This window comes from Xanthocytophaga agilis, assembly GCF_030068605.1.
GTDB lineage: Bacteria > Bacteroidota > Bacteroidia > Cytophagales > 172606-1 > Xanthocytophaga > Xanthocytophaga agilis.
Genome location: NZ_JASJOU010000010.1, coordinates 230686 through 288356, shown reverse-complemented (window position 1 = coordinate 288356; position 57671 = coordinate 230686). Strand labels below are relative to the sequence as shown.

General features: G+C 39.1%; 42 protein-coding genes and 1 tRNA gene (2 of these 43 only partly in view). 27 read left to right on the top strand and 16 right to left on the bottom strand.

Annotation, left to right across the window (positions count from 1 at the left end; translation table 11 throughout):
* From QNI22_RS25950 to QNI22_RS25915, 8 genes are all read left to right on the top strand, one after another.
* A protein-coding gene (locus QNI22_RS25950) for a GAF domain-containing protein (protein WP_314515126.1) crosses the window boundary here: on the top strand, window positions 1-697 show its end. Its footprint begins 890 nt before the window's first position; 697 of the gene's 1587 nt are visible here — the last part of the coding sequence; its start codon lies off the left edge, out of view; its stop codon occupies window positions 695-697.
* 136 nt (window positions 698-833) lie between these two features.
* Window positions 834-1070 (top strand): 4a-hydroxytetrahydrobiopterin dehydratase, encoded by a 237-nt coding sequence (locus QNI22_RS25945; RefSeq protein WP_314515123.1) that lies wholly within the window; start codon window positions 834-836, stop codon window positions 1068-1070.
* Between the two features lie 95 nt (window positions 1071-1165).
* The gene (gene rsmI, locus QNI22_RS25940) at window positions 1166-1840 is read left to right on the top strand and encodes a 16S rRNA (cytidine(1402)-2'-O)-methyltransferase (RefSeq protein ID WP_314515122.1); all 675 of its coding nucleotides are present in this window, start codon (window positions 1166-1168) and stop codon (window positions 1838-1840) included.
* Window positions 1841-1969: 129 nt separating this feature from the next.
* Window positions 1970-3181 carry an Lnb N-terminal periplasmic domain-containing protein gene (locus QNI22_RS25935; RefSeq protein ID WP_314515121.1) on the top strand — a complete coding sequence of 404 codons (1212 nt, stop codon included), beginning with the start codon at window positions 1970-1972 and terminating at the stop codon, window positions 3179-3181.
* A 43-nt stretch (window positions 3182-3224) separates the two neighbouring features.
* Complete coding sequence (locus QNI22_RS25930) at window positions 3225-4031, top strand: inositol monophosphatase family protein (protein WP_314515119.1); 807 nt, start codon at window positions 3225-3227, stop codon at window positions 4029-4031.
* A 60-nt stretch (window positions 4032-4091) separates the two neighbouring features.
* Complete coding sequence (locus QNI22_RS25925; protein ID WP_314515116.1) at window positions 4092-4274, top strand: FeoB-associated Cys-rich membrane protein; 183 nt, start codon at window positions 4092-4094, stop codon at window positions 4272-4274.
* Window positions 4275-4420: 146 nt separating this feature from the next.
* Complete coding sequence (locus QNI22_RS25920) at window positions 4421-5230, top strand: FkbM family methyltransferase (RefSeq protein WP_314515113.1); 810 nt, start codon at window positions 4421-4423, stop codon at window positions 5228-5230.
* Between the two features lie 52 nt (window positions 5231-5282).
* The gene (locus tag QNI22_RS25915; protein WP_314515112.1) at window positions 5283-6554 is read left to right on the top strand and encodes a glycosyltransferase family 4 protein; all 1272 of its coding nucleotides are present in this window, start codon (window positions 5283-5285) and stop codon (window positions 6552-6554) included.
* A gap of 166 nt (window positions 6555-6720) precedes the next feature.
* Here the strand turns inward: QNI22_RS25915 and QNI22_RS25910 are convergent, their stop codons facing one another.
* From QNI22_RS25910 to hflX, 3 genes are all read right to left on the bottom strand, one after another.
* Window positions 6721-7158 (bottom strand): hypothetical protein, encoded by a 438-nt coding sequence (locus QNI22_RS25910; RefSeq protein WP_314515111.1) that lies wholly within the window; start codon window positions 7156-7158, stop codon window positions 6721-6723.
* Window positions 7159-7513: 355 nt separating this feature from the next.
* Window positions 7514-7585: transfer RNA gene (locus tag QNI22_RS25905), tRNA-Arg, on the bottom strand.
* Between the two features lie 44 nt (window positions 7586-7629).
* Window positions 7630-8856, bottom strand: a complete 1227-nt coding sequence (hflX, locus tag QNI22_RS25900; RefSeq protein WP_314515109.1) for a GTPase HflX — start codon at window positions 8854-8856, stop codon at window positions 7630-7632.
* Window positions 8857-9079: 223 nt separating this feature from the next.
* Between hflX and QNI22_RS25895 the strand changes: the two genes are divergently transcribed.
* The 8 genes from QNI22_RS25895 (at window position 9080) to QNI22_RS25860 (ending at window position 18333) form a co-directional block, all read left to right on the top strand.
* The gene (locus QNI22_RS25895) at window positions 9080-10225 is read left to right on the top strand and encodes a glycosyltransferase family 4 protein (RefSeq protein WP_314515105.1); all 1146 of its coding nucleotides are present in this window, start codon (window positions 9080-9082) and stop codon (window positions 10223-10225) included.
* A gap of 74 nt (window positions 10226-10299) precedes the next feature.
* Window positions 10300-10836, top strand: coding sequence for a dTDP-4-dehydrorhamnose 3,5-epimerase (rfbC, locus tag QNI22_RS25890; RefSeq protein WP_314515104.1), 537 nt, complete (start codon window positions 10300-10302; stop codon window positions 10834-10836).
* A 135-nt stretch (window positions 10837-10971) separates the two neighbouring features.
* Complete coding sequence (locus tag QNI22_RS25885) at window positions 10972-11694, top strand: polysaccharide biosynthesis/export family protein (protein ID WP_314515101.1); 723 nt, start codon at window positions 10972-10974, stop codon at window positions 11692-11694.
* Between the two features lie 46 nt (window positions 11695-11740).
* Window positions 11741-14158: a GumC family protein gene (locus QNI22_RS25880; RefSeq protein WP_314515099.1), complete on the top strand. Its 2418-nt coding sequence runs from the start codon at window positions 11741-11743 to the stop codon at window positions 14156-14158.
* Window positions 14155-14898, top strand: coding sequence for a tyrosine-protein phosphatase (locus QNI22_RS25875; protein ID WP_314515097.1), 744 nt, complete (start codon window positions 14155-14157; stop codon window positions 14896-14898). Before QNI22_RS25880 ends, QNI22_RS25875 begins: the two co-directional genes overlap by 4 nt.
* 66 nt (window positions 14899-14964) lie before the next feature.
* A complete protein-coding gene (locus QNI22_RS25870; protein WP_314515094.1) occupies window positions 14965-15969 on the top strand; it encodes an NAD-dependent epimerase/dehydratase family protein in 1005 nt (334 codons plus the stop codon).
* A gap of 81 nt (window positions 15970-16050) precedes the next feature.
* Entirely contained in the window at window positions 16051-17454 is a 1404-nt protein-coding gene (locus QNI22_RS25865) for a tetratricopeptide repeat protein (RefSeq protein WP_314515093.1), read from the top strand.
* Window positions 17455-17553: 99 nt separating this feature from the next.
* Entirely contained in the window at window positions 17554-18333 is a 780-nt protein-coding gene (locus QNI22_RS25860; protein WP_314515091.1) for a phosphosulfolactate synthase, read from the top strand.
* A gap of 52 nt (window positions 18334-18385) precedes the next feature.
* Here QNI22_RS25860 and QNI22_RS25855 read toward each other — a convergent pair whose 3' ends face one another.
* Window positions 18386-19780, bottom strand: a complete 1395-nt coding sequence (locus tag QNI22_RS25855; RefSeq protein ID WP_314515090.1) for an MBL fold metallo-hydrolase RNA specificity domain-containing protein — start codon at window positions 19778-19780, stop codon at window positions 18386-18388.
* A 244-nt stretch (window positions 19781-20024) separates the two neighbouring features.
* Between QNI22_RS25855 and QNI22_RS25850 the strand changes: the two genes are divergently transcribed.
* Complete coding sequence (locus QNI22_RS25850; protein ID WP_314515089.1) at window positions 20025-20870, top strand: universal stress protein; 846 nt, start codon at window positions 20025-20027, stop codon at window positions 20868-20870.
* 127 nt (window positions 20871-20997) lie between these two features.
* Here the strand turns inward: QNI22_RS25850 and QNI22_RS25845 are convergent, their stop codons facing one another.
* From QNI22_RS25845 to QNI22_RS25825, 5 genes are all read right to left on the bottom strand, one after another.
* Entirely contained in the window at window positions 20998-23550 is a 2553-nt protein-coding gene (locus QNI22_RS25845; protein ID WP_314515087.1) for a zinc-dependent metalloprotease, read from the bottom strand.
* A 291-nt stretch (window positions 23551-23841) separates the two neighbouring features.
* A complete protein-coding gene (locus tag QNI22_RS25840; protein WP_314515085.1) occupies window positions 23842-26079 on the bottom strand; it encodes a carbohydrate binding family 9 domain-containing protein in 2238 nt (745 codons plus the stop codon).
* 304 nt (window positions 26080-26383) lie between these two features.
* Window positions 26384-27325, bottom strand: a complete 942-nt coding sequence (locus QNI22_RS25835) for a sugar phosphate isomerase/epimerase family protein (RefSeq protein WP_314515084.1) — start codon at window positions 27323-27325, stop codon at window positions 26384-26386.
* 91 nt (window positions 27326-27416) lie between these two features.
* The gene (locus QNI22_RS25830; RefSeq protein WP_314515082.1) at window positions 27417-28580 is read right to left on the bottom strand and encodes a pyridoxal phosphate-dependent aminotransferase; all 1164 of its coding nucleotides are present in this window, start codon (window positions 28578-28580) and stop codon (window positions 27417-27419) included.
* A 123-nt stretch (window positions 28581-28703) separates the two neighbouring features.
* Window positions 28704-32039 carry a UvrD-helicase domain-containing protein gene (locus QNI22_RS25825; RefSeq protein ID WP_314515080.1) on the bottom strand — a complete coding sequence of 1112 codons (3336 nt, stop codon included), beginning with the start codon at window positions 32037-32039 and terminating at the stop codon, window positions 28704-28706.
* 248 nt (window positions 32040-32287) lie between these two features.
* On the opposite strand from QNI22_RS25825, the gene QNI22_RS25820 reads away from it, so the two are divergent.
* The gene (locus QNI22_RS25820; RefSeq protein WP_314515078.1) at window positions 32288-32887 is read left to right on the top strand and encodes a DUF6436 domain-containing protein; all 600 of its coding nucleotides are present in this window, start codon (window positions 32288-32290) and stop codon (window positions 32885-32887) included.
* A 29-nt stretch (window positions 32888-32916) separates the two neighbouring features.
* Complete coding sequence (locus tag QNI22_RS25815) at window positions 32917-34338, top strand: GAF domain-containing protein (RefSeq protein WP_314515077.1); 1422 nt, start codon at window positions 32917-32919, stop codon at window positions 34336-34338.
* 541 nt (window positions 34339-34879) lie between these two features.
* On the opposite strand, the gene QNI22_RS25810 is transcribed toward QNI22_RS25815, so the two are convergent.
* Window positions 34880-35752, bottom strand: a complete 873-nt coding sequence (locus QNI22_RS25810) for an NADAR family protein (protein ID WP_314515075.1) — start codon at window positions 35750-35752, stop codon at window positions 34880-34882.
* Window positions 35753-36276: 524 nt separating this feature from the next.
* On the opposite strand from QNI22_RS25810, the gene QNI22_RS25805 reads away from it, so the two are divergent.
* The 5 genes from QNI22_RS25805 to hslV all read left to right on the top strand — a co-directional run bounded on the left by QNI22_RS25805 (window position 36277) and on the right by hslV (window position 40600).
* Window positions 36277-37128 (top strand): L-type lectin-domain containing protein, encoded by an 852-nt coding sequence (locus tag QNI22_RS25805; RefSeq protein ID WP_314515073.1) that lies wholly within the window; start codon window positions 36277-36279, stop codon window positions 37126-37128.
* 447 nt (window positions 37129-37575) lie between these two features.
* The gene (gene lysA / locus QNI22_RS25800) at window positions 37576-38808 is read left to right on the top strand and encodes a diaminopimelate decarboxylase (protein WP_314515223.1); all 1233 of its coding nucleotides are present in this window, start codon (window positions 37576-37578) and stop codon (window positions 38806-38808) included.
* Between the two features lie 29 nt (window positions 38809-38837).
* Entirely contained in the window at window positions 38838-39188 is a 351-nt protein-coding gene (locus tag QNI22_RS25795) for a hypothetical protein (protein ID WP_314515072.1), read from the top strand.
* Between the two features lie 237 nt (window positions 39189-39425).
* Complete coding sequence (locus QNI22_RS25790; RefSeq protein ID WP_314515069.1) at window positions 39426-39854, top strand: DUF5684 domain-containing protein; 429 nt, start codon at window positions 39426-39428, stop codon at window positions 39852-39854.
* A 206-nt stretch (window positions 39855-40060) separates the two neighbouring features.
* Window positions 40061-40600, top strand: coding sequence for an ATP-dependent protease subunit HslV (gene hslV / locus QNI22_RS25785; protein ID WP_313977211.1), 540 nt, complete (start codon window positions 40061-40063; stop codon window positions 40598-40600).
* Between the two features lie 72 nt (window positions 40601-40672).
* On the opposite strand, the gene QNI22_RS25780 is transcribed toward hslV, so the two are convergent.
* Complete coding sequence (locus QNI22_RS25780; protein ID WP_314515066.1) at window positions 40673-42313, bottom strand: pyruvate dehydrogenase complex dihydrolipoamide acetyltransferase; 1641 nt, start codon at window positions 42311-42313, stop codon at window positions 40673-40675.
* Window positions 42314-42709: 396 nt separating this feature from the next.
* Between QNI22_RS25780 and QNI22_RS25775 the strand changes: the two genes are divergently transcribed.
* Window positions 42710-43345, top strand: coding sequence for an NAD(P)H-dependent oxidoreductase (locus QNI22_RS25775; RefSeq protein WP_314515063.1), 636 nt, complete (start codon window positions 42710-42712; stop codon window positions 43343-43345).
* Between the two features lie 640 nt (window positions 43346-43985).
* Here the strand turns inward: QNI22_RS25775 and QNI22_RS25770 are convergent.
* Both QNI22_RS25770 and QNI22_RS25765 read right to left on the bottom strand, forming a co-directional pair.
* The gene (locus QNI22_RS25770) at window positions 43986-46091 is read right to left on the bottom strand and encodes a ComEA family DNA-binding protein (protein ID WP_314515061.1); all 2106 of its coding nucleotides are present in this window, start codon (window positions 46089-46091) and stop codon (window positions 43986-43988) included.
* Window positions 46072-46920: a PorV/PorQ family protein gene (locus QNI22_RS25765; RefSeq protein ID WP_314515059.1), complete on the bottom strand. Its 849-nt coding sequence runs from the start codon at window positions 46918-46920 to the stop codon at window positions 46072-46074. The genes QNI22_RS25770 and QNI22_RS25765 overlap by 20 nt, the downstream gene beginning before the upstream one ends.
* Before the next feature lie 320 nt (window positions 46921-47240).
* Between QNI22_RS25765 and QNI22_RS25760 the strand changes: the two genes are divergently transcribed.
* Window positions 47241-50711 carry a two-component regulator propeller domain-containing protein gene (locus QNI22_RS25760; RefSeq protein ID WP_314515057.1) on the top strand — a complete coding sequence of 1157 codons (3471 nt, stop codon included), beginning with the start codon at window positions 47241-47243 and terminating at the stop codon, window positions 50709-50711.
* A 21-nt stretch (window positions 50712-50732) separates the two neighbouring features.
* Here QNI22_RS25760 and QNI22_RS25755 read toward each other — a convergent pair whose 3' ends face one another.
* The 3 genes from QNI22_RS25755 to QNI22_RS25745 all read right to left on the bottom strand — a co-directional run bounded on the left by QNI22_RS25755 (window position 50733) and on the right by QNI22_RS25745 (window position 57007).
* Entirely contained in the window at window positions 50733-51830 is a 1098-nt protein-coding gene (locus QNI22_RS25755; RefSeq protein WP_314515056.1) for an oxygenase MpaB family protein, read from the bottom strand.
* 117 nt (window positions 51831-51947) lie between these two features.
* Window positions 51948-54002, bottom strand: coding sequence for a sensor histidine kinase (locus QNI22_RS25750; protein ID WP_314515053.1), 2055 nt, complete (start codon window positions 54000-54002; stop codon window positions 51948-51950).
* A 68-nt stretch (window positions 54003-54070) separates the two neighbouring features.
* Window positions 54071-57007 carry a serine hydrolase domain-containing protein gene (locus QNI22_RS25745; RefSeq protein ID WP_314515049.1) on the bottom strand — a complete coding sequence of 979 codons (2937 nt, stop codon included), beginning with the start codon at window positions 57005-57007 and terminating at the stop codon, window positions 54071-54073.
* 390 nt (window positions 57008-57397) lie between these two features.
* On the opposite strand from QNI22_RS25745, the gene QNI22_RS25740 reads away from it, so the two are divergent.
* A protein-coding gene (locus tag QNI22_RS25740; RefSeq protein ID WP_314515048.1) for an amidohydrolase family protein crosses the window boundary here: on the top strand, window positions 57398-57671 show its beginning. The gene runs 2789 nt beyond the window's last position; only the first 274 of its 3063 coding nucleotides appear in the window; its start codon is at window positions 57398-57400; the stop codon falls past the right edge of the window.

The following is a 57671-nucleotide window of genomic DNA, read 5'->3' as shown; positions in this document are numbered from 1 at the left end:
GAGAGAACAGATGAAACTGGTAAAGGCAGAAGATGAGAGACGAAACTGGACCAATGAAGGGCTAGCACGTTTTTCAGAAATTGTAAGAAATAATCAGAATAATCTGGAGAAATTATCAAATGAAGCAATTTCTTTCCTGACCAAATACCTGAAAGCACAACAAGGTAGCCTTTTTGTAGTACAGGGTGATGGAAAGGATGTAGTTTTGGAAATGTTGGCCTGTTATGCATTTGATCGTAAAAAGTTTATCCAAAAACAGATTTCTGCTGGATCAGGGTTAGTAGGTCAGGCTTATCTGGAAGCAGATACCATTTTACTCACAGATGTGCCCAAAGGGTATATAGAGATTACATCGGGATTGGGTGATGCTACACCCGGTTGTCTGGCAATAGTTCCGATGAAATACAATGATATGGTAGAGGCGATTATTGAGTTGGCTAGCTTTGAACGATTTGAAGACTATCAGATTCGCTTTCTTGAAAAGGCAGGTGAATTTGTCGCTTCAGCTATTCTGACTGTAAAAACAGCAGAACATACAGCCCGACTCCTACAGGACTCTCAGGAACAGGCAGAAATGCTGAAATCTCAGGAAGAAGAGTTGCGTCAGAATATGGAAGAACTGGCTGCTACTCAGGAAGAAATGTATCGTAAGGAACGCGATCTGGAAGAGCGGTTAAGAATGCTGGAAAGAAAATAGATTTTTATCACATAATGAATAAGGAAAAAATAAGAACACGTATTCTTTCAGAAAATAGTGTAGTTTGACCGAGGAATATAGTATAGGGTATCTTTTTTGAAGGAATATATATGTATAAATCAACCTTTGTTCATCTATGTGGAAAGAAGAAGACAATAAACTGAAGAAAACATTTCAGTTTAAAAATTTCGTAGAGGCCTTTGGCTTCATGACTAAAGTAGCTATTGAAGCAGAACGTATGAATCACCATCCCTGGTGGGCTAATGTGTATAATCGTGTTGAAATAGAATTAAATACACATGATGCAGGCAATATCATAACAGACAAAGACCGAAAACTGGCTGAGATTATAGATAAGCTTGCTACCAGTTAAGAATATACATGAGCAAATGAGTAATGATCCCTGCCAAAGAATACTATCTTTGCAGGAAATAGAAGCTATACTCATTTGCTCACGTATTTATTTTCATGACTGCCCTCACTCTTGTTCCTACTCCCATTGGTAATCTCGAAGATATAACACTTCGTTCTATACGAATTCTGAAAGAAGTAGATGTAATTCTGGCGGAAGATACCCGTGTAACAGGCCATTTACTAAAACATCTGCAAATACAGAAACCTCTGCAAAGCCATCATGCATTTAATGAACATCAGACAGTGACAAAGCTTATTGAACGCATGCAAAAAGGAGAACGGATGGCACTTGTTACCGATGCAGGTACTCCTGGAATCAGCGATCCAGGATTTTTGTTGGTACGAGCATGCTTGCAAAATGATTTGACTGTGGAATGTTTGCCTGGTCCAACGGCCTTTGTTCCAGCCTTGGTAAAATCTGGCTTGCCAACAGAGCGGTTTGTTTTTGAGGGTTTTCTACCTCAGAAGAAAGGTCGTCAGACTCGCTTGAAAGAGCTTGCAGAAGAAGAACGTACCATGATATTTTATGAATCTCCCCACCGATTGCTAAAAACATTAGAGCAGTTTATAGAGTATTTTGGAGCAGATCGCCAGGTTTCGGTGTCTCGTGAGTTAACAAAGCTTTTTGAAGAGACAACTAATGGTCTGTTACCAGAAGTATTAGACTATTATCAGCAAAAGCCTGCGAAAGGGGAGATTGTCATTGTGATTGCAGGGAAAAAAGAATAACCTATGTTTCTGAAAGAAATATACAAACGGTAGAAAGTTTGCTGACGAAAGTCATCCGAAGGATAATTACAAAAGAGTATCCTATAACCTGTAAATTCCTATATTTGCGCAAACCTTTGCTTAAATTACATGCAAAAAATGATTCTGCGAAGCTTTCTGCTGGGAATGCTTCTATGTATAAAAGCCTCATATGTTCATGCTATCACTTTATCGCCTAAAGCTACAGTATATCTTTTGACTATAGCCCCAGGAAGTGATCTGTATTCTACCTTTGGTCATACCGCTCTATGGATTCAAGATCCCGAACTAAGAATAGATAATGTATACAACTATGGTACGTTTAGTTTTGGAGAGCCTACATTACTCGGCCAATTAAGCTTTGGAGTAAAATTTGCACGTGGCAAACTTCCTTATATGCTCTCTATTCATGGCATAGAGCCTTTGATTTATTCTTCACAACGTGATAACCGCTCCGTAATAGCTCAACGTTTAAATCTTTCAGATGATCAAAAAAGCAAGCTTTTTGATCTTTTACAGGAAAATTACAAACCAGAAAACCGTTTTTACCGATACGACTTTTTTTATGACAACTGTACTACACGTGTGCGGGATATGTTACAAAAGGTATGTGGTGATGATTTAAGATATGGTACTAACATTGAAACGCTGACATATCGCCAGTGGTTTGATCGATATGCTGGGCAACTACCTTATGCCGATATGGGAATGGATCTTGGTGTAGCATTACCAGGAGACCATGTAGCAACCCCGTATGAAAGTATGTTTTTGCCTGATAACCTGATGAAACTAGTTTCTCAGGCAACAATCATACGGAATGGAAAGATAGAAAAGTTTGAGACAGCCAACATGGTATTATTCCAGGCTACTCAGGTACCCGTAGAATCAACCTTTCTTACTCCTGCTGTTTTATTCTGGATCTTATTGGGATTAGGCATATTACTTACCTTGTGGCAATGGCGCGGAACAGGACGCCAGTTCTGGGTAGATGCTATTTTCTTCTCTATCATTGGACTATTGGGGTGGATTTTATTGCTATTATGGGTAGGTACGGATCATCAGGCCACAATTAAAAACTGGCAGTTAGTCTGGGCATGGCCTTTACATTTGCCCATTGCTATGTGGTTGTTAAAGAAAAATAAGCCACATTGGCTGCGTCTTTATTTCCTTACTTATCTGGGAGTCTTGATTTTACTTTTGTTAGGTTGGAAATTAGTTCCTCAAGAGTTGGATTATGAATTAATACCTTTAGTTTTATTATTGGCTTTGCGTTCAGGGTTTCTGGTGTATCGGTTACGTCTTTCCTTGAAACAAGCTTCTTAAGTTTATTTGTTGTTCAGATTGTTTTACCTTAATTCTATATACGATGAACCTATCTCAGATTTGCCAGGATGCTATTGCCATTGTAAAAGAAACCGGCATATTTTTGAAACGAGAAGTAGAAGCATTTGACAAGTCAAATATAGAGTACAAAGGTGCTGCTAACAATCTGGTATCCTATGTAGACAAAGAAGCTGAAAAACAACTAGTTGCTAAATTAAGCTTATTAGTGCCGGAAGCAGGTTTTATTACGGAAGAGGGAACAATTGACAAACATTCTGATACACTAAATTGGATTATAGATCCGCTGGATGGTACAACCAATTTTATTCATGGATTGCGCATATTCTGTGTAAGTGTGGCTTTAGTAAAAGGCAAGGAACCATTGGTAGGCATTGTATATGAACCTAATCTGGATGAGTGCTTTTCTGCCTGGCAGGGTGGTGGGGCTTTTTGTAATGGCAAACCGATCAAAACATCTAATGTAGAGTCCTTGCAAGATAGCCTTATCTCTACAGGATTTCCTTATTCGCTAGCTGGTAAAATTACAGACCATCTTACCATATTACAGGAGTTTGTATTACAATCACATGGCATTCGCCGATTAGGTGCAGCAGCTGTAGATCTGGCCTATGTAGCTTGTGGTCGTGTTGAAGGGTTTTATGAATACAATCTGAAAGCATGGGATATGGCAGCAGGAGTACTATTAGTGACAGAAGCAGGTGGAAAGGTTTCTGATTTTAATGGTGGAGATACTTATTTGTTCGGAGGTCAACTGGTAGCTGGAGCTGCAAACGTTCATGAACCTATGCGTAATTTGATTGCGTCTTACTGGAAGAATGTGGAACTGTAAAAACATTCAAGTATCCTGATGAGATAGAAACCAACTTATACATTTTAGTGTTCAGGGAATATGGCAGAGAATATTATCATCGGAATCATCTTTTTCAGTGCATTGGTATATCTGTTTACTGTTGTTCGTAAACAGTTTTCAACGAAAAGCACTGGGTGCGCCAAAGGTTGTGGAGGTGCTTGCTCTACCATCGACTTTAAAAAGATAGAGGCTGAAATGCAGAAGAATAAGCAGACTATTTAAGTCTGACTAAAAATGTATTTGTGGACATAAAGGCATTGTAATAACGCATATTCTTTCATTTGCGATCTGTTTTACTTGTCTTTTCGCTTTCCTATCTTTTCCTTTGTCTCACAAATCCAATTCTTCGCCTTTTAATTTTCATACGCTTGATCTTATTCTTCAAAATACTTTTCAAAGATATTTATCATTTATGGCGTACACGATATAGTCGTACGTTTCTGCGACTGGCTTTTCAATACGGAGATGTAGGACGGTATAAGCCAAGAGAGATAAATTTCCTGAATTTTGAAATAGTGGTTCCCGATTGTCAATCTTTTTTGTGGCAGTTTAAAGAGATCTTCGCAGATGAGAACTATCGGTTTCTTTCAAACACTTCTTCTCCTTTGATTTATAATTGTGGTGCTAATATAGGTATAGATACTTTGTATTTTAAGCATCTGTATCCAGACGCACATATCAAAGCGTTTGAAGCTGATCCGACAATTGCCGGATATTTATCCCGTAATATTCAGAAGAATAATCTGCAAAATATAGAAATCATTAATCAGGCTGTTTGGAATGAGAATACTACTATTTCATTTTCTGCTGAAGGTGCAGATGGTGGCTCTGTGATTGTAGGAGCTAAGACTACACAGGTACCTGCCATACGTTTGAAAGACTGGCTGGAGAAAGAAACAATGATAGACCTGCTTAAAATGGATATTGAGGGTGCGGAGGTTGCAGTAATACGGGATTGCAAAAATAGTCTGGGAAGGATTCGGCATCTTTTTATTGAGTATCATGCTTATCTGGGCGAGCCACAGGCGTTGGGAGAGATTCTGCAAATTCTGACAGATAGTGGTTTCCGGTATTTTATCCGTTCAGAAGCAGATCGCAAACAGCCATTTGTTAATCGCACTAATCACAAAACACCTGTAATGGATTTGCAATTGAATATATTTGCTTATAAAGAATAAGTAATTGCATGTAAAAGCAAATTTTTCCCTTTTCAACAAAATCCTGAATCGGTTGAACGTCACGTTAATCAATACCTACCAATCCAGCGGAGGTGCTGCTGTAGCCTGTCGCAGATTGGCACTGGCTTTACGAAAGAGTTATACAAATGCAACTTTACTGGTACAGGAACAAGCTTTTGCAGAAGACTTTGTAACTCCTGTAGCCACCTCTTATCTACAGAAGAAAGCTGTTTTTGGGCGTTTTATAGCAGAACGATTGTATTTCTATTTTTTTGAAAGATCAAAACAAGTACGATTTGCTTTCTCTCCTGGAGTTGCTGGTATCGATATCAGTATTCATCCTGCCATTCTGCAAGCAGATGTTTTGCATCTGCACTGGATTCATTTTGGATTTTTGTCATTAGAATCTTTAAAACGACTCTTATCACTAAATAAACCAATAGTCTGGACATTACATGATATGTGGGCTATGACAGGTGGATGTCATTATAGCGGAACCTGTGCTCATTATTTATCTCATTGCCATGAATGCCCGTTTTTGAAGTATCCGTCTGAGAAGGATTTGTCTTATCGGGTTTTTGAGAAAAAGAAGGCTCTGTTACAGAATGCTCCTATTCATTTTGTAACCTGTAGCCAATGGCTGGCTGATAAAGCAAGGCAAAGTGCTCTACTTCGACAATTTCCTGTAATAGCTATTCCCAATCCTATAGATACAGAATTGTATAAACCTATGGATGTACTGGCTTTACGGGAAAAGTTAGGCTTGCCATTAGATAAGAAGTTGCTTTTGTTTGGAGCTATGAATACACAAGATCCTCGTAAAGGTTTTGCTTATCTGGAAAAAGCTCTTAATCAACTCTATGAAGCTGATAAAAATCTAAAAGAGCAAATTGAACTTGTAATTTTTGGAAAGGCAGAAGAAGAGATTTTGCGACGCTTACCATTTTATGTACATGACTATGGATCAGTAAAAGGAGATACCGCATTGGTAGAATTATACAATGTATGCGATGCCATGGTATTACCCTCATTAGAAGATAATTTGCCCAATACCGTAATGGAAGCATTATCCTGTGGAACACCAGTTGTCGCTTTTGATACAGGTGGTTTGCCAGAAATGATAGATCATATGAATAGTGGCTACCTGGCCTTGTATCAATCAGCAGAAGATTTATCAAAAGGAATTTTATTTGTATTAGAAGAACAAAGGAAGATATCTCTTCAAGAACATGCCAGAAAATCAGTATTGGAGCGTTTTACAGAAGAACGAATTGCTGGAAGGTACCAGAGTTTATACCATTCGCTTATCCATAAAGAGAAATAAAAAAACTCCACCAGAGATGAAGTTTTTTTATAGATGTACCTTAAGTTTATGAAGAAAACTTAACTATAAAATTATAACAAGTATAATTATCTGGAATCCTGCATATTGGGTGATTTATAAGTAAAGATGTTCTTTTAAGACGAAAACCAGCCTGTAGAAGGAGTAATTACAGCATACTAATCAGGCGTTGTTCTTCCATCTTAGGTTCAGGAAGTGGCACTTTAAGTGTCTTTAGATTAATTTCTTTTACAACCTTATCTTTACCATTGAAAATAACAAGCTGATACACCGCGTCTTTAAGATCTCCCATATTGAGTTTTAGCCAGCTTCTGCGTTGTCTTTTGCCAAGAGATGTACTAAAGTACAATTCCCCTTTTTCATCTTTGAGTTGAACAATGATGCTTTTGCTGGAATAGTTATCTACCATAACGTTCATCACAAGCGCATCTTTTTTGGGATACATACCTACTCCAAAGCTTCGGGTTTTGGTTTGATAGTGATTATTTTCATTAAATTTTTCTGGTTCAGGATCATCATTTTTGGGAGTAGCGATAGAAACAAAGCCTACTAAGATGGCAATGCATACATTCAGAAGAGTTTTCATAGTTCAGGAAAAGTTAAAGTGGATAATAGGGGAAAGTTAAGGACTGAGTAAAAGTCACATCTAACCCAAAATGCGTGATTTGGAGGAGTGGATATAGAACTGGATAAATGGAGTAGTTACGCAATTAAGCTATTACGAAAGCCTAATTATTAAAAAAGAGTCAGTTATTATAGACTCTAGAGCCAGTAGTGATTGTTCTTATAGTGTGGATATGGGCATTATACAATTTATAGAGGTAGGTATCTTACATAAAAGTCATATAACAATAAAAGGCTTTCAGCAAGTCCGAAAGCCTTTTATTGTTGATGATTTTGTCAATATTCTTGTGTAAATGCCTGATAATGATAAGATATTGTGGTCTCGCCGGGAATCGAACCCAGATCAAAAGTTTAGGAAACTTCTATTCTATCCGTTGAACTACGAGACCTGAAAAGATGGCAATCCTCTTTTCAAGCCACAAATGTGAAAAAATTATTCGTTTTCAGCAACAGTTTCCCAATCCTTCCACATAGCTGCGTTTTCAGGTACCCAATTAGGATAAATAAGAAAATGTTTTTCTTTTACTTTCTCAAGTAAGATCGTTCTAAGTTCTTCTAGGTTCTCTTTCTTTTCGGCTGAAATAAAAACAACATTTTCAGTATTCTTTTTGAGATAAGTTTGTTTTAGTTTTTCAATACTCACCTGTATACTCGCATTCTGATCTTCCTGATCTGGCTCGCTTTCTGGCTTATACAAATCTAATTTGTTGAAGACCAAAATCATTGGCTTATCTGCTGCTCCGATTTCTGCGAGTGTGGTATTCACTACCTCAATATGATCTTCAAAAGAGGGATGAGAAATATCAACAACATGTAAGAGAATATCAGCTTCCCGTACTTCATCCAATGTTGATTTGAATGATTCTATAAGTGTGGTTGGTAATTTACGGATAAAACCAACTGTATCTGTGAGTAGGAATGGGAAACCATCCTGCACAACTTTTCGTACAGTTGAATCTACTGTTGCAAATAACTTATTCTCTGCAAAAACATCTGCTTTAGCTAATCGACGCATTAGTGTGGATTTACCTACATTAGTATATCCTACTAGTGCTACCCGTACAATCTGACTTCTAGATTTACGGCGTGTATGGCTTTGTTTGTCTATTTCCTTCAATTTTTCCCGTAAGAGAGAAATCCTATCCCGGATAATCCTACGGTCAGTTTCTATCTCTTTTTCTCCAGAACCACCACGAGTTCCTGTTCCTCCTCGTTGTCTTTCAAGGTGGGTCCACATACGAGTAAGGCGAGGTAGGAGGTATTGATAGCGAGCCATTTCCACCTGAGTCCTGGCCTGTGTAGTTTGAGCCCTCTGAAGAAAGATATCCAGAATCAATAAACTTCTATCATAAATCTGACAAGCCAGTACCTTTTCTAGATTTCTCAGCTGAGATGGAGTTAAATCATCATCAAAGATAACTATATCGACTTGTTTGTCTTTAACAAAGGCGTCTATATCTTCCAGTTTCCCCTTTCCAACAAAAGTTCTTGTATCTGGTCTATCTAATTTTTGTACAAATCTTCCAATTGTTTCTACACCTAGCGTTGTTGCCAGAAAAGCAAGTTCTTCCAGGTATTCATTTGTTTTGTCGACAGACTGCTTCGCCGATGTTAATGCAACCAAGATGGCTTTTTTTACTATCGGGGCAGTGTCAAACATTGATTTCCTCTTTTGCATTTAATTGTTTTTCAGTTGTTTGTGATATTTTTATTATAAATAAAAAACTTGTTACAGTCTTTTATCGTATTCATAATATACAACATTGATAATGTTATACTTATACTTGTAATATATTGAATTAAAAAGTTTATTAAAACAATAATAGACTAATTGTGCTGATTGGATTTATCACTAATTTGCGGCTTAATTACTTTGACGGCAGATGCGTATCGCAATCGTTATTAATACAGCTTGGAATATTTATAACTTTAGAATGGGACTAATTCGTTCCTTCTTAGATAAAAATTATGAAGTACATACCATTGCACCACCTGATGGGTATGAAAAGCATTTGATACAAGAAGGCTGTAAACACCATTTGGTTACTCTGGAAAATAAGGGAACAAATCCTCGCAAAGATATTTCTTATATCTATCAGTTATATAAGCTGTACAAGAAAATCCGTCCTGATGTGATTTTACATTTCACTATTAAACCTAACTTATATGGTACTGTAGCCGCAAAGCTATTAGGTATTCCTGTGATTAACAACGTTTCCGGACTTGGTACAGTTTTTTTGCGTGAAAACAGGTCTAGTAAAATAGCAAGAGAGCTATACAAATATGTTTTTAAATTTCCGGATAAAGTATTTTTTCAGAATTCAGACGATTTGCAATATTTTATCGAGAAAGGATTAGTCAATCAAAGAATAACAGATCTTTTACCCGGATCAGGTGTTAATATACAGAAGTTCCAGCCAGAAGTATTTAAGCGTAATTCAAAATTTACATTTCTGCTTGCTGCCAGACTGATTCAAGACAAAGGTATTCATGAGTATGCTGAAGCTGCTCGTATTGTATTACAGACATATCCGGATATTCGGTTCTTACTGGTTGGATTTAAAGATGAGAGCCCTTTTGGTGTAAAAGAACTTACTCTTCAAAATTGGATTGATCAAGGAGTGTTGGAATATCTGGGACCAACAGATGATATACAATCTGTATTCAGGCATGCAGATTGTGTTGTGTTACCATCTTATAGAGAAGGAACTCCACGAAGTTTATTAGAAGCTGCTGCAATGGCAAAACCAATTATTGCAACCAACGTACCTGGTTGTATTGAAGTAGTGGATGATCAGATTAATGGTTTTCTATGTGAGGCAAAAAATGGTAAAGATCTGGCAGAAAAGATGATTAAAATGCTTTCCTTATCTGACCATGACTTACAACAGATGGGACAGGCTAGTAGAATAAAGATAGAGGAGAAATTTGATGAAGATTTTGTTATTCAAAAGTATCATAGGTCTATCGAAAATATATTGTCATTTTCTTCTTCAAATTCATTGACTTCTTCTGTTGCTACTGGATAATATATTAGAGTAATGAGAAAACTATTATATGCTTTAAAAAAATATATATAGTTTTGTTTATTAAACAAAGCATTATGCAATTCAGACATACTTCTCTTTCAGGCTTAATTGAAATTATCCCTCCAATATTTAAAGACGAACGTGGATTTTTCTTCGAATCCTATCAGAAGAAACGATTCTCAGATAATGGAATACCCTTTGATTTTGTTCAAGATAATCAATCATTCTCAAAAAAAGGCGTATTACGGGGATTACATTTCCAAAATGAACCTTTTGCTCAGGGAAAATTAGTTAGAGTAATAACAGGTAAAGCATTAGATGTTGCTGTTGATATAAGACTAGATTCTCCTACCTTTGGTCAGTATGAAACATTTTTGTTGGATAGTGAACTTAATAATATGGTTTATATCCCCGAAGGATTTGCTCATGGATTTTTAGCTTTAGAAGACACAATCTTACAATATAAATGTACAAATCTCTACAATAAAGCAGCAGAAGGAGGAATTATATGGAATGATCCAACGCTGAATATATCCTGGGGGATTTCGAATCCGATTGTTTCAGAAAAAGACATTCTATTACCAACATTAAAAGATATAAAAGCTATGTAGTTAAAATGCATAAATGTTTCCCTTTAGTCGTTTTTGTAATAAATAATATATTTCGACATATTCAGAATGCGTAAACTTCTCTTCTTGTTTTTTGTTCTTTCATTCGTTGCCTGTCGTTCTTACAGACAAAATATTATGCTGCAAACAGACTCTGAGCGATTACCCAAGGGTTTGGTTCATGCAGCAGCAGGTATAGAAAGTATAGAAAAGAATTATGTTATTCAGAAATCAGATATTCTTGACATAAAACTATACAGTAACAAAGGAGAAAGTTTAATTGATGTTAACATTCCTAAACCTGGGGCAGTAGTAGGTACAAACGCAGGAGGTGCTGTATCTCAAAATCCTAACTTTGTTGTTGAGTCAGATGGCATAGTGAGGTTACCTCAAGTCGGAGCAATTAAAGTTGAAGGATATACTTTACGACAGGCTGATAGTTTGTTATCTGTTGCATATAATAACTATTATGTAGATCCTTTTGTGAATGTTAAATTTGCTAATAAACGTGTTATTGTATTAGGAGCTACAAGAAATGCTGTAGTTCCTCTTACTAATGAAAAAATGAATTTACTGGAGGTGCTGGCTCTCAGTGGAGGGATTAATGATAATGCTAAAGCTGGAAATATTCGCCTTGTAAGAGGTGATCTGAAAGATCCGGAAGTACATTTAATCAATTTATCTACTATTGAAGGAATGACTAAAGCAAATTTAATAGTGCAACCCAATGATATTATCTATATTGAACCTGTAAAGCGTCCTCTTCGTGAGATCGCATCTGATATTGCTCCAATTCTTAGTATTATAGGAAGTGTAGTAAGCTTAGTCTCAATTGTGCTGGTTTTGAGAAATCAAAAGTGATAAATCCATATCGGAAATCTAATTTAAACGTGAAAGTGGCAGTGTTATGAAAGCAGAAGATTTAACCAATACAGGGACAGATACCAATGATGAGCAGGAAGACTTGCTTGCTGGTATTGATTTTGGGAAAATCTGGGGTATTATTCAAAAAAGTTGGTTCTGGCTGCTTTTATTGCCTTTCTTATGCCTTTTGGGCGGCTACCTGTTTTTGCGATATACTACTCCTATTTACGAATCTGCCTCTAATCTGAAGCTGGAAATCAGGCAGGAGGCTACTGATTTAGGACTTCCAACATTAAATCCTTCTGGAGAATCTGCTACAAATATTTCAGGTGAGATCGAATTAATACGTTCCAGTATTATTTATGATGAAGTAATCAAACAGATGGACTTGAGCGTAAGTTACTATGCTTATGGACGTAGTCGTATCAAAAACGAGGAACGATATGGTGGTGCACCTATAAAAGTAACCTATGAGATTAACAATCCATTAGTATATAATATTCCGTTTGATATTACTATCCTTAATAAGGATTCTTTTACCCTTAGCTATACAATTGGGGGTGTAGATTATAGTAGTACGTATACTTTTGGCGCACCTATAAAGACTGCTGCCTTTAGTTTCATAATAAATAAGACTCCATCTTACCAAGCAGAGCGAGATAATGGTGCATACTATTTCACGATCAATAGCCATGACGCATTGAGTAATTATATTGGAAGTAATCTCCGTGTGGAAGTTGTTAATCCCTCTGCCAATATCATTGGAGTGTTCTTTAAAGACGCAAGCATTCGAAAAGCACAAGATATTGTTAACAAAATAGACACCGTTTATCTGGAGAAAACGAAAGAATTAAAAAATAAGGCTAACAAACAAAAGATAGAATTTCTTGATAAACAAATTAACTCAGTAGAAAAAGAACTGGAGGCTTATGAAAGTGATCTGGAAAAATTTGTAATATCAAATAAATCATCAGATATCACTAAGGATCTTGAAAGATATTCCGAAAAATTAGATGAATTAACTAAAGTCAAAACAGAACTTCTTACACAAATCTCTATACTAAACTCTTTAGATGAGTCTTTGACTAAAAAGAAAGATGTTTCACCTATTGTTTCATCTCTTCCTTTACTCTCAGATACTGATATTTCAGCATTGATAACAGAGCTTAATAAAATCTCTCAGGATAAAGCTATGTTATCTAAAAGCTATAGAGAAACTACTTATGCTATTCAGTCAAAGGATCTTCAGATATCAACTACCCGTAATAGTTTGATCTCTCTTATTGGCCAGAAAAAGAAGGTACTAAATGAACGTCTTAGTATACTGAATAATGAGATTGGTACCACTGAAAATTCATTTGCTGCTTTACCTTCTAAGAGTACAGATTATAATAGAATAAAACGCCTGAGAGATCTGAAAGAAAAATATCATCTGCTTATGATTGATAAGAAGGCCGAGTTAGGGATTGCAGAGGCTGGAACAAAAGAAGATTTTGTTATTCTCTCACCTGCAAGTTTGCCTTTTATGCCAATTTCGCCTAATAAGTGGATTGTTTATGCTAGTTGTTTATTTGCCGGTATTATATTCAATCTAATACTTATTGGTACAAAATATCTGCTCCATGATACTATTTCCAGCCAGAAAGAATTAGAACATGCTACAGTGGCGCCAGTTTTAGGGGTGATTCCTATATATATGAAGGAAAAGTTGGAGAATTCGAGATTGCTGGTTTATCAGAATCCAAAATCTTCTATTAGTGAAGCATTTCGTTCTGTGAGAACCAATCTTGATTTCATGTTTCAGATGCAACAGAAGAAAAGAATTATTACTGTTACATCTACTATTAGTGGGGAAGGAAAAACATTTGTTTCTTTAAATCTGGCAGGAGTAATTGCGTTATCCAGTGCTAAAGTCGTATTATTGGATCTGGATATGAGAAGGCCTAAGGTTCATTTGGCCTTTGAAGAAGAAAATTATAATGGTGTGAGTACTTTATTGATTGGGAAACATAGCTTGACAGAATGTATTCGTAAAACTCCCATAGAAAACCTGGATTTTATTGCGGCGGGACCAACACCTCCTAATCCTTCGGAACTTATCTTACGCCCAGAATTCGATAATCTTTTGAAAGAGTTGCACCAATCATATGATGTTATTGTTATCGATACTCCACCGATTGGTCTTGTTACAGATGGCATCCTTGTGATGCGTAAAGCAGATCTACCCATTTATGTATTGCGTGCAGACTACTCAAAAAGAGTTTTCGTAAAAAATATTAATAAGTTAATTAAAAACAATAACTTTAGTAAATTAGCAGTCGTACTAAATGCATTCCGGAACCTGAATACTTATGGGTATGGATATGGATATGGGTATGGATATAATGAATATTATGAAAATGATGATGAAGTAAATAAAGGTTTAGATAAATTGAAGGGGTTGTTAGTTAAAAATAAATGATTTCATTTTTTAAAAAGACGGCTAAAGAGGAAAGTGATTACCTTAGATCTGTACCATTGGTAGCAGACATGCACTCGCATGTCCTTCCGGGTATAGATGATGGGGCTAAAAATCTTGAGCAGTCATTAGATTTAATCAAAGAGCTTTACGATATGGGATATCGTAAGCTTACTGCAACGCCACATATTATGGGGGACTTTTATAAGAACACCCCAGCAACCATACATGAAAAACTAATAAAAGTTCAGTTAGCAGTAAATCAGAGAAAATGGAACATTGAAATCAAGGCTGCTGCTGAATATTATCTAGATGAGTGGTTTATGGAAAAGTTGCGGAGAGAAGAGCCACTACTTACATTTGGTGACGGATATGTATTGTTTGAGACTTCTTATATTAATCAACCTGTTCAGTTACAGGAAGCTATATTTTTGTTAAAATCACAGAACTATAAACCTGTATTGGCTCACCCTGAGCGTTATATTTATCTTCATGATAACTTTAACAAGCTGAAGGAAATATATGAGATGGGAGTATTTCTTCAGATTAATATAAGTTCACTATCCGGGTATTATTCTATTCCTGCTCAAATGGTTGCTGAAAAGCTAATTGATAACCGAATGGTTCACTTTGCAGGAACGGACTGCCATTCTATGAAACATATTCAGTCTCTTCAGGCAACACAGACAAAGAAGTATTATGCCCGACTTCTTACTCTCGAGCTATTAAACAATACTTTATAGACATTTTTCCGCGTTTTTCTTAGTAAAATGCTATCTTTGACGAAATAAACATATCTCCACCTTCTGGTGGATTTTTTATTTCGTTCCATGGTCTTTATTACAGGATGTAATGGCTTGTTAGGTAGCTTTATTGCTCGCGAATTCTTAAAAAAAGGATATTCTGTAAGAGCACTGCATCGCAAGCAAAGTGATCTGAGTCTGGTGGCAGATATTGCAGATCAGATTGATTGGGTAGAAGGGAATATATTTGATCTGTCTCTTCTGGAAAAATCTATACAGCATGATGATATTGTAATTCATACTGCTGCTATAGTCTCCTTTTCTTCTCATCGAAAAACTGAAATGTTTCAGACCAATGTGGAAGGTACTACCAATATAGTAAATGTGTGTCTTGAAAAGGATATAAAGAAATTCTGTTTTGTTAGCTCTGTTGCTGCTCTAGGTAGAACTAAGAAACAAACTGTCCTAGATGAAAATACAATGTGGGAAGAGTCTGAGCTGAATACAAATTATGCATATACTAAATATCTGGCAGAAGTAGAAGTTTGGAGAGCTTTTTCAGAAGGCTTACCTGCCGTTATTGTCAATCCTTCAGTAGTACTTGGTCCAGGAGAATTGGAAAAGAGTAGTACAAAGTTGTTTCGTTATGTGTTAAATGAAAATAAATTATATCCACAAGGTTTTGTTAACTATGTAGATGTAAGAGATGTGGCTGAGGCGATTTTTTCCTTATCAACTGGCAAAATTACAGGAGAAAAGTTTATCTTGAATGCAGGAACGGTAACCTATCGTGAGTTGTTAGAGAAAATAGCAATTGAATTTAATAAAAAACCTCCTGTGTGGCAGGTACGTTCATGGATGGCAGAGTTAGGCTGGAGAGCAGAATGGGTAAGAAGTTTATTCTCAGATAAGGAACCTCTGTTAACACGCGAAACTGCACGAATTGCCCAGACACACTATACGTATAATAATGCTAAATTAAAGAATGAACTTCACTTCACATATAGAGAGCTAGCAGATACAATAAATTGGACTTGTAAAACTTTGATTGAGAGAATGAATGAGAAATAGAATAATATAAGAATTTTGCCGTTCAGAGTTATAAATATCCCCATTTCTTCATTCTCTTGTTCATATATATAAATTGTAAGAATGGAACCGGACTTTGTAGATAAAGAAGACGAAGGCCACAGTAGTGTAGTCAGGCGTTTTGAAGAAATGCTTCGCAATCAGGAAGCAATATTTTTAGAAGTAGAAGATTATGAGGAGATTATTCGTGAATACATAGAGAAACATAATTTCCAGAAAGCACTTACTACATGTAATCTGGCATTGCAGCAATATCCCTATTCAACAGAGATTATGATCCAAAAGGCACATGCTCTGGCTGATACAGGTAATACAGAGGATGCACTGGATATTTTAGAAAGAGCAATGTTATTTCATCCCAATAATATTGATATCTCTTTTATGCAGAGCGCTTTGTATGCATCATTAGGCGAGTTTGAAACTGCTCTTGAGATTCTGGAAAAGGTTCTCTCATGGACAGAAGAGAAAGATGAAGTATATTTTCAGATAGGATGGACGTTTCAACAATGGCATAAATATTCAGAGGCGATTGAGTATTACAAAAAAGCTATTCAGATTAATTCTAATCATGAACAAGCATTATATGAACTTGCTTTTTGCCTTGATGTAACAGGACAACTGGAAGAAAGTCTGGCTTTTTACAAAAACTTCATTGATAACGATCCATATTCTCATAATGCATGGTATAACCTGGGAATTGCCTATAGCAAGTTACAGAAATATGAGGACGCTGTTCATGCCTATGAATATGCAACACTGATCAAAGATGATTTTGCATCTGCCTGGTATAATATGGGAAATGCCCATATGAATCTGGGTAACTTTGAATCTGCAAAACATTGCTATGAGAAGACAATAGCCAACGAAAGTCCTAATGCTGATACCTACTGTTGTCTGGGTGCTGCATATGAGGAATTGGAACAATATGAGAAAGCACTTCTTAGCTATCAGAAAGCAATAAAAATAGATCCACAGTGGGATGAAGGATGGTATGGTGTCGGAGTGTGTCTCGATATGCAGGAGAAATGGTTTGAAGCAATTCATTTCTTCAGAAAGGCTATACAACTGAATGGAGAAATTGCAGATTATTGGTTGGGTGCAGCCCATTCGGAAGCACAGGTGGGTAATATCGTATCAGCATTGGAAGCGTATGAAAATGCAGCCAATCTGGACCCTACAAACCCGGAAGTATGGCTGGAATGGTCTATGTTACACTATGAGCAGGGCGATTATCTGAAGGCTATTGATCTGGCAGAAGAAGGTATTGGTGAGTTACCTGAAAATGCAGACTTGTATTATTATACAACCGCGTACTTAATTAATGCAGGAAGATATAAAGAAGCATTTCAATATTTGGAAAATGCACTAATTTTGGGGTTTGATCGTCATCCTATGCTTTTTGAATTCTTTCCGGAACTGGAAAAACAAAAAGCTTTATACAGGATCATTGATCAGTATCGGCGCTAAGTGACCTTTATCATTCAGAAATAACAAAGAATTATCTTTTGTGAGACATCTGATAACAAATGATAAATTGCAGGCGCAAAATGTCAAACATAAATTTGCATGAAAAACTACGAACTAAAACACCTTCCTGACAGATCAGAAAAGCCCAGAGATTTTGGCTTAACCATGGCAATGGATAAAGGATTAAGCCTTCGTGAAACTGAAGATTTTATAGAGACCTCCGGAGAATATGTAGATGTTGTGAAATTGGGATGGGCAACTTCTTTTGTTACGCCCAAGTTAAAAGAGAAAATAAATCTATATAAGGAAGCAGGATTACCTGTATATTTTGGTGGAACCTTATTTGAAGCATTTATAATCCGTAATCAGTTTGAAGATTATTTGCGTGTGTTGGATAAGTATGAGCTGACTTATGCTGAAGTATCAGATGGATCTATTGACATGAACCATGATGAAAAATGTGAATATATCAACAAGCTTGCCCAACGTGCTACTGTTCTATCTGAAGTAGGCTCAAAAGATGATCAGAAGATTATACCACCTTATAAGTGGATTGCGTTAATGCAGAAAGAATTGGATGCAGGAGCATGGAAAGTGATTGGAGAAGCTCGGGAAAGTGGTAATGTAGGACTATTCCGATCTACAGGGGAGGTTCGTTCCGGGTTAGTAGAAGAAATTTTGACAAAAATTCCATCCGAAAAAATTCTATGGGAAGCACCTCAGAAGGCGCAGCAAGTATGGTTTATTAAATTGCTTGGTGCTAATGTGAATCTGGGAAATATTGCTCCTAATGAAATTATTCCATTGGAAACTATTCGGTTAGGATTGCGTGGAGATACCTTTATGCATTTTCTGGATATGGAGAAAATTGGAAAATAAGTCAGTAAATAAAACGTCACTATAAACCTATAGTGACGTTTTATTTTTGCTCTTAAACTCCTTCAAAGAGAATTGCAGTCTCTTTGTATGCCGGAATGTGGGAATCCCAGTTAAAAGTCTCTTTAAGTGTTTTTGAAAATGCCTGAGCAATATCAGGCTCTCCATGTACAATAAATACTTTCTTTGGTTTTTTCTGGAATGAGGAAAGCCAACGTACAAGTTCCTTACGATCAGCATGTCCTGAAAGCCCACTAATACTTTCTACCTTACAATTGACGGGTACCTGATGACCAAACATACGGATTTCTGGTTCTCCATTTTGTATTCTGCGACCACGCGTTCCTTCAGCCTGATAACCTACCAGCAGCAGGGTATCATTGGGATTAGGAAGTCGATGAAACAGATGGTGTACAATTCTACCCCCTTCACACATACCACTGGATGCAACGATTATAGCATGACTTTCAATTGTATTCAGATTTTTTGAATCTTCTGCCTTCTCCACATAATGCAGATCCTTTAAAAAGAAGATATCGTTGTCTGAATGATCAAGAGGGAGTTTGTGACTTTCCAGATGTTTGGCATATAACTCTGAGACAGTTACAGCCATTGGACTATCCAGATAAATAGGAAGCGGAGGTATTTTGGATGCTTTTTCCAGCTTTTGCAGGTAATGCAAAATAGTTTGTGATCTGCCTACTGCAAAAGAAGGAATGATGATACAGCCTTTACGTGCCAGCGTTTCATTAATAATTCGGGCAAGGTTGTCTTCGGGATGATCTGTAGCACTTTCTTTGTCCCCATAGGTAGACTCAACAAGAAGTACATCTGCCTCGTTGATTGTGGAAGGGTCAAATAGAACAGGATTGCCGTAACGACCCAAATCTCCTGAGAAAACGATTTTCTTTGTTTGAGTATCTCCTTGTATGAACATTTCAATACTAGCTGCTCCCAGAATATGTCCTGCATAACGAAACTGGATCGAAACTTCGGGATGAAGCTCAATAGTTGTATTAAAGTCATAGCCACGAACTAAAGGCATTACTGACTCTACATCTTCAACATAATATAACGGTTCTGGCTTTGGGTGTTTGGAGTATCCTTTTCTGGTGGCATATTCTGCTTCTTCTTCTTGTAAACGGGCGGAGTCCAGAAGCATTATACGCATGAGATCTTTAGTGGCTTTGGTACAGATAATTTGTCCTCTGAATCCTTCTCTGTATAGTCGGGGCAGATAGCCAATATGATCAATGTGAGCATGAGTAATGACAACAGTGTCAATAGCTGGAACATTGACTGGAAGAGGTTGCCAGTTGCGAAGACGTAGTTCTTTCAAGCCCTGAAACATGCCACAATCTACTAAAATGTTCCGTTTACCAGCTGTAAGCAAATATTTTGATCCTGTGACGGTGCCTACAGCCCCAAGAAATTGTATTGAGATATCCATGGTTGTTGAGTTACAAAGTGTTTGCAAAATACAACATTTTTGATTTGTGCTATGAAACTGGCCCTATTCATTGCAGTAGTAGAGTAACAGATACAGAATGAATTCTTTGCAACGTTTACAGAGTGATGAAAGTCACTTCTTTCTAAAAGAATTATCATTCTTCTGTCACAGATAAATAGCGTATTTAGCTGTCCAATTAGAGAGATACTAATTATCTGAACCCTGGAATTCAACTACATTATATATGGAAACAATACTCATTCCTACAGATTTTTCAGAAGAGGCTACCTATGCCGTGAAGATTGCTACTGCGATTGCTCAGAAGACAAAGGCCAGTATCCGGTTGCTTCATGTAATTCAATCAGTTTATGCCTATGAATACAATGAAGGTTCACCACTGTTGCCTGATAATGCACAGGATAGACTGTCCCGCCAGATTATCCGGGCAGAAGAAAAAGCGCTTTCTTTAGTGAAAGATATTGAAAGACAGGGAGTAAAAGTAGAATATGATGTACAGGTAGGTAGTACTGCCAAACATATCTCTAATATCATTGCCGAAAATTCAGGTGTGGATCTGATCGTTATGGGAACTAAAGGTGACACAGGAGTCCATGAAATGTTTATCGGTTCCCGTACGGAGAAAGTGGTGAGGTATGCCACATGCCCTGTACTTTCTGTGAGAAGTCATTCTGACGGTTTTCAGTTACGAAATGTTGTTCTGGCTACTGATTTCAGTGATGAGATAGAACCTTTGTTGCGGAAAATCAAAGATTTGCAGGATGTATTCGAGTTCTATCTTCATATAGTATATGTCAATACACCTATCAATTATGATACGACTTTTAATATAGAAGAACGTATGAAAAATTTCCTGAAGAAATACGAATTGCAAAGTTACCAGACTGTTATTATTAACGAGTATAGTCAGGCAGACGGGATAAACAGGTATGCGGAAAGATTACAAGCAGATATGATTGTGATGGTTACGCATGGGCGAGTCGGAATGTCTTATATGTTGGATGGGAGCATTGCAGGAGAAGTAGTGAATCATGCTTCTATTCCTGTACTAACATACAATATTCACGAGTAATTTCATTTTAGTCGAAATAAAAAGGGACTGATCCCGTGAGGTTATTACCTCACAGGTTTGGTTAAGATAACTTCAATAAAAAAGGTGGGTTTTGCCCACCTTTTTTATTGTCCGTCATGCGACTTTATTACTTTGGATCAAGAGCTCTGTCAATACGTGTCAGAACATCCTGTAAGTGATAACGACTCATCTTATCTGTTGTGCCTGGTATAGCAGCTTTGATCTGTGTCCGAAGTTCTGTAAGGCCACCTCTGGCCATAGAAATGATATCCGACTTCTTCACATCCGGTGTAGGTGAAGCTACAGTATTGGGGAATGAAAAAGACATTCCTGCCATAGAAGGTCCTGAAGGAGGATTGATAATGGCATTCATCTTCTCAACATATATCTTCTGAAGGTTTCTGCGGAAGTTGTCAATCGGTTTCCGGCTTGCCAGTTCAGACCAGATCCCCTTTTGTACATCTGTAAATAGTTCGTCCAGAGCATAGGCATTTGTATTAGATACACTGGTTTCTATAAGACGTTGCAGACGATTATTATCAAAAAGGTTATTGATAGTTGTTTCATGAATCACTCTAAGGGCCTCTACTCCCTGATCCGGACGAATACGGCTCAGAACCTGTGGATCAAGTAACCAAGTCGGTGTTTCGAACACTTGTTTGTTTAACCAGGTTACAGCTTGTTTTTGAATAGCTTTAGGCGTTGTCTCATATACTACTCCTTCCTGATCAAATGTTTTAGGTGTTTCATAGATACCACCAACATTCTTGGTTACATGTCCAATATAGCGACGATATTGACCTACAACTTCATTGTATATTTCTGTTAGAGATTCATAGGTTTCAGCCTCTTCTTTTGTCCAGTTAACTAGGTTTGGAACAATACGCTTGAGGTTCTTGATTCCATAATCACTGGCTGTCATCGCGTTGTCACTTAAATCTTCGCTTTGTGCACGTGGATCGTAAGCATTGGTTTCTGTAAGGAAATACAGGCGACGATTCTTTTCTGCCTTATCCTTGTACAATTTGTTAAGCGCAACTTTATCTTCTTCTTCAGACTTTGTTTCATATATAGGTTTATAACCCCACTCTATCGCCCACATATCATAATCTCCAATACGAGGGAATAAATCAGTAATTCCGTCTTCAGGTTGCGCCACATAATTGAAACGTGCATAGTCCATAATAGAGGACGTATGGCCATTTTTGGCAATGAAAGCCTTATCTCTTAATTTCTCTACGGGTGTAGCGCTACTTGCTCCAAAGTTATGACGCAGTCCTAGTGTGTGGCCTACTTCGTGTGAAGATACAAAGCGGATAAGTTCTCCCATTAGTTCATCGTCAAACTTAGGTTTACGTGCACGGGCATCTACTGCAGCTCCCTGAATCATATACCATTTACGCAATAGGTTCATTACGTTATGATACCAGCCAATGTGGCTTTCGATGATTTCTCCACTACGTGGATCGTGTACGTTAGGACCGTAGGCATTCTCAATTCCTGAGGCAAAGTAGCGGATTACAGAATAACGCGCATCCTCAAGACTTGCTGTATCGCCAGCTGGGAAATCTTTAGCCAGGATAGCATTCTTCCAACCTGCTTTCTCAAAAGCTGCCTGCCAGTCTTCTACACCTTGTTTAAGGTATTTTCTCCATTTGGTAGGAGTAGCAGGGTCAATATAAAATATGATTGGTTTTTTAGGTTCAATCAGCTGTCCCTGTTTTTGTTTTTCAATATCTGCTGTATTTTTTGCTTCAAGTCTCCATCTTACCGCAAAGGTCTGTCTGTCTGTACGCTGGGAAGCATCGTCATAGACAGTATATCCGTTAGCAAAGAAACCTACCCTTGGATCAAACAAGCGTTTTTTCATGGGGACTTTAGGCAGCAGAATCATAGATGTGTTCAGCTCAAGAGTAATTACTCCTGCTGCTGATCCGCCTGGCAGGTTCACAGATGGGATTGGGCTTGGGCTTGGACCCATGCTAGGAGTAGGAGGGGTAACTCCAAAGGTTTTGATGGTCCGAACCTCTGTATTAATAGGAAATGACCGGATAGACTCAATGTAAGAACGATCTGTCTGCAGGGCAGTGATCTTATACATCTGTTTAGCCAGTGGAGTAAGTGAAAATATCTGATTGTCTACTTTAAAGAAATCAGTTACATCAATAACTACAGCAGTATCTTTACGAATGGCTTTGATATCAAATGCGGCAGCTAAAGGATCCATATTGGAGTTTTTTACTGCCTGTGAAATGGGCTGAATCGTATCAGTAGAGACATTGATAAAAAGGGGAACTCTTAGAAAAACTTTGTTTTCGGGACCTCTTTCCCAACGTAACACCTGACGATTAGCCTGTTCTCCACCATAGCCGAGGTCTGTTGCCGTTTTTGAGATTCGGGTAATGGCCATAAAATCCCGGTTAAATAATGAATCAGGGATTTCGAAGTAATACTTGTCTTCAACCTTGTGAACAGTGAATAAGCCTTTGGAAGTCTGTGCTTTGCCAGTAACTACATCTTTATAGGCTTTCGGACCTGTTTTTCTCTCTGTTACAGATACCGAGGGTGGAGTTGTGGATGCTTCTTTCTGCTTCTTTTTCTTTTGACCTGCTACAGGTTGTATCCATAAGATAGTGCAGAGAAGAAAGAAAGAGTACACTTTTACTTTTGTAAACGACATGTGGGTTTGTTGGATGAAAATGAATTGATTAAAGTGAAAGAGAACTGCTTTTATATAAAGTAGCTTTAGAGACTCAATAATAGAACCAGAAAACTAACCTGTTTTTGGGAGAAATCTATGTTTTTTTACACTAACTTGTAAATTTATCTTATCAATGGTATAGCCAGGACTTCTTTAATCTGATAGTATACTTGCTAAAATAATAGTCTTACCTGAGCTGTGATACTAAAAAACGCGTATTTAAAATACGCGTTAGGCTCAATAGAATAATTAATAAGACGAACGATGCGTCTAAAATTGCTTTAGGAAAGTAATCTTGCCAATTACATTCTGCTCATATTGGCGTTCAACCGGATTTTTTGTGCCCGTGTATGCCCGATTATTATATACCAGAAACAGAAAGGATAAGGGTTTGAACTCCCATGACAACCGCACATTCCAGGTATCACGATTGCCTAATGTATTTTTCTGATAAAAGCCAATCAGTTGTAGTCTGGGATTCAGTGCTACACGACCATCAATTGTATATAGCTGTACATCATCACTAAAATTTTCAGAACCAACGTTTCGAAAGAAATTAGCCTGATAACGAAAAGTAAATGCCAGATGAGGTAGTGGGGAATATCGGCTAAAGAACTCCAGGAAATGAAGCTTTCCACCATAATATCCACCTGTTTCCCCATTCAATTGTACTGTGAATTTCCGGGATGGGTCAGAAGAGCTGTAAAAAGAGCTTCTGACATATTTATACACACCATTTTTAATGGTAATATCCAGTGGGCGTTCATCCATATCTCCCAGTCGCTGAAAGGTTGGATTGATTAGAATTCCAAAGAATCCTCCGTTTTGCAGGTTTAGCCATATAGGGTTACTGTTAAACTGAAATTCTATCAGCTCACCTGTAGTGGCTCTGTGGTACATCTCTATCATCAGTCCAGGTTCAAAGCCACGTAACCATTTAGGCATCCAAGCTCCCCGATCCAGAAAAAAGAAGCCAGGAGTTGTGGCAATAACATCGTTTCGAGATACAAACCCTACTTCTGGATTAAAGTTTTGTGTTACAATAGACTGTGTCCACCAGCTAATCAATCTGTTTGTACGTCTGAAATATTGTGCATACGCTGCAAACCCCTGATCATTGGGACGACCAGAGGCTGAGCCCATAACCATAAAATTAAAGGAAGCTGACTCATTGATCCGGAAGAAGCCATCTGCTGCTCCTACCCAATGTGTATATCCTTTGATTGTATCATGAAGAGATTCTACCTGTTTCATTGTAAATAATCCCCCAAGACGATTTTGTTTACCTATATTCTCTACATATCGTCCAACGGCATAATGAGTTAATGGGCTACCATCTGTACCTCGCTGTCGCATGACAATCCCACCTGCATTGCGTTTCAGAGATCTGTATACCATACGTGCGCCTGCATCAATAGGAATAGGATTTCCACTATCATCCAGACCAATACGACGACTGAAAAATGGTTGAATGCGCATAGAACCTCCTGAAAGATCATCATTGGGTGCCAGTCCAACCCCGAATAAGCTGGCATTCTCAAGAAAGAACTGACGTCTTTCAGGAAAGAAGATCCCAAATCGGGTAATATTATTTACTTGTCTGTCTACATCGGCCTGGGCAAAGTCGGTATTAAACGTCATGTCCAGTACTGTATTCGGATTAATGGCCCACTTAATTTCTCCCCCAGGTTTTACTTCTGTCGAGGTATGATCTCCAATCTCTGAACCATTGGAATTTTTGGTAGAGACTAACAAATACGGTTGTATCCGTATGTTTGGAGAGGGTGGTGGCGGTTTAATACCAATCAAAGTTCCTGCATAGTCCATACGGGATGGACTAAAGGCTCTGGGAAAAGGGTTCCAGCTTGAATATTCATTGGAATAACGGCGGTTTCTAAAAAAGTTTATTCCCCAGGATTGGTTTGTGGAGTCTGTTCTGGGGTAACGTAATGTTTGCCAGGGGATCGCAAATTCTGCTACCCAGCCAGAATCAGTACGATGTGTACGCACGCGCCAGAGGCCATCCCAGTCCAAATCAAATAACACATCGTCAAATGTTAGCAGATCTCGTTGTGTGCTGTATGGGTTGGTGACCATGACCATGGCATTTCGCTTATCATTAAATCCGTCAATCGAAAACCCAAAATGATCATGAGAACGAGACGAAAAATCTCTTCGAAAATCAGGGACCCGCAGACTTTTTTTACCTAAGCTGTCTTTGTTAAAAGCAGATATATAGAGAAACTGCTTATTATAAAGCACTCGTATTTCTGTATCGAAATTTAGTGTTTTACCCTGATAAGGCTCTACCTGAAAAAACTGAGTAGCTGGTTTGGCCAGCTTCCATTCTTCTTCCAGCTTTCCATCTATCCTTAGATTGGAGGGTATTTCTGTTGCTTCAATGGTTCGTTTTATAGAATCCGGAGCAAAAATAGCTGCACTATTCTGGCTATAAGAAATGAAAGGGATAAATAGAAGGAGGATGTTTATGAAGTAGAGAAATCGCATAAATGAAATGAGGCTTAGACAAAAACAGAGTCCAGTGTCTATCTCATGCCATAGATATTTCTGTGCTCTGGAATTTTTAATGTGTTTTTGCTACAAATATCTGATCTTTACTGAGTATTTTTTCTGTCTGAGCAATGCCATTCCACTAATGGTTTACCATTAGGATAAGTGGTTGTTAGATAGTAAAATAGGTGAGAGAGGATAATGGTAATAGAGAAAAGTAAAGCGTTGGGTAAACAGAGGTACTTTATTCTGGTTTTAGAAGACATAGTTTACCGCAAAGAATCTCTGAATCACGGATTACTCAAAATCCGTTTTCAGCGAGCCAGGTGCGCAAGGTATGCAGATCTTTTTTCATAGCTGCAATGACTTCCTTTTTATCTATCGTGAGAGTACGATTGCCATTTTCAGCACCTCCCAATGATTGTTCAAAGTGCATGGAAACAGGACCTGTAAACTGATATTTTTTGGCTAGAGGGAGGTAGGTCTTAAAATCTACAGTTCCTTCGCCTAAGGCACAGTGGTGTTTAAATCGTTTGCCTTCTTTTCTGTCCCAATAGAAATCCTTGATATCAAACGTTCGAACATAGGGTGCGATTAATTGCAGATTGATAGGCCAGTTATCACCTCCTTCAGCCGTGGCGTGATTGATATCATACTGGACTCCCATCCAGTCCGGATTTATTCCAGTGAGCAGTTCTTTTAGATCCCAGATGGCAGCACCTACATAAAAAGTTGGGGGTATACTGGCATGATTCTGATAACAGCCTGCTATTTTGTATTTCTGACTCAGAAGGGAGAGTTCCTTTAATGATACGTTGAACTGTCTGAGTTGCGAGAGTATGTCAGTCTGTGGTTTATAGTAATAATTGCCTGTACGATAATAACGAACTCCCAGTGAGGCTGCTGTTTTGAGAATATTTTCTGCTTCACTATCTGCCTTGGTAAGATGGGTAACAATCATTGGCAGTGCTAAGCCTGCCTTTCTAATGGCTTCATGGGCTTTAGGCAAATCATCTGTTACCCGTTCCGGCAAAACATGCCCACCCGGACGAACGGTCAGATCTATACCATCAAAGCCAATTTCAGCTGCTATCTCAGCCATATGCTGATAGCTGTCGGCCCACTGTAATTGTTTGGAAAATACACAGATCTGCATCTTTGACTTGGGTTTTGCCCATACAGAAGTAGTCGTTAACAAAGTACTGGTGGCCAGTGTGGCCTGGAGAAAATGGCGTCGATTCATATATTCAGGGATACGATATACTGACAACATTTGAACTCTGGTAAATACAGGAATCTTCGTAAGTATCCACAAAGATTCCTGTGAATGAAGTTTATTGCAATGCCAGAGTTACCCGCTCAATAGACTCTTCAAAAACAGATACATCACTGCAAAGGGACGCACGAATATAATTATTGCCTTGTGATCCGAATATACCACCAGGAGTAATAAATACATGGGCTTTCTGCAATATTTCATCGGATAAGGTATACCCATCTTTGTAGGTTGACGGAATTTTGGCCCACACAAACATACCTTGTTGATTTTCTGAGAAATCGCACCCCAGGCGCCATAGAAGTTCAAATACCTTTTGCTGCCGTTCGCGATAGATAGTGTTTACTTTATCATACCATTCCGGAGGATTGTGCAGGGCTTTGGCAGCAGCCAACTGGGCTGGTAAAAACATACCAGAGTCCATATTGCTTTTAAAGCGGAGCACATCCGCGATAAAGTTTGGATTGCCACCAAGCATGCCTATTCGCCAGCCTGCCATATTGTGAGACTTGCTAAGCGAGTTTAATTCCAGTGCTATATCTTTGGCTCCCTCTACTGACAGAATGCTCAAAGGCTTGTCATTTAGAATAAAACTATAAGGATTGTCATTGACAATCAGAATATTATGTTTCTTTCCAAAGGCTATTAGTTTCTCAAAGAACTCTGTATTAGCCTGTGCACCTGTTGGCATATGAGGGTAGTTGACCCACATAAGCTTTACCCGGCTCAGATCCTGTTTTTCCATTTCTTCGAAGTCAGGCAGCCAGTCATTTTCTTCAGATAGAGTATAGTCTACTATGGTTGCACCTGTCAGTAAGGAGGCTGAACGGTAGGTTGGATAACCTGGATTGGGGACTAATACCTGATCTCCTGCTTCCAGATAGGTCATAGCAATATGCATAATACCTTCTTTTGAACCTAGAAGAGGTAAAATTTCATTGGCGGGATTTAAGGTTACACCATACCAGGTATGATACCAGTTGGCGAAAGCTTCCCGTAATACAGGTGATCCAATATAACTCTGATACGCATGATTCTTTGGATTCTGAGCAGCTTCTCCTAAAGTAGTAATGGTTTCAGGAGAGGGTGGCAGATCCGGACTGCCAATACCCAGATTAATAACTTGTATGCCACGACTTTGCATTGCTGCAATTTCTTTTAACTTGGTAGAGAAGTAGTATTCCTGTACCAGATTCATCCGGCTGGCGGGCTGAATATGCATTAGTGTATAATTTACGAAGTGTGATATGAATTTTCGCGGTAAAAATAGTAGGATTTCGAAGGAAACCCTTGTTTTTTTACCTTGAATATTCGAACGATATTTTAGATAACCTCTTAAAGTAGTTTACATACTTCCTACAGCTGTAGTGAAGGTTGTTACTTCCAGTGTCTGGGTATTGACAATGAGTTTTTCTACTTCCTGATAGCCCATTTGTCTTAATGCTTTAGCGTATCGGTTCAATAATTTTTCAGCATCCTCCTGAGAATCACCCGATATATAACTCATAATGGTAACAGCACTTCCATTGACAATGACGCGATCCGGAGGAATCAGATTGAGTGTATGTCTGGAAAGAATATCTTTCACAGGCTTTACCTCAGCCTTGGGAGAGAAGTGAGGTCGCAAAGCCGATTGACTGATAATCTCCTCGAGATCTCTTCGAAAGGAATTTCGTTCACTTTCGCTGATACTGCCTTCACTTTCAAATTTATCCAGACAAAGCTCAATTTGTGCATCGCTCTCAAGATGACGCAATGCTTCACATAACTTTTGAGCATGATCTCTTTCTTTTTCAAAAGTTTCTGTATCAAACATTCGGGAGGCCATACGGCGAAGTCTGGCTTTCTTGTGCCAGTCTGCCACTGGGTCATTGGTTACCAGAAATACTTCATTCTCCTGTGCAACCTCCTTAGGAGTGGGTTTTAGGGTTCCTTCCCGTAAAATATAGTGCGGACGGTGAGGCTCCCATAACTCCTTCTGGTCCAGATAATCGTGTAGCAACATACTTACATTGATGCGGTCTGTTCGTTTGGAGAAGTCAAACTCTTTGCCTAACAGGTAAAGCCGGTCTGTAGGCCGTGTGAGAGCCACATACAACAGATTCATATTCTCAATGAATAGCTTCTCCGTATCTTCTTCGTATTGTTTCCGCAAGGGAGTCCGTGTTAGTTCCTTTTTAGGTGTGATAGGAGTAGACCGCAATGAAATGTCTTTGAGATAAGGGGATTCATAGGATAATCGGTTTGTATCCAAGCTCATCCACCATATCTCTCCGGGTCTGGGAAACATGTCCCAATCTGCAAAAGGAACAAGCACTATCGGATATTCCAGACCTTTGGATTTGTGGACAGAGGTAACGGTCACTGCATCTTTGTCTTTGGGCGTATTAATATACAATACCTCCTTTTTCCGTTCCCAAAAGTCCATAAATTCTCCCAGATGGTTACTTTGTTTGACTGAAAAATCGAGCAATACATCCAGAAAACGATAAATGTAGGGTGTTTGTCCGTTCAGTTCGGCCAGCCGGAAGGTTTGTACCAGTGTCGCCCCGAGTTCATACAACCCCATTTGCTGAAGCCGGAAAGGATTCAGAAAATATTCTTTTCCTTCCAGATGGGAGAATAAAGGCTTGAGAGAAGATCCTTTGCGCATGACCTCCCATTCATTGGGAGTAAGCTGAGGCATCTGCTGAAGGATATGCTGATAAAAAAGATGTAAAGCCTCATATCGAGCCAACGTATCGTCTGGCGAATGTAATATTTTAAGAAAGGAAATCAGCAAAGAGATGGCAGGTGAGGACTGAAGCAATAAAGAGTCCTGTGAGATAATATCTACACCACGATCTTTGAGGAAATTGGCAACCAGACGGGCATATTTGTTCTGACGACATAAGACTGCAATATCCCGGTGAGTATATCCTGCTTCCAGTACGTCTTGTACATTGCGTAAAACAGCTTCAAGGGTACGTCTCTCATAGGCAGAAAGTCCGTCTTCGGCTGTATCATCGTCTTCTTTCGCTGAATCAATAAACTGAATTTCAATATGGCCACCTGTTTTGGCTGTTGCAGGGACTTCCTGAGAGGCAAATTCGTCATATACTTCAGCCAGCAACTGGCGGTCAGCTCCATACATATCCGCCAGTGTTCGGAATATATCGTTGTTAAACTCTATAATTTCACGGGTACTGCGAAAGTTTGTATTGAGTCGTTCTTTGGCCAGCGTGTAATTAATAGTCTCATAGCGAACTCCGAGCAGGTCTGGCTCCTGATGGCGGCTTAACAAAACGTCAAAGCGCTTGTTAGACAGGTGTACAATCTGCTCCATATCACCACCCCGCCAGCGGTAAATGGCTTGTTTGGCATCTCCTACAATCAGACTGAAATGTCCTTTAGCCAAACCGTTTTCCAATAGGGGTAGCAAGTTATTCCATTGTAGTACAGATGTATCCTGAAATTCATCAATCAGAATGTGGTTGTATTTCTCGCCTAGCCGTTCATAAATAAATGGTACAGGCTCTTTCAGAATTATATTTACCAGTGCCTGATTGAAATCAGAAATCAGTACCTGATTTTTGTCTGATTTAATCAGACGTAGCTCGTGGCTAATCTCATGAATAACAGACAGTTTATAATAGTGTTGCAGTATGTTTTCAAGGAGCAGCCAGTCTCCTTTCATTTTTTCGATATTTTCAAACACACTGAATAGTGTGGGTTGCAGTTCTGCTATGGCTCGACGTTTTTCTTCCTTCGTGGTTTTACTAGCCCATTCGTCTGCATAAAAAAGCTCCTGAAGGGTAGGAGATACTTCTTTGTCCAACTCCCGATCTATATTGTTGGCATTCTTGTCAAAATACCCCCAAATACCTCGTTGACCCTGCTGGAAGTATTTACTATCCAAACCATACGTCTGCATGGTCTCCAAAGACATTTGAGCTGATTCGGCTATTTTGGTTTTAAGCTCTTCTTTGCGTTGTTCAATAATTGCCCGTGTTGTTTTGAAATCATCCATCGTGAGATGTTTGATTCGATCCATGGCTTCTGTTACTTTTTCACTGAGCAGCTGGGCTCCAAATTCTGCCAGATTATCCGGTAATCCATTCCAGCTTTTTCCTTCGTCGGTAATCTCCAGTGCATAGGCTTCCAGCATTTCAGACAATATCTTCTCCTCGTCATGACCAATCCGATTGAGGAGGCGGTCTACGGCATTGGATACTAGTTCAATGCCTTCCATCGAAACTTCATAGTTAAAGGGAATATCCAGCTCTTCAGTAAACGCACCTACCAGACGGTTTACAAAACTGTCGATGGTACTGACGGCAAAGTCAGAATAATCGTGAAGAATGTGGGAAAATGCCCGTCCGGCACGTCGGCGAAGTATTTGTTCAGTGAGAGGCTCTACACGATCAATTTGGTTCAGTTCCTGTACAATGATATCCAACAACTGTTGATTGCCAGGGCGTTTGTTTTCGGGTAAGGAATCTGGATCTGCAAACCCACGCAAGGCACCCAGAATCCGTTCTTTCATTTCATTGGCCGCATCATTGGTAAAGGTAATAGCCAGAATATGCCTGAAATAAAACGGGTCATCACTTTTTAAGGCGAGCTTCAGGTATTCTTTGGTTAGCGTATACGTTTTTCCCGAACCTGCTGAAGATGTATATACTTTAAACGGCTTCTCCATATTTCTGTTACTAACTGACAATCAAGCACTGTTGCCTTAAAGAGGTTTGTATCCTACTCTGTGTGATGATGATAGACAGGAAAGAATTTAAATGTAAAGGTAAGAAAACCTTGCATTACCTTAAATAGACATTTTGCATCTATCTGCTGCAAGGTTTTCCTACCTGTTGTAAACACACTTGTCTGTCAGGGAGTTTCTGAATTTATAAGTTCTCCTGTAAATTTGATATACGCTTTACTTTTCTATATATGCTAAACAAGGTGCTGGCTATATTGTTGACTTCAGCTGCAATCTCAGGTATTGCTTTTCTGTTTTGGCAACAGGAATTACAGTATCAGCTGCCTACACCTGTTCCCAAAGGGTATAAAAGCATAGACACAGGCACCTATATATCATTGCCTGAAGAAATCCAGATAAAAAGCAAAAAACCTGTACTGATTCATTTCTTTAATCCTGAATGTCCTTGTTCTCGATTTAATATACAGCATTTTATTACACTGACCAGAAATTATGCGGATAAAATGGACTTTTATGCAGTAGTATCTCAGAAAGAAGAGATTGAATCTGCAAGGGAGTTGTTGAAAGATACAAATATAGGAGTAGTTACAGATGAGAATCAGTCACTAGCGAAGAAGTGCGGAGTATACTCAACCCCACAGGCAGTTGTGATTGATGAACAGAGTCAGTTGTATTACCGGGGAAATTATAATCGGGCTCGTTACTGTACACAAAGACAGACCAGTTATGCCCAGATGGCTATTGAACAAGTGATTGCACATAATCCGCCACCTTATTTTGATACACTGGCTACCCGTTCATATGGATGTCAGCTACCAGAACGAAATTAGTGTGAAACAACATATAATCAACACAAGCTATGGATGAGAAATACGAAGAGTATCTGTTGGAAGATGCCTACGTAAAGATTAACAAAACCGGAGACAGTGTTAACAACATTGCCTTTGCCTGTTATTTTTTGTTTGGTTGTATCATTGCCTTTCAATATGGGACTTTCAAAATTGCATTTGGAGTGGGTGGTTTATGTCTTGTCATGTACTATGGAACCAAGTTCCTGTTACCTAAGTCTTCTTTTTACCAGTATATAGGAAGTGTGATTGTGGCCTTGTTTTCTGCCCAGTTTATTTACCAGATGCATGGTATGTTTGAGATGCACTTCTTTGTTTTTATAGGAGCTACTTTGCTCATTGCCTATCAGAACTGGCGATTGCAGCTACCCAATATCATTGTGGTGGTTATCCATCATGGCATCTTTGCTTACCTGCAATATAAAGGAAATGCAGAGATCTATTTTACTCAGCAGACCTATATGGATCTGGAGACGTTTCTGTTCCATGGAGCTCTGGCAACGGTAGTGGTATTAATTTGTGGGTATTGGGCTTATATACTAGAGCGAAAGACGAAGAGGGAAATGTTTATCAAGGCAGGTGTATTGCAACAGGTAAACAACATCCGACACAATATAGAGTTTGCAGATGCGATCAGTCAGGGAAATCTCGCTGCCATTTATACCATTATGGATGATAAAGACGAGCTGGGTAAGTCGTTGTTGAAAATGCAGGCAAGTCTGACTATAGCCCAGAAGAAAGATATGCAGGACAAGTTTATGACGTTGGGACTGGCTCAGATGGGAGAGATTTTGCGTAATAGTTCGGATATCCAATCACTTTCGTATGAGATCATTTCGCACATGGTCAAATATCTAAAAGCCAACCAGGGTGGGATTTTTATTCTTCAGGACAAAGAGTCTGATCCTTATCTGGAGCTGACAGCCTGTTATGCCTATGATCGCAAAAAATATTTGAAAAAACGAATAGAGATAGGAGAAGGATTGATAGGTCAGGTAGTTCTGGAAAAAGATACCATCTTTCTTACCGATATTCCCCATGATTATGTTCATATAACTTCTGGACTAGGTGAGGCTAATCCGGGTTGTATATTGATAGTACCGCTTAAACTCAATGATGAAGTAGAGGGTGCACTGGAATTGGCGTCTTTTAATGTATTTGAAAAGCATGAGATAGAACTGGTAGAAAAACTGGCAGAAAGTATTGCCTCAGCGGTATCAGCTACCCGAACAAATGAGAATACAAAAAAACTATTGGAAGAATTAAAGCAACAAACTGAAATGTTGCGCAGCCAGGAAGAGGAAATGCGCCAGAATATGGAAGAACTAGCGGCTACTCAGGAAGAAATGGAACGTCGTCAGGCTGAAATGGAAGAGATGCGCATAGAAGAGGTAACACGTCTGCAAAACAGAATTAAGGAACTGGAAGGGTAGTTGAAAGTGTAAAACTTCTTTTAGTTGATTTTATAGCAGTCAGGGTTTTATTGGATAGAGGGATATAATTACCTATCTGATTATATCCTGACTATTTTATTTCCAATATCCTGATATAAAGTTAGTGTGCATAGTTTTATGTAGATGAGATTGTTGATCGGAATTCAACGCAGACAATTTTTTGCGATGAATTTCAATCAAACAAAAAATTTGCGGTTTATTTTGTTCAAAATAATTTCTTGCGGTTTACTCAACGCATCAGCAATTTTGTGGTGAACTCTAGGCAAAAACTTTTTTGAGAATAGCAATAGAGACTGCCTCCTTATTTTATTGTATGCCTAGAACTAAACTCAAAATTTGTAATGAGCATAGTTCTATGCACATTAGGCAAGAAAGGTTGTATTTAAGGTAGTTTGGGCATTTGCAGTCCGTTCTCCTTTAGGTTTTAGATCAAGTATAACAGAAAAAGAAAATTGAAGTAAGGATAGGAAAGCATACTGTAAGAAGTTTAAAAGCTTCCAAAGTCTTTCTCTTGGCTCTATCAAACTGTGTACTCTTTCAGTTTGCTCCAGTCAATGATATGATAGTTTTTATAAACCTTCCGCAATTCATCTCTGACTTCCATAAGGGCAAACCCCAGCAGATTACTGCCCCGCCAGGTAGTCGGGTCCAGTGCCTTTGCATTGTCTTCGGCCAGACCTATGCCCCAGATTGTATCCAATGGACTAGCCTCTACCAGAATCTGATTGCCTGTAGATAACAGATAGTCACGCATATCTTTGTTTTGGGTAAACTTGTAATAGTTGCCATTGAGGACAATGGAATATTTGGCTTTGTCCCAGATGCTTTGATCAAAGTTTTTTACTTTCTGTCCTAAGGCTTTCATTTCCTTTGGGTCTGTTGATTGCATAATTCTGCTCTCTGTTTCAGCGTCCTCAAAGAGTCTGGCTTTTTCAGCCATCATATATTGTTCCGCACAGGTGTATTCGCCTTCATCAACCTCAAAGTAAGATGGTTGCCACTGTCCCAGACAAAACTTATCCAGTGCGTCAGGATTAGGTTTCCAAAAGAAAAGATAGGAGAGTGGGGCTGATTTGACCTGCTCGATCAGTTTCTCTCTTGAATACTGCATCTCACCATTTTTGTGCCATAGTTGTACAGTCCCACATTCAAAATCCTCAATGTCTTCAAAGTCATAATCAGGGTTGTAATATTCCCTCCAGAATACCGGATGCGGAAACATCTCTTCATACTGTCGTCGTTGCTCTTCTGATAAGTTTTCCTTCCAATCCCCCAAATTAAATTTATATCCTTCCCCATAACCCATTCGCCAGCCAATGCTGTATTGTGAGATATGAGGATACATAATCCATATAGGAGGCATAGGACTATCTAGTGTAAACGATGGAGTCATAGGTGGTTTAGTTTATAGACGGTGAACTTTAATATTGTATAGAGTTTTTCAAATTGTACTTAATTTTTGAATGGGAAAACGTAGTTTGAGCAGGTTAGGTTTTGCGCAGCAATAGATAAAGTAATTTATTTTTTGTTTTCCCCAAAGCAACACTCCTCTGTTTCCCTGAAAAAATCTCTCCCTTTTGTCTTCCTTAAGTAAATCTCTCTTTGCTGTCCTTCTGAAAGAAACTCGTGGCAAGACCGGCGGCATTTGGTTTCTGAATATTTTTTTTCACTCATATACCAAGCATGGCTCTATTTGTCACGAGTTTCTTTCAGAAGGACAAAGAAGGGAGTGATTCTTTTATGAGACATGATTCAAAAGGACAAAAAGTATCGTCCTCCCATCAAGGCAGAGAGTGTTTTTTTCATCTGAAAAATACTGAAATACTTGCTGTTTTTACCACTTGGTTTTGTATCTTTCCTATACATTCAGCGAGCCGCCTTTCCCTTACAGATTTACCAACCTAATTTCGTACCACTATGCGTGTACCTTTACTCCTTTTGGCAGGTATGGTAGTGGCGATAAGCTCTGCACAATCGCCATTTAAGCTTATGGGCGATGCGGCTCCAATGGATGGAGGCTGCATACAACTTACTCCGGATGTTCCGTATTCTGAAGGACTCGCATACAGTACACAGAAGCTGAATCTGAATACCTACTTTGAGATTCAGTTTGATATTTATCTAGGTACTAAAGAAGAAGGGGCAGACGGAATTACCTTTGTGGTACACAATGACCCCAATCAGTATCAGGCCTTTGGCACCTGGGGTGAGTGTATGGGATATGGTCGCTGGAGCAAAGACTATGTAGCCGGAAATTATATTTCGCCCTCTGTCGCTGTTGAGTTTGATACCTATTACAATGCCCGCCAGAACGACCCTTACTGTGATCATGCCGCCTATCTGGAAAATGGTACCAACTTTCATACCCAGTACTGGAACAACAATACGGACAATTATAACCTGGAAGACGGCAAACTCCATGACTTCAGGTTTCGGTGGAATCCGGAGAAACAACTGATCACTGTTTTTCTGGATGGACATATAGTCTATTCTGGCAAGAAAGATCTGATTCACGAAGTATTTAAAGGGGCTACTCAGGTAATATGGGGCTTTACAGCTTCTACAGGCCGGGCCAGTAACCTGCAGTATTTCTGTCTGAAGCAGATTGCCGTCTATAAGATTCCTTCCAGGGCAGTAAAACCTGTGAAACCAGCCATTCCAAACCTGACACTCCAAACTGCCCCCAAAATGGATCATAACCAAGCTGCTATATCTGAGGTCACATCTGTACAAACACCCAGGTTAGACCAAGTGCCTTTGTTGCGATAGTTGAAACACAGTTTTCCAGACGCTTCGGACAGATCAGACCCTTCTAAAAAACATTTTATAAAGGGGATGAGCATTGCAATTTTTTAAATATCTGATAAACAGCACCTTATTTTATTTAAAAATTTCCAAACTAACTTTCATGGTCAGACTGAATACACAATACCTGTAGTACTTGTTTTGTAATTACCTATTAATCAACCAGATAATCTAATTCCTGTATTACCTCCCTTTATAAAATGTTTTTTAGAAGGGTCTGATCTGTCTGAAGCGTCTGGAAAATGGAGATTTGCTATTGGCATTTTTTAAGTGCAGGTAAGATAATGAAGCAGATACCTGAACCTTGATTGCCAATAATGCTGAATCAGATAAAAAAAGATACTATTTTTGAGACTCATTTTATCTGTTCAACTACAAACGCTGTTAGCAGCAAGGGATTTCTCAATTTACATGCAACTTTCCGGTCAACAGTATCAGATTCAAGGGCTTAATGTACTTGATATCTGCCAGCAATTTGGAACACCTCTCTATGTCTATGATGCGGATGTGATTATTCGCCAGATCAATAACCTTAAAAGCGCTTTCAATACCGTTCCTTTGCGGATTAAGTTTGCATGTAAGGCACTGACCAATATTTCTGTGTTGAAGCTGATGCAGACACAAGGCATTGGCATTGATGCCGTATCTGTAGCAGAAGCTCGGCAGGCGTTACTGGCTGGGTTCAAGCCTAAAGATATTACCTTCACCTCCAACGGAGTAGATTTCTCAGAAATACAGGAGGCGGTAGAATTGGGTGTCTCAATCAATGTAGATAATCTGCCTACACTGGAACTGTTTGGAAAGATCTTTGGAAATACTGTTCCCTGCTGTATCCGGCTAAAGCCCAATATCCGTGCAGGTGGCAATGCTAAAATCCAAGTAGGGCACGAACACTCAAAGTTTGGTATTCCATTGGCACAACTGCCGGATGTACATACCCTGGTTACCAAATATAACATTGTTATCAATGGTCTGCATATTCATACCGGATCAGATATTCTGGACCCGGAAGCCTTTATTCAGGGAGCTAATGTACTTTTTACAGTAGCAAAAGAGTTTCCAGACCTTGCCTTTATTGATTTTGGTGGTGGATTTAAAGTCGGGTACAAAAAGGGTGACAAAACTACCAACATGCCAGACCTAGGTGAAAAACTTTCAGCTGCCTTCAAAGAGTTCTGCAAAGACTATGGTCGTGAACTGGAAATGTGGTTTGAACCTGGTAAATATCTGGTAAGTGAGTGTGGCGTGTTGTTTGTAAAGGCTAATCAGGTAAAACAGACACCGAGCATCACCTTTGTACAGGTCAATTCAGGCTTAAACCATCTGATTCGTCCAATGATGTATGATGCCTATCATGAAATTGTGAACGTATCTAACCCTGCTGGTGAACTAAAAACCTATGATGTAGTAGGATATATCTGTGAGACAGACACATTAGGCTCTGATCGCCAGTTGAACGAAGTCCGTGCGGATGATGTGCTGGCGCTATTGAATGCCGGAGCCTATGGCTTTACCATGAGTAGCCAGTACAATGCCCGTTTTCGTCCGGCAGAAGTATTAGTCTACAAAGGAGAAGCCCGTCTGATCCGTGAACGTGAGACAATGGAAGATATTCTGCGTAATCAGATTTTACTAGACTTTTAATCATTTTTCAACTACCTGTGATGTCAGAGATGTCATCTGTTATTATATTGTACCGTCCGGTTGCTCAAAAAGAGTTAGATCTTATTGAGCAATCTGGTTGGACAAAGTTCCCTCCCAGGCTCCCTGAGCAGCCCATTTTTTATCCGGTACTAAACCTGGAATATGCCCGTCAGATTACAGTAGACTGGAATGTTCCTGCCTATGGCAATGGCTATGTCACTCAGTTTGCAGTAGATGCTGCGTATCTCAAAAAATTTCCTGTACAGAATGTAGGAGGCAAAGGCTATGATGAACTATGGATTCCTGCCGAAGAACTGCAAGAATTTAACCAGCACATTGTAGGAAAAATTGAGGTAGTCGAGCAGTATTTTCAATCTTAAGGTTTTTCCTCAAAAAACATTTTCTGGGTTCATTTACATTAACCATGAAAATGTTGCTGGTAACATGTTATATAGGGTCAATAGTATGAAAAAATAGGTAAAAACGTCATATGTAAGGAAAGGTGTGCCACTGAAATAATAAGTTTCTCCTTTGGAAGTAATTTTACTACAAAATAAATGGGGAACACCGAAAACCCGGTTCTAATAGAGTAGGTAACACAAATCTTGCTTTACAGTATGTTTGCTCTGTTTTCAGTTTTATTCTTAATCTATGTAGGTATTATTATTCTAGCCATTGTATCCTGGTGGAGGTTATTTGAAAAAGCTGGAAAACCGGGCTGGGCTTCTATAGTACCTATTTATGGTTTTATTGTTCAGCTTGAAATAGTTGGGAAACCTGCCTGGTGGACGTTATTACTCTTTGTTCCTATTGTTAACATAGTAATTCTGATCTGGACGTTAAATCTATTGTGCAAAAGCTTTGGAAAAGACGAAGGCTATACTGTTGGTATGCTCTTTTTAGGGTTTATATTCCTGCCAATGCTGGCTTTTGGTAATGCTGAATACCTTGGCCCTGCAGGAGACCCCGATTACCAATTTGCCAGAAATACCTATGGCACAGTTCCTATTCCTGTAAATAAAGATCTTTACAATAGTAATAATTAAACGTGCATAAATTTTCTGCAAGTATCCCTTTACTCATTTCAGGTAAAGGGATTTTGTTTTTAGAAAGATACCATCTTCCCTTGTTTGCATCCTTCTCTATCTGAACTTTTTCTTTTCTGCAAATATTATTTAAACTTGAACGTCAATAGTATCACAATGGAGTATAACATACTCTGTTGCATTACTCAATTCTGATTAAATAATATATGATGGAAAAGATTCATGCAACTACCGTTGTTGCTGTATTACATAATGGTCAGGTTGCCATTGGGGCAGATGGCCAGGCTACCATGGGAAATACCGTTGCCAAAAGCAACGTCCGTAAGATCCGTAAACTGATGGATGGCAAAGTGTTGGCAGGCTTTGCTGGTTCTACTGCTGATGCCTTTGCCTTACTAGAGCGATTTGAAGAAAAACTGAATGCCTACGGTGGGAATTTTAAGCGAGCTGCTATAGAACTGGCAAAAGACTGGCGTACAGACCGTTTCTTGCGACGGTTGGAAGCAATGCTGATTGCGGCTACTAACGAAGAAATCCTAATCATCTCCGGAACAGGTGATGTGTTGGAGCCAGATAATGGTATTGCGGCCATTGGTTCAGGAAGTATGTATGCACAATCTGCAGCTATTGCGTTGAAGAAACATGCACCACAACTGACAGCCGAACAAATGGTGACAGAGAGCCTTCATATTGCAGCGGATATCTGTATTTATACCAATCATAATCTGGTGGTAGAGAAGCTTTAACAGATTACAGATATAAAACAAAAGAGCCTGTTCTGAAACAGGCTCTTTTGTTTTACAAAAATGAGTTTCTGATTATACCAACATACGCATAGGATCTTCCAGAAGTCCTTTTAATGTTTGCAGGAATGCTGCTCCTGTTGCTCCATCTACTACACGGTGATCGCAAGACAGAGTCAGTTTCATAATTCCGGAAACTTTGATCTCTCCATTTACTACAACAGGTGTTTGTTTGATTCCACCTACTGCCAGAATACAAGAGTTTGGAGGGTTGATAATGGCAGTGAATTCTTCAATACCAAACATACCCAGGTTCGAAATAGAGAAAGTGCTTCCTTCCATTTCCTGAGGTTGCAGTTTTTTATCTTTCGCTTTTCCTCCCAGTTCTTTTGCATCCGCTGAGATTTGAGATAGAGATTTGATATCTGCGTTTTTGATAACAGGCACCAGCAATCCATCGGGTACAGCAACAGCCATACCAATGCTCACATGGTGATTGTAACGAATTTTGTCACCTAGCCAGGATGCATTGATCGCTGCATGCTGACGCAATGCCATTGCTGTAGCTTTGATCACGATATCATTGAATGACAACTTAACCGGTGAGTACTGATTCATTGCTTCACGGGCAGTAGTTGCCTTATCCATATTCACTTCAATAGTCAGATAGAAGTGAGGTGCACTGTACATACTTTCTGCCAGACGACGTGCAATAACTTTACGCATCTGAGATACAGGCACATCTTCGTAACTTTCCTGACCTGTTACTACCGGCGCTTTAGCAGGAGCTTTTTCTGCTGCTGGCTGAGACGCAGGAGTAGTAGAAGGAGTAGAAGTTGGTTGTGCAGAAGGAGTGAATGTTTCGACATCGCGTTTTACGATACGTCCATTCTCACCACTTCCTTTCACTTGTTGTATGTTAACACCTTTTTCTTCTGCAATTTTCTTTGCCAGAGGAGAAATCTTAACACGTTCGTCAGAATCAGAAACAGAGTTAGCTGGCTGCTTGGCAGGTTCTGTTGCAGAGGCAGTATTGTTGCTAGTTGTTGCTGCCTGGGGTGTAGAGGCAGTAGCGGTTGCTCCTCCACCTAACAATGCCTGATAGTCAGCGCCTTTTTCACCAATAATTACTAGTGGAGCTTTGGCGGCTACAGCATCTCCTTCTTTGGCACCTATATACAATAATATACCAGCTTCCGGAGATTCAAAATCCATCGTAGCTTTGTCTGTCTCGATTTCAGCCAGCAAATCACCAGATTTTACTGTGTCACCTACTTGTTTATGCCATTTTACGATGGTTCCCTCAGTCATGGTATCCGTCATCTGAGGCATTGGAACCAATGTCGCTTTTACATTAGCAGCTGGAGTAGCCGCTACTGGTGCAGGAGCTGGCTTGCTTTCTTCTGCTTTTGGTTCAGCAGCCGGAGGAGGTGTTGCTACAGATCCACCTGTTTTTCCATCCAGCAATGCTTTGAAGTCTTCACCCGGTTTTCCTACAACGGCGATAATACCATCGATAGGAACGTTTTTTTGATCGGTAATATATAAGATTGTACCTTCATTGTAGGACTCCAGCTCCATAGTAGCTTTGTCGGTTTCTACTTCGGCCAGAACGTCGCCGGTTTTGACCGTATCACCTACTTTTTTCAGCCAACCAGCAATGACACCTTCGGTCATGGTGTCACTCATCTTGGGCATACGTATTGCTTCAGCCATTTTTTCTCAGTACGAAAGAATTAAAATTGAAAATCAGTAGAACTCATTAGGACACCAAATATACAGGTGTATTTATAAATAGGCAAAAGGCAGCACAGAAAAGGCATTTTTTTTTACACAGGTAATTGAAATGCTTCCTGTTTTAAGAAACCCTTTCTGAAGGATTTAGTTTCATTATTCAGTGTATTTGAGTTAATAAGAGATTTGGCAAAGTAGAATTGTTGTCCTTGCCTATGGTTGGAAAGTGGAAAATGGACGTTTATACAGGCTTGTTGCCTCATTCTGCAAAAACACTATCCCAAAGGTTACCACTAACCTTTGGGATACTACTATCTTTTGCATAGTAAAGGCAGATAGCTTTGTAGCAACAATTCTAACCATTTAAAATCGACTACAATGCAATTTAACGAAGCAATAAACTGGCGTTATGCTGCCAAAAAAATGAATGGGCAGCCTGTACCACAAGCAAAAATAGACGCCATACTAGAAGCTATTCGATTATCGGCATCTTCTGCTGGTCTTCAACCGTATGAGGTTGTAGTGATTGCTGATCCAGCTTTAAAAGCAAAGATTTACGAGCAGTCATGTCCGCAACCTCAGATACAGGAAGGGTCACACTTGCTGGTTTTCGCTTCACAATTATCTGTAAGCGAAGAGGATATTCGTACCTATATGGAACGCATTGCTCGTACCCGCAATATTCCTGTTGACTCATTGAACGGGTTTTCCGACTCTATCAAAAACGGGCTGCTTTCTATGCCACCGGAAATAATCAAAAACTGGGCGTCCCGTCAGGCATACATTGCTTTGGGATTTGGATTGGTAGCTGCTGCTGTTGAAGAAGTAGACTCCTGCGCTATGGAGGGTTTCAACTCTGTTGCCCTTGATGAATTATTAGGCCTTAAAGAAAAAAACCTTGGTAGTGTTGTATTGCTGACATTAGGTTATCGGGATGAAGAGAAAGATTTTCTGGCAGGTGCAGCAAAAGTACGGAAAGATCGTGCTGAGCTTTTTACAGAACTTGTAGCCTGAGATTAAATAAATTAATATAACAGAAGTCATCCTACAGTCTGGCTAGGCTAGATTTACGACAAGTTTTACTCCTATCTTGTCCTATATCTTTTCTGGAAATGGCGGTTTTAAAAAGAGAGCGCTGGTTCGAACGTCCGTTCGGACCTAATTTGAAAGCAACGTCCGTTGCGTTGGGACAAATTGATACTTGTTTAGGTTTGGGTTAGCACCCAAACAGAGTTTTACCGACCAACGCAGCGGACGCTGCTCTCAAAATGGACACAAGCGGACGCTTGCGCCAGGAACTTTCTTTGTTTCCAGAAAAGTTATGGGACAGGATAAGGTCTTATGCCTGCAATCAATTCACAATAAAATCTGATTTGTGCCTGTTTCTATGCAATCAGCAATTTTGCGGTGAATTCCGATCAGATTTTATTTTTGCGGTGAATTATGCGCAACAGAAAAAAATGATCGGAATTCCGTTCAAAATAAAATGTGGTTGAAATTATGTTCAAAAGCAAAAATGTGGTGAACAGTATGCAATCTCTTCATAAAATAACGGACCAGCTTTGCATCCTCTGAAAAACTTTTGCATAGAATAATGCATATGCAAGAGATCTGCTTGAATAAAAGCTCATCCTTACATTTGGGGTGACTTCTGTTACAAATGATACCGCACCTGTACTTTTATATCTGTACGTTGAGGTCCATTGATCTGATCAAGTCCTGACCCCATTGTATCCTGATTGACAAGTGAGGTTCGTGCTACCCGAAACCATACCGAACAACGTGGAGTCACATCATAATTAAGGAGTAGATAATACCGTGCTCCCCGAAGATAATACATAGGAACAGAGAAACTGTTCAACACATCTTTTTCAAAGGCATACTGCCGGTTGTCATAATCTTCTGTATCAAACAAGGCAAAGCGGGTACTAATCTGCCAGCGACGTAGTTTGAGAGTAAGGTCTTCCATGATAGCATATCCGGTTGTCAGTGTACTTTGTTTAAAAGAACTGAACTGGACACGAGTTCGCAGAAAAAGATAGTCATTAGCCTGGAAGTCTATGTTAAATAAGTATTGTTTACGAATAGTCTCTGTGATAAAATTGATGGGAGAATCCTGATCAGGTTCGTTTCGTTGTTTATGTTCTTCTCTATATTGTGTGTATAACAGGAGTTTTTTAGTTGGCTGCCAGGCTAGACGAAGCAAATAATCGAAGCCTTCGGATGGTCCATCAACCCTATATTTTAGCCAGGAAAAACGGTAGCTATCATAATATGCTGTAAGAGTAATCCGTCGGGTGGGGTTGAATTTTACTCCCCAGTAAATACCACTTTCATTGATGTTGCGTGTATTTTCGCCAAAGGCCCCTCCATAAAACGTATGGAAGTTCCGATCATAGTGTCTGATCAGTAGGGAGGTGGATAAACGAGGTGATAAACTACCTATAATACCTGATACAACTCCAAGGCCGCCACTCGATGAACGAGCTGCTTCTCCAAAAAGGTTAAAGTTTTGCCATACATAACTATAGTGTAGTCCTATGCCTGTATTGTTTTTTCCGGAAAACTCGAACTGATTATATCTTCGGGGGATTTTCTGTATAGGCGTATCATACTGTGTATAGATAAATGTGCCTCCCATTTCAAACCTTCCTGCTGCACTTTTATACGTAATATCCCCTCCTGAAGTTTGTTCTAGTACAGTGGCTCTGGTTGCTAACTCATGAGGCGTGCGATGATAGCCGGCAAGTAAAAGAGAGGAAATATAGCTATCTGTCAATGAATCACTATCATTTACATTTGCATCTCTATGTATATGAGAATAGAAGCCTGTTACTTCAAATTTACCTAACACATAGGTAGCAGCACCTCCTCGCAGAAAGCCAGTTTCCATAACAGATGTGTAGGGACGAATACCGACCTGGCTCCGTCGTATGGTTTCAACTGTAGAAGCGCCTTTTCCAACTGAAAAACCTGCTGACAGGAGTAAACCCTGTCCAATCTGCAACTGATAATCGCCAATCGCAATTTTTTTCCAGTGCCGTTTATTTTCCAGCAGCAAGTGCCAGGAGAAAAAATCAGCCCCATACTGATAGCGTGATGGTTGCCAGACTATTTGCTCACCCGCATCTTTTTCCATAGTAAAGCCCAAACTGAAATCGCCTGGATGGTTAATGCGATAACGTGCATACCAATGACCAGCAGAGCCTGTATATCGTTGTGTTAGCGACCCATCACGGGCTGTGTCTGGAGGTAGGAATCCTTTTTTCTTTTCCAGTGTCTGGTCATAGCGTAGCAACAGTGTATTACTACGTTCTGTCAGTATTCGTTTCCACAATGAACGGTTATCGGATGCATTGCCATTATCGTAAACAGTTACAAAGGGTAATAATTTTTGTATAGTCGGTATATCAAAACCAGGTATAGCCTGCAGTTCATAGATAGAAAGTAGCCTGCCATTGGTTTTACGATAGTCAACGAAAGAATTTATCTGCGCTTCTGATAGTATATAAAGCGAACCTAATAGGTCACGAGTGGCTATATTCAGATCCAATGGATGTGTATAGAGTTGCAAAAGAGATTCATAGAGATCATCAAAATTGGCGTCTTCTTTTTGGGTAGCCAATAATTGCTGTGCAAAATCATCCAAGTCTATCTCTTTTCGGGCGGGTTGTTGTGCTTTTACTATATCTACCCAACTACAAAAAATCACCAGGAATATCAGCACCTGAATAAGTCTTTTAGCTTTTAGTAGATTCATTAGTAGTTTTCTTTTTTGGAAGACGAACACTGAGAGACAAATTATGAGATAATCCTAAGGTAGAGTGTGTCTGAAAGGCATAATCCAATTGTAACTTCTTAGGGCTAAAGCCAATACCAAAGGAATAAAGCTGTGGACGAGTGGCAATGCCTGTACGTAAACGCAGGTTTTTTACAATCTCATATTCTAGTCCAGTTCTGAAGGTGCCCGGAAAGTTAATGTCCTTTTCCAACTCTACAGTCCAGACGAGCTTAGTATGAGGCTTGTATGCCAAACCTACCTTCATGACAGTAGGAATACGTTCATTAGTTGAAACGTCTAATTTACTTTGGGATACATTATATATATGGACACCCGCTGAAAGCTGTGGTAATAACTGGACCACTGTGCCTATTTCAAACAACACAGTCTGTTTCTTGCCTACCTCCTGCATTCCAGTTTGGAGGTAGTTTACCCGTAAACCCATACTGATATTCTTCCAGAGATATCCATAAGAGATTCCTGCTGTTGTTTCATTATACAGCTCATCACCAAGGCGACTAAGAGTCGCACCCAGTACACCCTTTGATAAAGGATGCACATATCCGACAGCCATTGTTTGAAATCCAGACATACCATACCGAATGTTATAGTTTGCCAGTAGATGAGAATACTCTGTATAAGCAAGCCCTCCGGGATTGTTCCATACAGACCAGGGATCTGAAAAAGTAACAGAACAATTGGCAAGCCCCCATACACGAGCTCCTGCGGGGTTAGGCTCTCCGCTTGCGAAAACGGTCTGGATACTAACTATTACTAGAAGAGAAGAAAAAAATAATAATCTTTTCAAGCGTAAAAAATGTGAGGTGTAACATATAAAAAGTGTGTAAAATTATCAATGGTGGGGATCCCGTGAATAGTAAAATAGACTGAAAGACGTGCATTGTAATATTTTAAGCATAAATAATACAGCATACCATACTTTGTTTTTTTCTGAAGTAAATCAGTGGCTAAGATTTATTTTTTTGATTTTGGGAGAGGGAGAATTCCTATACTTTGTTATATCTCGTTACGTATGTAAGAATGCCGCCAAACAAAGAAGATATATTGCCTGGAAAGTAACTTACTTAGTAGACTAATAAAAGAATAAATGGCATATTCTCTTAAATAATGATTTTCTTACAGTATTTCCATCCTAAGAAGCTTGCTCTATGCTATAGGCCACAATGGCTTATTGGCCTGGTTTTGGCTTTTTTATGTGGAATGCAAACAGGATTTTCACAGATAAGTGAATTGAGCTTCAGGAACTTATCTACAAAACAGGGGCTGTCAAACAAAGATGTACATGCCATCCTGCAGGATAGTAAAGGCTTTATCTGGTTTGCCACTAAAGATGGCCTCAATATTTATAATGGATATACCATTCAGGTTATTCAGAATAATCCTAAAGATAATGAGAGTCTACCCAGCAATGATGTTCGTGCATTGGCTGAAGACAATGAAGGTTACATATGGGTTGGTACCTATGATAACGGGCTGATTCGTCTCAATCCACAGACCCGTAAAGGAGTCATTTACTCAACGGCAACTGATAAGGCGCTGACTTCCAATACAATATTCGACATCCATAAAGACAGGAACGGCAATATCTGGATTGCAACATTTGGTGGAGGGCTGGTGAAATTTGATGTAAAAACGCAAAAATTAGCTTCCTATCAGAGTGACCCTGGCAATGTCAACGGGCTCAAAAGTAGCAATATCATTACTATACATGAAGATAAGCATGGAGACCTCTGGTTAGGTACTTTTGGAGGTGGTCTTTGTAAGTTTGAAGTACAAAAGCAGAAATTCTCTACCTATTTAAATCAGGAAAACACAGATATCTATGCAATAGAAGAAGATCGTGAAGGATATCTCTGGTTAGGAACATATGGTAAAGGCCTGGCACGTTTTGATAAACAAACAGGTAAGGTACAGTACTTTTCGACCCAAACAGTAAAAGGATTGGGCAGTGATTTCATACGGGCAATCAAAGAAGACAATATGGGCATTCTTTGGATTGGCACAGAAAAAGGAGGAGGTTTAAGTTCTTTTGATCCGGTTAGAAACAAATTCAATACCTATAAACAAAATCCTATCCAGTCTGCCAGCCTTAGTGGAAATGACATTAATACACTATTACTGGATAAATTAGGCATCTTATGGATAGGGACAGAAGGTACAGGTGTAGATCAATTTGATACACAGAATGCAGTATTTAAGTCGTATATAAGTGGTGCAGGTACTACACCTAAATTTACAGATGGCGCTATTACCGCAATTTATGAAGACAAAGCACAACTAGTATGGATTGGTGGCACCTTTGCAGATGGCCTGGCTGTATATGCTTATGACAGACTTCAGGATGTGTATACCTGCTATAAATTGCCAGTTACCAATGAGTTGATGGGTTTTGATTATACAATTACTGCCATTGCTGAAGATGATATTGGAAATATATGGATAGGAACAGCAGAAAATGGACTGTATCGGTATAATAAACATCTAAAAACATTCCGTTCTTTTACTTCAAGCAATAGCCAGTTAAGTAGTAATGGGGTTGAAGTTTTATATAAGGACAGAAAAGGTATTGTATGGGTTGGTACATATGAAGGAGGGCTTTGCAAGTTTGATCCCTATCATGAGACCATTCATACCTATACACATGATCCTAAAAATCCTGCATCTATCGCTGGGAATACAATCAAGGTAATCTACGATGATGAGAAAGGAAAGCTGTGGTTAGGTACCAAACAAAATGGGTTGTCGGTCTTTACTATCGCAAAAAACACCTTTACCAATTATCAGGCACAGAAAAACTCCTTGAAAAGTTTGCCTGGTAATTCGATTCGGGCTATTACGGAAAGTAATGGTCAGATATGGATTGGGACAGATGCCGGAATCTGTCAGTTTAATTCCCAGAGTAATACCTTTAAGCGTATAAATGCCCAGAATGGCTTACCGGAAAACAATGTCTGTAGTATGCTTTCGGATAAAAATGGAGATCTATGGATAAGTACTTTCTCCAAAGGTCTGGTACGATTTAATCCTAAAACAAATAAGTTCCGATACTTTACTACAGAGGAAGGCTTGTATAGTAATGAATTTCAACAATGGGCAGCACACAAAAATTATGATGGAGAACTATTTTTCGGGGGGAGCAGGCATTTCATTAGCTTCAATCCAGATAAGGTATTTGAAAATCCATATGTAGCACCTATTTATCTTACCTCATTTACATTATTTGATAAGAAAAAAGAGTTTGCTAAACCTTTATATGACCTGTCTGTTATTGATCTTGACTACAAGGACAACTTTTTCGAATTTGAGTTTGCTTCGCTAAATTATCTGAATCCGGAGAAAAATAGCTACGCCTTTATGATGGAAGGAGTAGATAAAGACTGGAAGAATGTAGGCAACAGACGCTTGGCCTCTTATACCAATCTGGACCCTGGTTCTTATACATTCAAAGTAAAAGCTGCCGATAAATACAATCAGTGGAATAATACTTGGGCTTCTATTCATGTTGTCATTCATCCTGCGTGGTACCAAACCTGGTGGGCACGTATTTCAGGTATAGCCTTAGTACTGGGATCTATTCTGGTATATTATAGAAACAGAATTCGTTTCTTTCAAAGACAAAAGCAGATTCTGGAAGATCTGGTACAACAAAGAACTGCGGAACTTGTCCAAAAGAATGCAGAAATTGAAAGCCAGAAGAATAATATTGAAGAGAAAAATATCAAACTTACAGAGGCGAAAGAGTTGATTGAACAGATTAACGAAGAGCTGAGAGCTATAAATAATGATCTTGAATATAGAGTAGAACAACGTACCCATCAGCTTAAGGTTGCCAATGAAAGTCTCTTAAAGAGCAATCAGGAACTGGATATGTTTATTTATCGTGCTTCGCATGATATCAAAGGGCCATTGGCGAGTCTATCCGGGTTATGCAAGGTTGCAGGAATGGATGTTGAAGATCCTAAGGCAAAAGATTACTTCTCCTTGCTTGATAAGACATGTGACAAAGCCAATCATACTCTGGTGCGAATCCTGAAAATGTATGATATCCGGAATGCTGAAATATATAATGAACCTGTGAGCCTGGTGAAGACGATAGAACGTCTGGTATCGGACATCAAAGCCAGATCAGCCTATGCCAATACACAATTTGAGCTGATTACTACGGCAGATTGGCAGGTAGTATCTGACAAATCGCTATTGTCAATCGTTTTACATAATCTGATTGAAAATGCCTTTCAATATCAACAAGATCCGAATAATCCGTATGTAAAAGTGTACCTGGAAGAGGTAGATGATACCATTCAGATACAAATACATGATAATGGAATGGGTATTCTGGAAAACCTGCAAAATAAACTGTTTACTATGTTTTTCCGTGGAACTGTAAATTCCAGTGGTACAGGGCTTGGTCTGTATATATCTAAATTAGCCATTGAACGATTGGGCGGAAGTGTACAGTTTGTTACAGGTTTTGATAAAGAAACGGTATTCAGAATAGTTATTCCCAAGCTTCCTGTTGCAGCCGGATTAGCCCTTATTCTTCCCTCTGAGGCAGAAGTTGCTCCTGCTGCTGAATGAAGTATCTCCAATCTTTAAGACTTACCCAAATGCAACAGGTAATCTGAGATGGGTATCCACTCCCTGCTTTAATTCATACGCCAGTGTTTGGGTGATGTATTGGGGCTTTTCTTCCCATTTTCCTACACGAGTGAGCGCATTTAGTACATTAGTAGATCTGAACAGAGGAGCCAAAGTATTTACTCCATCTGCAGATGGTATTTCCAGCATATCTGCAATAGAGTTACTTAGCAGATAGCGCATATAGGCGTGAATAAAGTTGCGACTCACAGGGCTATCCTTATTTATTTCATACAAACAGGTAAGCAATGACTGTGTAAGAGCAGCTCCTGCTACTGAATGGTGGAAATGTCGTTTGGCAATTTTTTTATCAAGCCAGTAGGCTTCCTGTAGGTTGTTTGGTAATAGTTGCTGATCAACTCCCAACATGGCTCCAATTATATTCCACAGATATAAAAAATCTTCACCCTCATCTTTCGTCCACTGAAAACCTAATTTTTGAAGTCCTTGCAGAACAATGTAGGAAAAGGCAAGGTTAGTTCCTGCCATATCTTCCTGGTTGACGGGAGTTCCCCATTGGGCATTCCATTGAGGACTATGGGATGCATAATAACGTGAAATAGCGTGAATAAGCCTGACCTGTTGTATCCTTTGGATACCATTTCCTGTAGAGAATGCTTTGGGAGAAGATACATCCAGCAGAAATTGCGCTGTCTCTGCCAGACGTTGGTAAGTATCCTGATGAATACGTTGTGAAAGCAACAATACCTGAGCTCCATCGGCAGCAGCATAACAATAAGGCAAGGATAGACATCCCAGAATAGAAAGAATAGATCGGGCGTTTCTGGCAAAAAAACGTTGCCCTCTTTCCAAACGCCTGAGATCAACCCATGAAGGAACAGATTCTGTTTGGGAGAGATAACTTTGTAGTTCGAAAGGTATTTCTGATGAAGGTTTTTCTTTGCTTTCAATTATCTTCCAATAAAAAGAGAGCTTTTCCCGTTGCCCGGATTGCATCAGGTAGTGAACTACTGTATCTGCAATGGGATCAGCTTTTGTTCGCATTTCCTGTAATAGATGCTCAGAAAAGAAAGCTGCTTTTTCGTTTAGTTGATTCATTGACAAAATGTTATCTGTTCAATCTGATGTTTTGCCAGATCGACAGTCAGCAAAACATCAGGTACCTACTGAATAACAAGAGGATGAATCAAATGGTTTTAATTTAATTCTGAGAGATTAGGATAGTTCTATAGGTGATTCCTGATTTGCCTGTTGTGAAAGAGAGGAAGCAACTGTAAACCGGAATACACTTCCTTGAGATACTTTGCTCTCTACCCATATCTCGCCACCATTGCGTTCTACAAAATCCTTGCAAAGAATCAAGCCAAGGCCACTTCCTTTTTCGTTGTGGGTGCCTCGTAATGTAAATAGCTCGTTATTAAATAACTTCTGTTGGTTTTCTTCAGATATACCTTTGCCTGTATCCTGAACAGATATTTCAACAAATGGTCCTTTGCATAGGGCATCAATAGTCACAGTTCCTCCTTCTGGAGTAAACTTGATGGCATTGGAGATAAGATTGCGTACTACAAGCTTAATCATCTCTTCATCTGCATAGGCTGTCAATGGCTCTGTGAGTAAACTTTTTAGTTGAAGGTGTTTTTTCTTTGCCTGAGAATTTAGTAATTCTATTGTTTCATTGACGATGCTCTGTAACTCAATCTCTTTGGGTTGCAGGATAGTGCCTTCCATTTGACTTCGAGCCCACACCAGCAGGTTATTAAACAGGTTTGCAATATAGTTTACATCCTTACTTACTTCTGGAATCAGTTGCTTGAGATCTTCTTCTGAAACCAGATCGTTTTCAAAGATTTGTAGTAACCCTTTGAGAGCATTAAGCGGAGAGTTCAGATCATGGGCGATAATGGAAATAAGCCTTGCTTTTTCCCGGTTTAATGTTGATAGGTCATTATTGGCTACCAGCAACTCCTGAGTCCGTTCTTTTACTCTTCTTTCGAGTGCAACTGCAATTTTGTCTTTCAGCTTTTGATTTTCCTGTAGCTGTCCAATCAGCTTTTCCTGTGCCCGACGCCGCTTACGTTCTTCTTCCTTCATTTTAAATCCGATACTTAATGAAAAAAGAATAAGCTGAATAATAGCTCCTACCTGGAAATAGTTGATGTGTACTGTAGTGACATCACTGGCATTGCGGAAAAGAACATCCCATACGCCTCCTAGAAATACAGGTAGTGTACCCAATACCAGCAACCGTGCAAGACGAATTTTACTTGTCCAGAACAGTACCAGTAAGACTACAATATTGGCAAATTGGATGAGATTGAAATATCGGTGAATAAGAAAAATGGTTCCAAGATCTTTAGAGAAAAACAGGTATATGGCACCACTAATACCCCAAATAAGATTGGCTGTGATTAACCATTGCATATTCCGATGCTTGCGAGGAAACTTTTTTTTAGTTTCCAGAAAGTTGCAAATAAAGAGCAAAAGGAAGATGACAACAATTTGTAAGGTGGCCCAGTTGTAATCAAAAATACGAGGGAACTCTCCCAGCAAAATTTCTTTGCCGAGGTTATATACGTTGATATAAAAAACAGAAAGCGAAAGGATATAGAGGCTATAGTAAAGGTATGTTGTACGCTTAAGAATAAAGTACAAGAGAAAATTATATAAAAAGAGTACTAATAATACCCCTTGTGCTATCCCTTCATACAAATTTCGTTCAATAATAAATTCATTCCAGCTTGTAACAGGCTGTAACAATAAACGTGGTGCAACTCCAATCTTTAATTCGTTTTGATAACGGATATAAAGTGTTGTTTTGCCTGGTCTTAGCTGAATATTAGCTGAGTTTTCTTTGCCTCTGATTTCGTCTCGTTCTGAGTTTTTTCGATAGTAACCAGACTTTTTATGTTGTAGCTTTCCATCTGGTTGTTGAATATAAATGTCGATAAAACTTGCCTTCCCTGTATGTAACAACCATTGGCTTGTAACCTCTTCAGTATTGGTGACAGTAACTTTAAGCCAAATGATATCATTCCATCTGGCTTTTCTTAGTATATCAGGAGCAATAGAACGGAAAGGCGTTTTTTGAACTTGTGCAAAAGATAGAGAGGCAGTAGCGTCAACGAATATCTCACTGGATTCTGTCAATGCATACATGCTATCTGCGCGACCAACACCTACACTTGGGCTAATAACCTCAGAACGAACAGGAAAGCTAAATAACCAAGTGCCACAAGTAATTAAAAATAGTATGGCTGTATACTTCATCTAGAAGTGTTATTTTTCATGCACAATATATGAACTTTAGAGCAATAGTAATAATGCGAGGTAAATCCCTATTTGGCTTCTCCTTTCTGTATTACTTCATAGATCGTTTGTAATACTCCCGTCCGAATATTCAACGAGCCAAGCTTATTGTTATTGCGTGTTGGGTAGACGCGATTGGACATAAATACATATACAAGCTGGTATTTAGGATCAATCCATACAAATGTACCAGTAAAGCCTGAGTGTCCAAAACTTTCAGGGCTAGAAGCCGCCGCAGCACTTAATCCCGGGCTTTTAGGATCTGGTTTGTCAAATGCAATACCTCGACGACTGAAGCTTACATCATTGTAACGAGTCCATTCTTTCAATGTCGCCTCATTGATAAAACGCTGACCTCCATATTCTCCCATTTGAAGATACATCTGCATCATTTTGGCTACATCGTTGGCTGTACCAAATAATCCGGCATGGCCAGATAGACCATCGAGCATGGCGGCTCCTTCATCGTGAACAGTCCCATGAATCAGTGTTTTCCGGAATAGAGAATCGTATTCTGTAGGTACAATCTGATCAATAGGATAGTAGCGCAATGGTTTGTAGGTAAGATGCGTAGCTCCTATTGGCAGATAGAATGTTTCTTTCAGATAGGTTTCAAAAGGCTTGCCTGTCTGTAACTGAACCAGACGAGGGTAGAGGTAATAGGACAAGTCGCTATACACATACTTCTTTTCTGGCAACAAAGGGGAATCATTAATCTCCTTATAAATCTTTTTACAATACTTTCTATTAAGCCACAAATTATCGACAATCTTCACAGGAAATCTTTTTGAGGAATCTGTGCGAAAAAGTTTGTGGTTACGTTCTCCATCGTCTTTTACGGTCTCTTTCCAGAATGCTATCCAGGCAGTAAGACGTGCCTGATGTGTCAGAATATCTCTGAACTGGATATCCTTCTTGTTGGAGTTTTTATATTCTGGCAGATAGGTTGCCAGAGTTTTGTCAAGACCAAATTTACCTTCATCCGACAAACGCATTAAAGCAGGAGCCGATGTAGTTACTTTGGTCACGGATGCCAGATCATACAAGTCATCTTCCTGCGTTGGCCGCTGATTGTCATAGGTGAGATATCCATAGGTCTTATGAAATATTATTTTTCCGTTTTTTGCGACTAGTACCTGACATCCCGGAGTTGCTTTCTGTGTGAGAGCAATGTTGGCCATTGAGTCGATTCTTCTTTCCAGCAATTCAGAGTTCATACCTACTTCTTCAGGCATGGTATACTTCAGGCGATGAATTGAATTCATGCCAAGACCACCATTCAATGGATAAACCGGAGAGACAGAAACAGGCATCTTGCCAGACATACTAACTGCGCCAAATAGTGCCTGTGCTGCCAGTTCCTGCGCAATTGTATTGTCCTGATAAGTAGTAACTATAGCAGTGGCTTTGCTAAAATCAAACTTAGGTAATGTATAAGCATTACCCAGATGACATATTATTACCTTCTGATTGATAGATGATAATTCTGTCAGTGCTTTTTGCATGTTTTCTGTAATACCATAATTCTTGGATGGTCTTACACTGGGTACATGCACTCCAACCACTACCAGATCAAATTTTGCCAAGGCATCTTTTACTTTTTTTATATCTGCAGTAGTTGCTTGTTTAGAAATTACAAAGTGTTGTACAGATGTATACTTTGCTAGCATTCGCTGAAAGGTAGTTGTCTTTTCAGCACCTACTGATACAGACGCAATCTGTAAAGTATCGAGCTTTTGTAAGGGAAGGAATGTGTTTTCGTTTTTGAGTAGAGTCAATGCTGCTTCTGTCAGTTGACGGTTTAGCAACTTTGCCTTAGGAGTATTCAGGTCTTTTGACAGATTAGTAAGACTGATAGACTTCCATTTGTCAAGTCCAACCCAGGCTTTGGCTGCCAGCACCTTACGACAACGGGCATCTATTTCTGCCTGAGTTATTTTTTTCTCCCGAATCGCTTTTTTTATTTCTTCTATTGCTTTGGGTACGTCCTCTGTGAATTCCAATACATCATTTCCTGCCAGAATAGCTTTTGCATCAGCCATACCAGGAGTATAATGTTTGGTCACTCCTTTCATATTCATTGCATCCGTAAACGCGAGGCCTGAAAACTTTAGTTCATTTTTAAGCAGGTTAGAAATAATGGGCTTTGAAAGAGTAGAAGGCTGGTTTTTAGTAGAATCCAGACTCGGGATGCTCAAATGGGCAACCATGATTCCACCAATACCTGCTTCAATAATTTTACGAAACGGATATAATTCCAGAGAGTCCAGTTGTGTTCTGGATTTTTTGATAAGGGGTAGATCATAATGAGAATCAGCATCTGTATCACCATGTCCGGGAAAGTGTTTTGCAGTAGTGAGGATGTGATTGTCCTGCATTCCTTTCATATAGGCAATAGATTTGCGGGCTACATTTTCCTTGTTCTCCCCAAATGAACGATAGTTGATAACTGGGTTATTGGGATTGTTATTTACATCTACTACTGGAGCAAAATTGACATGGATACCCATTCGCTTACATTGCATAGCTACTTCTACACCCATTTTGTAAAGCAGACTATCATTCTGGATTGCTCCCAATGTCATTTGATAAGGATAGCTTATTGTGCTATCAAGTCGCATTCCGAGTCCCCACTCTCCATCAATCGCAACTAGTAATGGTACTTTGGAGATAGATTGATAAAAGTTTGTTTGTTGTACCTGACGTGTAGGTCCACCCTGAAAAAATACCAGTCCACCAATTTTTTGTTTTCGTATTAGTTCACTGATTGCATCAATGTGTGCCTGGTCCCGGTTGGAATAGGCGGCTACCATAATAAGTTGGGCTATACGTTCATCCGGAGTAAGCTTTTGAAAAACAGAATCTACCCAGCGTTGGTTATAATCGGAAAATGGCAAGTTTTGCGCATTTGTGGCAATGGATACTTGCAATACTATCGCCACAAATAGAAGAATGGATTTTTTCAAGGTCTATCAAAATTTTGTTTCTGGTAAAATTACATTTTTTCAGCATGTAAGGAAGTATAATTTTGGGTAGAAGAGTGATTTTGGAGCTATACTAGGTTTTTTCGAGCTATCTCTGTGATCGAAAATCTATATTTACTTATACTTTTCTCTGGTTGAATCTGAATAAATTTGAGAAATTATGATTTTTCTTCTTCGCTTATCCAACTATATAACCATTCTTCCTTAATTATCTCCGATAAGACTTCTGAGTTTATAAGTTTGTAAAAATCCAGCCGATGTATATTTTATTCGCTATTCTTCTATAAATGCAATCCTTTCTTTGGTTCAAAAAGCTTATTTCTTAATTTTACCCAAATCCTAACCTTTTATTATTCAACAAAACCATAAACCATGAAGAAAACTCTACTGGTGCTGGTCGCTGCCGGAATTTTTAGTATTCGGGCATGGGCACAGCCAACTACTTTTCCACGCAATGGGGTATATGATGAACGTCCTCAGTTATATGCCTTTACCAATGCAACTATCCATACAGACTATCAAACTATTATTAGCAATGCCACTTTAGTAATTCGAAATGGTATAGTAGAGTCAGTTGGTACAGGTATTGCTGTTCCAACTGGTGCTGTTGTAACAGATCTAAAGGGCAAACACATTTATCCTGGTC

Coding starts and splice junctions, on each gene's coding strand:
- QNI22_RS25945 (WP_314515123.1), top strand. CDS start 834: ATGTGGAAAGAAGAAGACAATAAACTGAAGAAAACATTTCAGTTTAAA.
- rsmI (WP_314515122.1), top strand. CDS start 1,166: ATGACTGCCCTCACTCTTGTTCCTACTCCCATTGGTAATCTCGAAGAT.
- QNI22_RS25935 (WP_314515121.1), top strand. CDS start 1,970: ATGCAAAAAATGATTCTGCGAAGCTTTCTGCTGGGAATGCTTCTATGT.
- QNI22_RS25930 (WP_314515119.1), top strand. CDS start 3,225: ATGAACCTATCTCAGATTTGCCAGGATGCTATTGCCATTGTAAAAGAA.
- QNI22_RS25925 (WP_314515116.1), top strand. CDS start 4,092: ATGGCAGAGAATATTATCATCGGAATCATCTTTTTCAGTGCATTGGTA.
- QNI22_RS25910 (WP_314515111.1), bottom strand. CDS start 7,158: ATGAAAACTCTTCTGAATGTATGCATTGCCATCTTAGTAGGCTTTGTT.
- hflX (WP_314515109.1), bottom strand. CDS start 8,856: ATGTTTGACACTGCCCCGATAGTAAAAAAAGCCATCTTGGTTGCATTA.
- QNI22_RS25895 (WP_314515105.1), top strand. CDS start 9,080: ATGCGTATCGCAATCGTTATTAATACAGCTTGGAATATTTATAACTTT.
- rfbC (WP_314515104.1), top strand. CDS start 10,300: ATGCAATTCAGACATACTTCTCTTTCAGGCTTAATTGAAATTATCCCT.
- QNI22_RS25885 (WP_314515101.1), top strand. CDS start 10,972: ATGCTGCAAACAGACTCTGAGCGATTACCCAAGGGTTTGGTTCATGCA.
- QNI22_RS25880 (WP_314515099.1), top strand. CDS start 11,741: ATGAAAGCAGAAGATTTAACCAATACAGGGACAGATACCAATGATGAG.
- QNI22_RS25875 (WP_314515097.1), top strand. CDS start 14,155: ATGATTTCATTTTTTAAAAAGACGGCTAAAGAGGAAAGTGATTACCTT.
- QNI22_RS25865 (WP_314515093.1), top strand. CDS start 16,051: ATGGAACCGGACTTTGTAGATAAAGAAGACGAAGGCCACAGTAGTGTA.
- QNI22_RS25860 (WP_314515091.1), top strand. CDS start 17,554: ATGAAAAACTACGAACTAAAACACCTTCCTGACAGATCAGAAAAGCCC.
- QNI22_RS25855 (WP_314515090.1), bottom strand. CDS start 19,780: ATGGATATCTCAATACAATTTCTTGGGGCTGTAGGCACCGTCACAGGA.
- QNI22_RS25850 (WP_314515089.1), top strand. CDS start 20,025: ATGGAAACAATACTCATTCCTACAGATTTTTCAGAAGAGGCTACCTAT.
- QNI22_RS25845 (WP_314515087.1), bottom strand. CDS start 23,550: ATGTCGTTTACAAAAGTAAAAGTGTACTCTTTCTTTCTTCTCTGCACT.
- QNI22_RS25840 (WP_314515085.1), bottom strand. CDS start 26,079: ATGCGATTTCTCTACTTCATAAACATCCTCCTTCTATTTATCCCTTTC.
- QNI22_RS25835 (WP_314515084.1), bottom strand. CDS start 27,325: ATGAATCGACGCCATTTTCTCCAGGCCACACTGGCCACCAGTACTTTG.
- QNI22_RS25830 (WP_314515082.1), bottom strand. CDS start 28,580: ATGCATATTCAGCCCGCCAGCCGGATGAATCTGGTACAGGAATACTAC.
- QNI22_RS25825 (WP_314515080.1), bottom strand. CDS start 32,039: ATGGAGAAGCCGTTTAAAGTATATACATCTTCAGCAGGTTCGGGAAAA.
- QNI22_RS25820 (WP_314515078.1), top strand. CDS start 32,288: ATGCTAAACAAGGTGCTGGCTATATTGTTGACTTCAGCTGCAATCTCA.
- QNI22_RS25815 (WP_314515077.1), top strand. CDS start 32,917: ATGGATGAGAAATACGAAGAGTATCTGTTGGAAGATGCCTACGTAAAG.
- QNI22_RS25810 (WP_314515075.1), bottom strand. CDS start 35,752: ATGACTCCATCGTTTACACTAGATAGTCCTATGCCTCCTATATGGATT.
- QNI22_RS25805 (WP_314515073.1), top strand. CDS start 36,277: ATGCGTGTACCTTTACTCCTTTTGGCAGGTATGGTAGTGGCGATAAGC.
- lysA (WP_314515223.1), top strand. CDS start 37,576: ATGCAACTTTCCGGTCAACAGTATCAGATTCAAGGGCTTAATGTACTT.
- QNI22_RS25795 (WP_314515072.1), top strand. CDS start 38,838: ATGTCATCTGTTATTATATTGTACCGTCCGGTTGCTCAAAAAGAGTTA.
- QNI22_RS25790 (WP_314515069.1), top strand. CDS start 39,426: ATGTTTGCTCTGTTTTCAGTTTTATTCTTAATCTATGTAGGTATTATT.
- hslV (WP_313977211.1), top strand. CDS start 40,061: ATGATGGAAAAGATTCATGCAACTACCGTTGTTGCTGTATTACATAAT.
- QNI22_RS25780 (WP_314515066.1), bottom strand. CDS start 42,313: ATGGCTGAAGCAATACGTATGCCCAAGATGAGTGACACCATGACCGAA.
- QNI22_RS25775 (WP_314515063.1), top strand. CDS start 42,710: ATGCAATTTAACGAAGCAATAAACTGGCGTTATGCTGCCAAAAAAATG.
- QNI22_RS25770 (WP_314515061.1), bottom strand. CDS start 46,091: ATGAATCTACTAAAAGCTAAAAGACTTATTCAGGTGCTGATATTCCTG.
- QNI22_RS25760 (WP_314515057.1), top strand. CDS start 47,241: ATGATTTTCTTACAGTATTTCCATCCTAAGAAGCTTGCTCTATGCTAT.
- QNI22_RS25755 (WP_314515056.1), bottom strand. CDS start 51,830: ATGAATCAACTAAACGAAAAAGCAGCTTTCTTTTCTGAGCATCTATTA.
- QNI22_RS25750 (WP_314515053.1), bottom strand. CDS start 54,002: ATGAAGTATACAGCCATACTATTTTTAATTACTTGTGGCACTTGGTTA.